Raw genomic sequence first — 56,539 nt, 5'->3', positions numbered from 1 at the left:
CCAGCAGCGATCCGTCGGCAATCTTCGGCAGATGTGCGGACTTTTGCGCGTCACTTCCACCGCGCGACAGCGCCGACACCGCCAGCACCGCGGTCGACAGGAACGGCGACGGCATCAAAGTGCGGCCGATTTCCTCCATCACCACGCCGGCCTCGACGCAGCCGAGCCCGCTGCCGCCGAAATTCTCCGGCACGAGCAACCCGGAAAAACCCATATCGGCAAACGCCTTCCAGAGCTCGCGGGAAAAACCCGTTTCGTCTTTGCTGTCGCGCAAGCTGCGCAGATGCGACACCGGTGCCTTGTCGCTGATGAGGCCGCGCGCGCTGTCGCGCAGCATGGATTGTTCTTCGGTGAGGACGAGGGGCATAAGGAAATTCCGTCTCAGAAGTGTGAATTAAGTTGCTTCGTCGTCCCTGCGAACGCAGGGACCCATACGCCGCGGCCTATCGAGCAGGAATGGAGCTGGCGTCACGATCGATCAATACTCAGCAGCGGTGGTTATGGGTCCCTGCTTTCGCAGGGACGACGAGAGAGTGAGCCTAGATGCACTACGCCCCCGGCAGATCGAGGATGCGCTTGGCGACGATGCCGAGCATCACTTCGCTGGTGCCGCCCTCGATCGAGTTGGCCTTGGTGCGCAGCCAGGCGCGGGGGCGGGCGCCGCCTCTGGAGCGCTCACTTTCCCATTCCAGCGCATCGATGCCGCCGGCCGACATCAGGATCTCGTGGCGGCGTTTGTTGAGCTCGGTGCCGTAATATTTCATCGCCGACGAAAACGCCGGATGCGACTGGCCGGCCTTGGCGAGATCGATCGCGCGTTCGGCCACGGCCGCAAACGCCGCCTCGTCGATGTCGAACGCCGCAACCTGGCTGCGCAGCATCGCATCGTCGAGCCGACCGGAATCATCGCCACCGACGGAGTCGGCGGCGACCTGCCCGAGCGGACGGCCGATGCCGCGCTCTCCAGTGCCTGAGATCATCGCCCGCTCATGCTGCAGCAGATATTTTGCAACATCCCAGCCGCGGTTGACCTGGCCCACCACATGCGATTTCGGCACCCGCACATTATCGAAGAAGGTTTCGCAAAACGGCGAATAGCCGGAGATCAGCAAGATCGGCTTGGTCGACACGCCCTTCGAGGCCATGTCGAACAGGATGAAGCTGATGCCGTCATGCTTCTTCGCCGTGGGATCGGTGCGCACCAGACAGAAAATCCAGTCGGCGTAGTTCGCATACGACGTCCAAATCTTCTGGCCGTTGATGATGTAATCGTCGCCATCGCTATCGGCGCGGGTTTGCAGCGAGGCGAGGTCCGAGCCGGCGTTCGGCTCGGAATAGCCCTGGCACCAGCGGATCAGGCCGGCGGCGATCTTGGGCAGGTGTTCTTTCTTCTGCGCCTCGGTGCCGTATTTCAGCAGCGCCGGCCCAAGCATCCAGATGCCGAAGCTCGAGAGCGGAGAGCGCGCGCCCATCGCCGCCATTTCTTCGCGCAGCACCTTGTGCTCGGCGGGTTCCAGCCCTCCGCCACCATATTCCTTCGGCCAGTCCGGCACGGTCCAGCCCCTGTCGCGCATCCGCTCAAACCAGACGCGCTGCGGCTCGGAGGAGAATTTGGCGTTGCGACCGCCCCAGTAGGTATCGCTTTCGGAGGTCATCGGCCGTCGCATTTCCGGCGGACAATTGGCCTCCAGCCAGGCGCGGGTTTCACGGCGGAATGTTTCCAGATCGGACATATCAGGCGTTTCCATGTGGGATGTTTGGAAGCGACCTTAGTCCTCGCGTTGCGGAATTCAATATATGTCTGACGTCAGCCCATGCCGATCTGGCGGTGGTCACGCTGCCTGATCGGGTGTATGCGCAAAGCGGTGGCGATTGAAAAGCAAGAGGAAACCGGCATGCGGCTGAAGTTGCTTTCGCCTGGCGAAATGAGCGCCGACCAGAAAGAAACCTACGACGAGGCCATCGCCGGCAAGCGCGGCGCCCCACCGGCGCCGATGATGGCCTGGCTCAATAGTCCGGAGATGGCGCGGCACGCTACGCGGCTTGGCGAGCAGCTCCGTTTCAACACGATGTTTCCGGCAAAGCTTTCCGAAATCGCCATTCTCGTCACCGCGCGGCACTGGACGTCGCATTACGAATGGTATGCGCACAAGCGCCTGGCGCTGAAGGGCGGCATGGACCCGAAAATCATCGAGGACATCCGCGACCGCCGCACGCCCACCTTCGATGATCCCAAGGGCCAGATGATCTATGATCTCGCCAAGTCGCTGCATGAGGGCCACGGCGTGTCAAAAGCGTTGTATGACGAAGTGGTAAAACTGCTCACCGAACGCGGGATTGTCGAGGTGATCGGGCTGTGCGGCTATTACACGATGGTGTCGATGACGCTGAACACGTTTGAGTTCGGGCTGCCGGATGGAGAGGTGTCCGATCTTGCGTGATCTCTCCTCCCCCTCCCCGTTCTTCACGGGGAGGGGGTTGGGTGAGGGGCTCGCTCCGCGAAACGTGACCTCCGATAGACCTGTACCCCCTCACCCGGATTTTCCGCTTCGCGTAAGACATAGCCGAAGCCTACTTCGGCGTTCCTTATTGGACGGCCGCCGAAGGCGACCTACGCCTACCCCCAAGCGGGGCGAGGGTTGAGGACAACACGCGGAGACAACATGCCCCAATCCCCACCTATCGTCGCCGGCACGCGGATCGGGCATGTCCATCTCAAGGTCGCCGATCTCGAACGCGCGCTCGGCTTCTATTGCGGCGTGCTCGGCTTCGAGGTGATGCAGCGGATGGGTTCTGGCGCGGCATTCATTTCGGCCGGCGGTTATCACCATCACATCGGCCTCAACACCTGGGAAAGCAAAGGCGGCCATCCGCCGCCGCCGGGCACCACCGGCCTGTTTCACACCGCCATTCTCTATCCCACCCGCGCAGCGCGGCGGATGCGCTGTACCGCGTGATCCAGGCTGGCATCGAGCTCGACGGCGCCAGCGACCACGGCGTCAGCGAGGCACTCTATTTGCGCGATCCCGATCAGAACGGCGTCGAACTCTATCGCGACCGGCCGAAAGAAGAATGGCCCCGCGCACCCGACGGATCGCTCGCGATGTTCACCAAGCGGCTGGATCTGGAGGATTTGCTGCGGCAGCGGGAAGCGTAGGCCAATGCATTCAACGTAGCACCAGGTGCGTGAGCCAGCCGCCGGCATAGAGACCGCCGCCAAACACCGCATGCGTGACGAGACTGTGCAGTCGGGCAGCTGCCGGATGCGACGTGCGGCTCGCGGCCATGCCGAAACCCATGGCGGGCTGCATCACCAGGAACGGCGCGGCCACGCTGCCGATCCCGACCAACAGTGCCGGGCCGATCGTCGGATCGCGCGTCCAATCGAGGCCGAAGAACGCAAGCAGCACGCCGGCAAACACAATCCCGATCAGGTAATGCGCTGACCAGCCGATCAGTCGCTCGCCCCGCAGCGGCGGCGACGCGGCAATCCGGTCGTGGCGCAGGCGCCCGCGTGCGAGGTGGCCGAGCCAGCGGCCCACCAGACCAGAGTCCAGCGACGGAATGCCAAGCAGGCGCTGCCGGATCATCGTCCAGATGTCCATCACGACGGTTGCACCCGTCCCGATCAGCACCGCTGATGTCAGATAGTCTGCCGCTTCAGTCATGCATGGCCTCCGTTGGCCGCTGCCACCATCCAGCACGCCGCGGTGAAGGAGACCGCTGGCCCGCGAATATAGGGTTCGAAGGCGGTGCTGACGGTTTCGATCACCCGTGCACGGGTGCCTTCATCCGCCCCCTGAAGGAACAGGCCGACCGGTCCAAGCCAGCCGGCGTAGCGGGCGAGTTCCGTCTTTTGAAAGCTGCAGACGATATCGATCGGCCGGATGTCGATCGCTGTCCAGCCACTCGCCTCCAAAATGGTCTCGATCCGGCGCCGGTCGGCGAAGGCGAACTGCCCCGGTCCTTCGGGTCGACGCGCGGGAAGGTCGGGCAGCAGCGGCTTTGCCGCCCGCTCGGCCGTCGTCATGAATGGATTTTCCGCCACACCCCGCCAAGCAATGAAGCGCAGCCTCGCGTCAGGCCGTGCCGCCCGGCGCAGATTGGCGAACGCCTGCACGGGGTCGGCAAAGAACATGACGCCGAGACGCGAAATGATCATGTCGAAACTTGCGGGCGCGAAGGCGTGTGTTTGGGCGTCGGCGCAGATGAAACTTGCAGGTTGGCCGTCCCGCGCTGCTCGGGCGCGTGCCACGGCGATCATCGGTTCCGAAAGGTCGATGCCCGTGCAGTATCCCTTGGTGCCGAGTGCCCGGGCGACGGCGAGCGTGGTGGCGCCCGTGCCGCAGCCGACGTCGAGCACGCAGCTCGCTGCGGCCTCGGACACCGCCTTGACCAGCAAATCCTCGAAGGGCTTGAACATCTCCTCGAGCACGTCCCGTGCCTCGACCCAGCCACGTCCGGCAGGGCCGTTCCATAATCTTGCCTGTTCGTCATCTGGCTGCTGCGCGACATTCATGATCTCTTCCTTTTGCTAGAGCTGTTTCCTGCCTTGCCAAGTGGGCGCGGATGGCTGCACTCTGCCAGTTCAAGTCAACTTGAGGTCAAGGCATGAGAGACATCGATATCGCAGAGGCGGCTCGATTGTCGGGCGTTCGCGCCTCGACCCTGCGCTTCTATGAGGAGAAGGGGTTGATCGCCTCTCATGGAAGGCGCGGCCTTCGCCGGCTGTTCGATCCGGCCGTGTTGGACCGGCTGGCGCTGATCGCGCTCGGACGCGCCGCCGGCTTCTCGCTCGATGAGATCGCCAGGATGTTCGCACCCGACGGCCGGCCGCGCATCGACCGGCGCATGCTGGCGGCCAAGGCCGAGGAGCTGGAGCGGACGATCCGCAAACTCAACGCCATGCACGACGGCCTGCGCCACGCCGCCGCCTGCCCCGCCCCGAGCCACATGGAGTGCCCCACCTTCCGCCGCCTGCTGCGGGCCGCGGCGTCAGGCGCTATTGGCGAAAGGAAGACGCGGCGGCCGCCGCGCAAATCGTTCGCCGCTACTGGACGCGAGCAGGGCCGCGCCCGCGGATCATGATCAGCACCGCCGCCGTCAGCTCGACTCCGATGCACCCGTAGAACGGCAGCGCGTAACTGCCGGACAGATCGCGCAACAGGCCAACCACGCCGGGACCGAACGCATACGTGATCTGGTTGATCGCCGTGATCAAACTGACCAGCACGCCGAACGAACGCGGATCGAATTCGCGCTGCACGATCAGCGCCGGCAATGTGATGAGGTTGCCGACGGAGAAGCCGAACAGCGCGCAGGCTGCGATCAGCACGTATTCGTTATGCACATTGACGACAATGAGCAGCGCCACCGCCTGGCTGACAAACGACAGCGAGGACGCCAGCCGCTGGTTCATCCGGTCGATCACGAAAGAAAACAGCACACGACCGACCACCGCCATTGCCGTCAATAGCGCTACCGCAATCGCGGCGCGCTCGCGCCCGATCACCGAATCCAGAAATGCGATCAGGTGAACGATGAAGCCGACCTGCGCGAACAGCACCAGTGCGAACGCCGACGACACCGAGAGAAAACCGATGTCGCGAAAGGCGCGCGCGCGAATTTGCGTCGGCGACGGCGCGTCGGCAGTCTCGAGCCCGCCCGTACTCAGGTGAAGCGGCGGCCGTCCGACCAGCAGCAGGATCACCGGCACCATCAACGCAACCATTACGACGGCCGACGCCATCATCGCGCCAGAGAAGCCGAAATAGCCGATCGCGGTCACCAGCAGCGGCACGCCGACGATGCCGCCAAAGCTTGCGCCATTCAGCGCCAGGCTGATCGCCATGCCGCGCTTGTTGTCGAACCACAGCCCCAGCGTGTTGGTGATGATGCCAAGGCTGGTGCCGGCCCAGCCGAACGCCAGCACGGCGTTCGCAAGGTAAAGCTGCCAAGGCTCGCGCACCTGACCGATCGAGACGGCCGCCGCGGCCATCGCCAACGTGCCTGCGATCAGGCAATTGCGCGGACCGAACGCCTTGATGGCTTCGCTGACGAAGGCGACCAGCGCTGCGCCGAACAGATAGAAGAACGTGGTGCCGGACGAAATCAGCGAAGCCGGCCAGCCGTGCAGCCGCTGCAACTCGGCGACATAGACGCTCTGGCCGTAGAAGCCGAGCCCCCAGCCGAAGGTTGCCAGCAGGAAGCACACGACGACGATGCGCCAGCCGTCGTAGCGGATCGAGGTCTCGTCGATGGTGGCGTAGTTGCGAGCGTCCAACGTCGTTTGCTTCTCTTGCTATTTCTCACATCGTCATGCCCCGGCTTGTTCCGGGCATCCACGTCGTTCCATGATCTGTCAAAGACGTGGATGGCCGGGACAAGCCCGGCCATGACGGAGAAGGTTAGCAGACTCGCTGGGCAATTGCTTCGGCGCCGGCCGAAATGTCAGCAGATGGCAGCTAGGCCGGTTTCGACGGATCGTAGAAGAACCGCTCGCGCCAAACCTTGTCGCCGCGCCATTCCTGCAAGGCGACTTCGTCGAACCGCCCGGTCTTGCCTGAATGAAAGACAAAGTCGAAAATCCAGTGAATCGCGACATGGTCGCCCTCGACGACAGAGGTCACGCAGGTCGAGGTCACGCTTTTGACCCGTTCCAACACCGCGCGCTCATGCGCCACCAGCACGTCGCGGCCGACCCGTGGCGGAGCGGCGTTCTCCTGCATACTGGCGTCCTCGGTGTAGAAGCGCTCGATCGCGCCGGCATGATCGCCGGAGACGACCGCGGCGATGAATTCGTCGAGACGGGCGCGCGACGGCATGGGACCTCCGGTAATTAGACGCTCGGACCTGGAATCTCATCGACCGCCTGCAGCTTCGCGCGACGCTTGGCAAATGACGCAAATGACAGCACTGCAAGGCCGAGCAGCACCGGCGGGAACACCACCATGTTTACCATCGACCAGCCGTAATGCGCCAGCAACTGGCCGGACGAGAACGACCCCAGCGCCATCATCCCGAAGATCAGGAAATCGTTGAACGCCTGCACCTTGTTGCGCTCCTGCGGCCGATGCGTCTCCAGCACCAACGCCGAGGCGCCGATAAAGGCAAAATTCCAGCCGACGCCGAGCACGATCAGCGCCACCCAGAAATGCAGCGCGGTGATGCCGGAAAGGCCGATCGCGGCAGCGACGGCTTCCAGGATCAGGCCAAGTGCCACGATTGTCGGTGCGCCGAAGCGGGCGATCAACGTGCCGGTGAAGAAGCTCGGGCCGTACATCGCCACGATGTGCCACTGGATGCCGAAATTGGAATCGCTCACCGTGAGCCCGCACATCTTCATGGCGAGCGGTGCAGAAGTCATGACGAGATTCATCATGGGATAAGCAATCACGCCGCACAGCGCCGCGGCAATGAAGCGCGGTTGCCGTGCAATCTCGAACAGCGGCCGCCCGCCGTGCATGTCCGACGGTGCCGGCTTCGGCGCGTCGACGCCCCACAGCACCGCCGTCGCCACCAGCGCGACGAACGCCTGCACCACAAAGCTGAACGCAAACAGATAAGGCGGCCAGATATCCATGGTCCACTGCACGAGCTGCGGACCGAGCACGCCGGCGAACACGCCGCCGGCCATCACCCAGGACACGGCTTTCGGCCGGAACGCTGTGCTGGCGCCGTCAGCGGCGGCAAAACGATAGGACTGCGCGACTGCGCCGTAGAGGCCGCCGAGGAAAGTCGCGAAGCAGAACAGCCAGAACGAGGCGTAGAGAACGGCGGCGGCGGCAAGCGCACCGGTGAGGATTCCGCAGAAGGTACCAATGATGAACGCGACACGGCGGCCATAGGCGCGCGAGATCGCGCCCGTCGGCAGCGTGCCGGCGGCGAGCCCCAGCACGTACATCGACAGCGGCACGGTGGCGAGCGAGATGGTCGGCGCCAGCGTCGCACCGACGATCGAGCCGGTGGCGAAAATCACGGCCGAATTGGCGCCGGTCAGCGCCTGCGCCGCGGCGAGCCGCAGCACGTTGGCGCGCGCGCGGGCGTCGTTTGATATCTCTTCGGTGGCTGTCGTATCCAGCATCGGCATTCCCGCCCGGCAGGCCCCGGGGCCGGGAGCCTCATTGATTGATTCCGCGGCACTATGGAGACGCAGAGCGGCGCGAACAACCGACGCAAACGGGCGCGCGCTATGCGAGGGACGCAAGCAACTGTCGGATCAGGACCGCTTCTTACCTGCTCGTTTCCCAGCTTGCACCGCGCCCGTCTTGTGGACCTTCGAGCGAGGATCCCCAAGGCCAGCATGCGGAAAGGTTGGACTCCAATCGAGTGCAATCGTGGCAGCGAAGCCGAAGAAGCTGGAACGACTCATGCCAAGCTCCGTGGCGCGCTTGTCGATCCGCGTGATCAGGCTCTTCGGCAGATAGACATTCACGCGTTCGGACGGATCGGGCGGGTCGACCCCGACAATGAAGTAGGCGACGACGTCGGCACTCCTCGGCAGCGCGATCTGTTCGATCGGCGTTGGCTCCGGTAGCGACCTGCCCTGCTCCGCCATTTCGTCCACCGCGCGCGCCAGCGCGGCCTCCGCTTTCTCGATCGCCGCTTCTTGCGATCGCCCGCCAGCGACGCAACCCGGAAAATCGGGAAACCACGCGCCGAGCGCACCGCGCGGACCGCGTTCCAGCACTGCAGGATAGAGCCGCTTCTTCACCCTGGCCTCCCCATGATTGTTGTGCTATTTAACACACAAAATGGTGTGTCAAATCACACATTAACGCTAACATGATCCAGGAGGAGGGGCAAAAATGAACGCGCAAGCCGAACTCCGCATCGTTCGTGCGGCCTACGCCAAGCAGGTCCTTGCTGCTGCAAGCGTTGTCGATGCGCGGCTGGCTCAGGCGTTTGCGACTATTCCCCGCGAGGACTTTCTTGGGCCCGGTCCCTGGCTGGTGCGGCGCTGGCTACGCGACTACGTTTCGACACCCGACGCCGATCCCCTTTATCTCTATACCGACGATCTGGTCGCGCTCGTGCCCGAGCGGGGCGTCAACAACGGGCAGCCGTCGTTGCACGCCCATCTCATTCACCAGGCCGCACCCGCCATCGGCGAGCACGTGGTGCATGTCGGAACGGGCACAGGCTATTACACCGCCATCCTCGCGCACCTGGTTGGACCGTCAGGGCGGGTTACGGCCATCGAATATGATGGAGCCCTCGCGGCCCGCGCCAGAGCCAGCCTGGCGCCCTACGCGAATGTCGCCGTGATCGAGGGCGACGGCGCACAGGTGCCGTTCGATGCCGCCGACGTCATCTACGTCAATGCCGGCTGCACACGGCCCGCCACACGCTGGCTCGACAGCCTGGCCGATGGCGGTCGCCTGATCATACCGATAACGTCAGATCAGGGATTTGGCGGTACTGCGCCGGAGCGCATGGCGAGTGCCGGCGCAGTGTTCCGAATTGAGCGAAGAGCTGTGGACTATCTTGCAAACTGGATCTCGCCAGTTGCGATCTTCCCCTGCGCCGGGAGCCGCGACGAGGCGTCCGAACGAGCTCTCGCCGCAGCTTTCGCCCGTGGCGGCTGGCAGAAAGTCACGCGACTGTACCGCGACCAATCCATTCCTGATGAGCGCTGCTGGCTTCGCGGAGTTGGGTGGTGCCTCGCCTATCAATGATGTGCGGAAAGCGCCTACGCTGGCCCGTGCAATCGCCGAAACGTCAGAATCATGTTGTTGGCGGGCATTAGCTCGGTTTCGACCAGCGTGAGGCCAACGCTTGCGGCGAGCTTCTCGAGGTCGGCGATATCGCGCACGCCCCATTCGGCGTCCTGCTCGCGCAGGCTGGTGTCGAACACGGCGTTGCTCATCGCGGTGTGCTTGCCGTCGCGCTTGAACGGGCCATAGAGAAACAGCCGTCCGTCATCGCGGAGATAGCGCGCCGAGCCAGCGAACAAGCCCTCGGCGACGCGCCAGGGCGCGATGTGGATCACATTGGCGCAGAACACCGCGAGCAGTTTGCCCGGTCCGCTGCCGTCATGCATCGCTGGGCACCAGGCTGGATCGGCGAGATCGACCCGCAGCGGCGAACGAATGTTCGGCAGACCGGCATGCGTGCGCCACGCTTCGATGCTCTTCAGATGTCGTTCATTGAGATCGCTCGGCCACCAAATGACGTCGGGCGTGTGCCTTGCGAAATGTACTACATGCTGGCCGGTGCCGCTGCCGGCCTCCAGCGCGTCACCGGATTTGCCGGTGAGAAATTTCTGCAGCACCGCCCAGATCGGTTCGTGGTTGCGGTGGAATGCCGCCGCGTCGAGCCGGCCGTCGGGCTCGACCGGCCGGCCATCCTTGCCGAATTCCACCACATACTCAGCCATCGCAGTTCGGTCCCGAAAAAATCAGTGGCACAGCGATCACTTCAGATCGCCGCAGAATATCTCCTTCAACACCCCAAGCAGACGTAGTGTACGCTGGTCGGCAACGCGATAATGCAGCGTCTGCGAGGTCCGCCGGAATTCCACCAGCCCATCGGCGCGCAATTTCGCCAGATGCTGCGACAGTGCGGATTGGCTGAGATTCACGACAGCGACCAGCTCGCCCACGGTCATCTCTCCGCGCACGGCGAGAAAGCAGAGGATCAGCAGACGCTTCTCATTGGCGAGCATTTTCAGGAGCTGCGCGGCGTCACCGGCCTGCTTTGCCAGCTTCTTCAGCGCCGCCGCGTCGTCGACGCCGGGAGCGAAGGCGGTCTGTTGCGTAGTCGGTTGCTCTGTCTCTTGGGCTGCCGGGGCGGCTGCTCTCATCACTGCAAATCCAGTATCATTTTCCGCGCCTGCGAAGCACACACTACCATACTAGTGCGCCGGCCTTTCTTTAGCATTGACTAAATTAGTAAATGTGGATACCGGTTGAAAAAAGCAAAAAATGATGCGGCGATGTGGCCGCAAGGGGAAGAAAACGTGCGGCCAGACCCGTTACGCAGCAAGGCTGTTCTCTCCGATCCCCCCGCCCCGGATATCCCGATGGGACGCCGCCGCTTCCTTGGCCTCGGCGCAGCCCTGACCGGCAGCCTTGCCGTTGGCGGCAAACAGGCCATAGCGGACCCGGCGCAGGAATCTCCCCCCGCAGACGCGCCCTGGTCGCAATCGATCGGCGCCGGCGTGGTCGACCGGCCCTATGGCCGCCCGGCCGATACCGAAGCTTCCGTCATCCGCCGCAACGTGCCCTGGTTGACGGCGAGCGCGGAATCGTCAGTGAGCTTTTCTCCGCTGCAGGACCTGCACGGCATCATCACGCCGAACGGGTTGTTCTTCGAGCGCCATCACGCCGGCCGCCCTGATATCGACCCGGCGCAGCACAAGCTGATGATCCACGGGCTGGTCGAGCGCCCGCTGCTTCTCACCATGAAGGACATCATGCGCTTCCCATCCGTGTCGCGCATCCATTTCATCGAATGCCCGGCCAATGGCGGCATGAACTGGCGCGCCGCGCAAATGAACTCGCTGCAGTTCAGCCACGGCATGGTCAGTTGCGCGGAATGGACCGGGGTCAAGCTGTCGACGCTGCTGGAGGAGGTCGGCATCAAGAAGCAGGCGAAGTGGGCGATGGTCGAAGGCGCCGACGGCGCGCATATGAACCGCAGCCTGCCGCTCGACAAATGCCTCGACGATTGCCTCGTGGTCTATGCGCAAAACGGTGAGGCGCTGCGGCCCGAACAGGGCTACCCGCTGCGGCTGGTGGTGCCGGGCTGGGAAGGCAACGTCAACATCAAATGGCTGCGCCGGATCAAGCTCGGCGAAAAGCCATGGCACACCCGCGAGGAAACCTCGAAATATACCGACCTGATGCCGGACGGCACCTCGCGCGGCTTCACCTGGCTGATCGACGCCAAATCGGTCGTCACGTTTCCCTGCCCCGAGAAGCCGCTCGATGGGCCCGGCCTCTATGAAATCCGGGGACTGGCCTGGACCGGCAACGGCAAGGTCAAGCGCGTTGATGTCTCCATGGACGGCGGCGTCAACTGGCAGACCGCGCGGCTGCACGAGCCGGTGTTGTCGAAGGCGCTGACGAAATTCACCCTGCCCTGGCGCTGGGACGGCCGGCCCGCGCTGGTCGCATCCCGCGTTATTGACGAGAACGGTTATGTGCAGCCGACAATTGCACAACTGCGCGCACAGCGCGGCTCAAACTCGGTCTACCACAACAATTCGATCCAGACCTGGCAGGTCAAATCAGACGGAAGCGTCTTCAATGTACAGCTCGCGTAAGATTTGCCTGCCGATCATAGCCATTCTGCTTGCCTGCGCCGCAAACCTCGCCGGCGCGGCCGAACCGGGCTCGTTCGGTTACGGCAGCGTGGCCACGCCGGCGCAGATCGCCGGATGGGACATCGACGTGCGCGGCGAGGACGGAACGGGCCTGCCGCCCGGCAACGGCACCGTCGACCGGGGCGCGGAGGTTTATGCCGAACAATGCGCGGCGTGCCATGGAACCTTCGGCGAGGGCGAAGGTCGGTTTCCGAAACTGGTGGGCGGCGTCGGATCGCTACGGGACGAGCGCCCGGAGCCGACGGTCGGCAGCTACTGGCCGTTCGCCCCGACCCTGTGGGACTATATTAACCGCGCCATGCCGATGCAGGCGCCGCATACATTGTCAGCGGATGACGTTTATGCTTTGACCGCCTATATTCTGAACCTTAACGATCTCGTTCCCCATGAATTCGTTGCCGATCGCAACAGTTTGCCGAAAGTCAAAATGCGCAATCGCGACAATTTCATCTGGACCGATCCGCGCCCCGATACGATGACAAAGCCCTGCATGAACGATTGCGTCAACGCCGCCGATGTCAGGATATCGTCGACGGCCGAGGGCAGGAATCTGACGCCGCGCACGACCGGGCCGCTCGACACGATGCAACAGAAGTAGAAATTACGGAAACGCCTGTGACCGATCATTTCCCGACGAAATCCGCAAAGCTGCCGGCGTTGGCACTGCTCATCGCTCTGGCGTCCGCGGGCGCCGCGCAGGCGCAGTCCGCGGTGGATGAAGGCCGCAAGCTGGCCTTCGACCGCAGCAAGGGCAATTGCCTGACCTGTCATGTCATCAAGGGCGGCAACCTTCCCGGCACGATCGGGCCCGAACTGGTCGACATCAAGAGCAAATATCCGAAGCGCGAGGATCTCGTCGCCATCCTCAACGACGAGACCCTGCGCAATCCGCTCACCGTGATGCCACCCTTCGGACGGAACCGGATCCTGACGGAGAAGGAAATCGAAGCGGTGGTGGATTTCCTGCAGACGCTTTAACGCAAGACGAGAAATCAATCCTGTGACGTGCCAACGCAGGCTTTAGGAGATTTTCGATGAATAAGATTGATGTTGGATTTTCGGCTACGCGGCGACTGATCCTGCAGGGTGCAGGCGCAGTCGCGCTCATCGGTCTCGGCAACCTCCCCTTCGGCCTGACGCCGGCGCTCGCCGCGGCCAACGACAAATACCCGGAAGAGGCGTTTAAGCAGAAGAGTGACGCCGACGTCATCAAGACGCTCTACGGCAAGACTGCTGAGCCATCGGACAAGGTCAAGATGGACGCGCCCGAAATCGCCGAGAACGGCGCCGTGGTGCCGATCTCGGTCTCTACAAGCCTTGCCGACGTAACCTCGGTTGCGTTCCTCGTCAGCGAAAATCCGAACGTGCTGATCGCAAAGTACAACATCCCGGCCGGCACGCTGCCGAGCGTCGCCAACCGCATCAAGATGGCCAAGACCAGCAACGTGACCGTGCTGGTGGAAGCCGGCGGCAAGCTCTACAGCGCCTCTAAGGAAGTCAAAGTCACGGTCGGCGGTTGCGGCGGTTAAGGCAGGGAGAACTCACATGGCATCCACCATTCGCGTGCGCGCTTCTTCGAACGGCGACATCACCGAGGTGCAGGCACTGATCCAGCACCCGATGGATTCCGGGTTCATCAAGAACGCCAAGGGCGAGACCATTCCGCCGCACTTCATCCAGCAGCTCACCTTCGAGCATGACGGCAAGAACGTGTTCGCCGCCGATTGGGGCGGTGGTATCTCCAAGGACCCCTATGTGAAGTTCGCGTTCAAGGGAGCCAAGAAGGGCGACGAGCTGAAGATCAGTTGGGTCGATAACAAGGGCGCGACCGACACCACTACGGCGAAGATCCAATGAAGCTGCGATCCGCGATCTTTCTGGCATCCGCCACGATTGCGCTGGCCGCGCTGACGCTGGCGGGCGCGCCGCTGTTGGCAGCCGACGACAAGATCGATCCTGTCGCCGACGCCAAGGCGTTCCAGAAGTTCTTCAGAGACAAATTTCCCAAGGTAAAGTTCGAGGACTTCGTCAACGGTCCCTATTCGATGAACGAGGACCTTTATCGGCAGTGGCAGGAGAAGGAACAGTTCCCGCCCTACGAGTTCTCGCTCGAAATGGGCAAGGAGATGTTCTCCAAGCCGTTCAAGAACGGCAAGACTTATGCCGACTGCTTCCCGAACGGTGGCATCGGCATCCGCCAGAACTACCCTTACTTCGACGAGAAGGAAGGCAAGGTCATCACGCTTGAATTGGCCTTGAACCGCTGCCGCGAGGCTAATGGCGAACCGCCCTATTCCTACGTAAGGGACGAAATGGCGGCGCTGACCGCCTACATGGCCTTCACCTCGCGCGGCAAGCCGATGGACATCAAGATCCCGAACGATCCGCGCGCGCTCGCGGCTTACGAAAACGGCAAAGAATATTTCTACACCCGGCGCGGACAGCTCAACTTCTCCTGCGCCACCTGCCATGTGCAGAGCCCGGGCGAACGGATCCGCGCTGAGGTGCTTGCGCCCGCGCTTGGCATCGTCAACGCAATGCCGATCTACCGCTCCGAATGGAGCGGCATGGGCACCACCAGCCGGCGCTTCACCACCTGCAACAGCCAGATCCGCGCAGTGCCGCTCAGCCCGCAGGACGACGAATATCGCAATGTCGAATATTACCTGTCCTATGTCAGCAACGGACTGCCGATTTCAGGTCCGGGAGCGCGGCCATGAGGAACTTGATGCAGAAATCCGCATTAGTTCTGTCACTATTTGCCGCGGGTGCTGTGCCCGCGCTCGCCGCGGGCTCTGAGGACGAATTCAAGGCAGCCTACGCCGCGGCCGAGGCCGCCAATAAGGAGGCCGGCAAGCTACGCAACCAATGGACCACCACGGCGAACACGCTGGCGGCGGCGAAGAAGGCAGCGGATGCGGGTGACTTCGATAAGGCCACCGCGTCGGCCAAGGAAGCGGAGGCGCTGGCCAAAGCTTCGATCTTCCAGGCCACCAGCGAGAAGACCCGCTGGAAGGACCTGGAAATACGCTGACACCGTTACGACGCGCGGAGACCCGCATGACCATCCGCCGCCGCGATTTTCTGACGCTAGCGGGCGCTGCCACCCTGTCGGGCAGCCTGCCACGGCTGGCGCGCGGCGCCGATAATGGCGTTTACGATCTCGAGCGGTTCGGCAATGCACGTATCCTGCACATCACGGATACGCACGCGCAGCTTCGGCCGGTGTTCTTCCGCGAGCCGAGCGTCAATCTCGGTGTTGGACCGATGCAGGGCAACCCGCCGCATCTGGTCGGACGCGCCTTTCTCGATCGCTTCGGCATCCGACCGGACAGTGCCGATGCCTATGCTTTCACCTGCCTCGAGTTCGAGAAGGCCGCCAGCCGGTTCGGCAAGCTCGGCGGCTTCGCGCATCTAAAGACGTTGATTGATCGCATGCGCAGCGAGGCCGGCTCCGGCCGGACGCTGTTGCTCGACGGCGGCGATCTCTGGCAGGGCACCGGTCTCGCCAATACGATGCGTGGCGTCGACATGGTGGAGGCCGCCAACCTGCTCGGCATCGAGGCGATGACCGGCCATTGGGAATTCACCTATGGCGAGAAGGCGCTGCGCGCCAACCTCGAGCGCTTCAAGGGCGAGTTCCTGGCGCAGAACGTCTATCTCACTGAAGAAGCCGCCTTCAACGACGCCAAGGCCTTCGACCCGGCATCGGGGCGCGTGTTCAAGCCGTCCGTCATCAAGGAAATCGGTGGGCATCGCGTTGCCGTGATCGGACAGGCGTTCCCCTACGTGCCGATCGCCCATCCGAAGCGCTTTACGCCGGACTGGAAGTTCGGCATCCGCGACGAGGAGCTGCAGAAACTCGTCGATACGCATCGTAACACCGACAAGGTCGACGCCGTCGTTCTGCTCTCGCACAACGGCATGGATGTCGATCTCAAGCTCGCCAGCCGCGTCACCGGCATCGACGTCATTCTCGGTGGCCATACCCATGACGCCGTGCCGCAGCCGATTGCCGTCACCAACACAGGCGGCACCACGCTCGTCACCAATGCCGGCTCGAACGGCAAGTTTCTGGCGGTGCTCGACCTCGAGATCGGCAAGGGTAAGGTCAAGGATGTCCGCTATCGGCTGCTGCCGGTGTTCTCGGAACTGCTAAAGCCCGATCCGGCGATGCTGGCGCTGATCGACGAGATCCGCGAGCCGCAGGCAGTTGCGCTCAGCGAGAAGGTCGGCGTCGCCGACCGCCTGCTCTATCGCCGCGGCAATTTCAGCGGCAGCATGGATCAACTGATCTGCGACGCGCTGCTCGGCGAATTGAACGCGGAGATCGCGCTGTCGCCGGGTTTTCGCTGGGGTACCACTGTGCTGGCCGGCCAGCCGCTGACGATGGAGGACGTGATGGCGCAGACCGCCGTCACCTATCCGGAGACCTATGTCCAGACCATGACCGGCGGCCAGATCAAGGACGTGCTGGAAGACATCTGCGACAATCTCTTCAACACCGACCCCTATTACCAGCAGGGCGGAGACATGGTCCGCATCGGCGGGCTCGCCTACACCTGCACGCCGACCGAAACTGTGGGAAACCGTATTTCCGAGCTCAAGCTCGACAATGGCCGCGCGCTGGAAGCCGACAAGCACTACAGAGTGGCGGGCTGGGCTTCGGTCAACGAGCAGACCGGCGTGCCGGTCTGGGATGTGGTCGCAAGGCATCTGAGGTCGGGCAAACCGCCGAACCGCTCGCCGCCGGGCGTGACGCTGAAAGGCGTTGAAGGTAATCCGGGCATTGCAGGACAGGCATGACAGGCTTTTCGACCATGCTTCGCGCAACCGCCGCGGCGCTTCTGATCATAGCCGCCGCGCCACACGGCCGCGCCCAGCAGGCGCCGCTGCAGGACAAGCCGTTCGCTGAACACAAAATCGTGCTGCAGCTCTCCGACAACGATCCGCGCAAGCAGGGCCTCGTGCTCAGCGTCGCCAGCAACCTGATGAAGCATTACGACCCCGACAAGGTGGCGATCGAGGTCGTCGCGTTCGGCCCCGGCATCGACCTGCTGCGCCCGGAAAACCCCAACCGCAAGATGGTCGAGAGCCTGGTCGCGCAAGGCGCGCGTTTCGACGTCTGCCTCAACACCGTCGATACGCTCGAACGCGAGGCCGGCAAACGGCCGGAATTCATCGCCGCGGCAACGCCGGTGCAGGTCGGCGTCGCGCAGATTCTGTTTCTGACGGAGAACGGGTACACGCTGGTCCGGCCGTGACCGTCTCCGCCGTTATTGCGAGCGAAGCGACTTGTCCGCCGAAGCTCAACGAGCGAAGGCGGAAGCAATCCATCTATCCCCATGCGGATGCATAGATTGCTTCGTCGCTACGCTCCTCGCAATGACGGAAGCATGGTATATTTAATGGAATTGCAGGAGCGGGGCTGGCGCTACGTCCGGCCCTGATCCAACCTGAGTTAACGCGGACGTGTAGCCATGATCTTTCGTCAACTCTTCGACAGCGTGTCCGGCACCTACAGCTATCTGCTGGCGAGCCGCGCCGGCGGCGAGGCCTTGATCCTCGATCCCGTGCTGGAAAAGGCCGATCGCTACTGCCAGCTTCTGCGCGAGCTCGATCTGCGGCTGGTGAAGGCGGTCGACACCCATCTGCACGCCGACCATGTCACCGGCCTCGGCGAACTGCGCGACCGCACCCAGTGCATCACCATCATGGGCGAGCAGAGCAAAGCCGACGTGGTATCGATGCGGGTGTCCGACGGCGACAAGGTGACGATCGAGGGGCTGAGCCTGGATGTCATGTACACGCCCGGTCACACCGACGATTCCTACAGTTATTTGATGGGCGACCGTGTCTTCACCGGCGACACGCTGTTGATCCGCGGCACCGGGCGAACCGATTTCCAGAACGGCTCTTCGCGCGCACAATATGAATCGATCTTCAACCGGCTTCTGAAACTGCCGGACGAGACGCTGGTATTCCCCGCCCATGACTACAAGGGCGACACGGTTTCCACCATCGGCGAGGAGCGCCGCTATAATCCGCGGCTGCAGGTACGCAGCGTCGACGAATATATCGAGCTGATGGCGAACCTGAAGCTGCCGAACCCAAAGATGATGGACGTCGCGGTGCCCGCCAACATGCATGTCGGCCTGCATCAGGAGGAGCTTGCCAAGCAGGGACTCGCGCTCACCGCCCGCGATGCGATCGCGTGCCTCGGCCGATCCGATATCCTGCTGGTCGATTTGCGCGAGACCGGAGAGCGCGCCAAGCATGGCACCATCTCGGGCGCGCTGCATGCGCCCTACCCCGGCATCGCCGAGAGCCTCAAGCCCGGCGGTATGCTGCGCGAAGTTGCCGCCGCCACCGGCCGCCGGGTCGTGTTCTTCTGCGCCTTCGGCGAGCGCTCGGCGATGGCGGTGACCGCGGCAAAGAACGCAGGGCTCGCCAACACCGCCCATATCGAAGGCGGGCTGGACGCGTGGAAGAAGGTAGGTGGGCCGGTGGTGCACGAGTAGTCTTTACGGCGTCGTCCCTGCGAACCGGGATAGAGGCGAGAACCTCTCAACATGTCGCCCCTGCGAACGCAGGGGCCCATACACCGCGGCCCGCGCAAAGGGCACAAGGGGCGATGGCTGCGCTTCAACAATGTAGGCTGGTGGTTATGGGTCCCCTAAGTTCACAAACGAAGTGCAACACTTCCAACTGGAGGTGTTGCCATGGGGCAGAGTTACGAGCAGCTTTCCCTTGAAGATCGATGCGAGATTGCCCGGCTTTGTGCGAATGGCAGCTCGATCCGGCAAGTCGCGGCAGCTGTGGATCGCTCGCCATCAACGGTCTCTCGGGAGCTGAAGCGCAATCGAGGTCCCAGATCGGATACCAACCGAGCTATGCCCAGCAACAGGCGCGAGCGCGGCGCTGGACGGGCTCTCGCCTGGAACGGGAGCCCGGCCTGCGCCGCGCGGTGATGGAACGGCTCGCCCGCGGCTGGTCTCCCGAACAGGTCGCCGGCCGGCTGGCGCGCGAGCATGGGCGCAAGATGATCTCCTACGAGAGCATCTATCGCTTCATCTACGCACAGCTTAAGCGCACCAACGACTGTAGCTGGCGGCGCTATCTGCCGCGCGGCAAGAGCAAGCGCGGCCACCGCTGCAGGAAGGGCAGCCCCGCAAGCTTCATCGAAGGCCGTGTTTCCTTGGCCAATCGACCCGTCGAGGCTGCCGATCGCAAGGTTGTCGGTCATTGGGAAGCCGACCTGATGATGTTCTCAAAATACGGCCAGGCCATCCTCACCGTGCATGAACGCACCTCTCGCCTGTTGCTCGCCGTCCGCCTCGCCAGCAAGGCCGCTCACGGCGTCGCACGCCATCTGGTTCGCCTGTTCGCAGCCATGCCCGACGCGCTGCGCCAGAGCGTCACCTTCGACAACGGCACCGAATTTGCCTGTCATCTGGCGCTGCATAGCCTGGCCATCCAAACCTTCTTTTGCGATCCCTATGCCCCTTGGCAAAAGGGCGGCGTCGAAAACGCCATCGGCCGAATGCGCCGCTTCATCCCGCGCAAGACCGACCTGGCAACCCTCTCGACCACCCGTTTCCAGCAGTCCGTCGCCGCCTACAACAACACCCCGCGCAAATGCCTTGACTTCAGGACCCCCGCCGAGTCCTTTGCCCAAGTGTTGCACTTCGAGTGTGAATCCACCTCCCTGCGTTCGCAGGGACGACGGCATCGGCTACCGCGCCACCCGCTTCAACTCCGCTGTCAGCGCATCCAGCGCGTCGGCCAGCATCACGCCGCCGCATTCGGTCAGCCGCTCCGGAATTACGATGCGCCGCTCGGGCGGGTAGAAGCGCTCCAGCGCCGGATGGACCAGAAACGCCTGGCCGTCGTCGCGCGCATAATCGCCGGCTTGCGAAACCACGATGAAGTCGGGCCTCAGGGAGACGATCGCCTCCAGCGAGGCAAATCCGCCGAAGGTAAAGCCGAGATCGCCGGCGGCGCTGCGCAGCCCGACTTCGCCCAGCAGCGAACCGAGAAAGCTGTCGCTGCCCGCCACCCAGCCGCGCCGCGACAGCGGCAGCACGCGATAATGCCGCTCGGCGGCGGCACGGCGCGCGCGCGCCAGCGCGGCGTCGAGCCGCGCGATTTCGGCGGCCGCGCGATCGGGGTGCCCGGTCATGTCGCCGACCTCGCGGATCTGCGCGCGGGCTTCGTCGAGGTTTCGCGGCACGGCGAGTTCGGCAAGATGAAGGCCCTTCGCCTTCAACAGCTCCCGCGTCGAGCGCTTGTCAAACGCGCTGGCCATGACCAGATCCGGCTTGAGCAAGAGCACGTCCTCGGCCGCGCCTGACAATACCGGATAGCGGCTGATGTCGCCCGCCTGCGATTGCCAGCCGTCGCGCGCGAAGCGGCTGAGGCCCAAAATCTGCTCGGGGTCGGCCAGCGCCAGCAGCAACTGATCGCTGCAGACATTCATCGACACCATACGCGGAGGGCTGGCTGCGAATACTGCGCCGCCTGACATCGCCAACGCGGCGATGGCGACAAGAAAGCCGAACCGGCGCATCAGATATCCGCCCAAGGCACGATGACCGCCTCGCGCTGATATTCCGCGCGATAGGCGCTGATCCGAAACACGTCCGCCATCACCCGCTCCGACAGCCCCTCGCTCGGCGTGCCCCACGATACGAGATTGCCTTCCTTCAGCACCAGCACATGGTCGGCAAACCGCGCAGCAAGCCCGAGATCGTGCGTCACCACGATGACCAGCACGCCCGTGTCCGCGGTCGCGCGCAAATTCTTCATGACGTCGATCTGGTGCCGCGGATCGAGCGAGGCGGTGGGCTCGTCGGCCAGGATAATCGGCGCTTCCACCGCCAGCGCACGCGCCAGCGCCACGCGGCTGCGCTCGCCGCCGGATAGCTCGGTGACGCGGCGATCGCTGAACTCCATTACGTCGACCGCCTGCATCGCGCGTAGCACGGCCTCGGCGTCCTTCGGCGACAGCCGTGCCGGATCGGTTGCACCATGCGGGTAGCGGCCGAGCGCCACGATATCGCGCGCCGGCAGCGGCCAATGCACGAGATGCCCCTGCGGCAGATAACCGAAGCGTTTGGCGCGCTCGCGCAGCGGCAGCGAGGCCAGCGCATCGCCACCGACCGTGATCTCGCCTTCGGAGGGAATTAGCCCGGCCAGCGCCCGCAACAATGTCGTCTTGCCGGCGCCGTTCGGCCCGACCAGCGCCACCAGATGTCCCGCCGACAGCGCCAGCGAAACGTCCTTCAGCACAACGCGGCCGGCGAGCCGCACGCCTAGCCCCCTTGCGGTCAGCAGCGCCGCCTCGCTCATGCGACGCCTCCGCCGAGCGCGCGGCGTTCGCGCATGATCAGATAGAGGAAGAACGGCACGCCGATGATCGAGGTCAGCACGCCGACCTTAATGTCGGACGTCGAGGGAATGATGCGTACGGCGATGTCTGCCGCCAGCAGCAGCGCCGAGCCGGCGAGCGCGCTCGGCACCAGCAGCCGCCCGGGGTCGTGGCCGATCAGGGGCCGCATCAGATGCGGCGCGACCAGGCCGATGAAACCGATGGTGCCGGTGACGGCGACCGCGCCGCCGACGCCGAGCGCGACGCCCGAAATCACGAACAGCCGCAGGCGGCCGACATCGACACCGAGACTTTGCGCGGTTTCCTCGCCGAGACTGAGCGCACGAAAGGCATGGCGCTGGCTGAACAGCATCAGGCCGCCGCCAATGATGAAGGGAAACGCCAACATCACATGCTGAAAGCTGCGGTCCTCCAGCGAGCCGAGCAGCCAGAACGCGATCTCCAGCACCAGGAAGGGATTGCTGGAGAGGTTCATCACCAGCGCGGTGGCGGCGCCGGCAAAGCTCGATATCGCAAGACCGGACAGGATCAGGATCAACAGCCCGGCGTTGCGGCCGGCAATCGAGAGCAGCACGAACACCGAAGCGAATGCTGCGACGATCGCGGCGACCGGAAGCGCATAGGAGCGCACGTCGGCCAGCCCGAGCGCAATCACCAGCACCGCGCCGAAGGCGGCCGATTGCGGCGCGCCGAACAGCGAGGGCGAAGCCAGCGGATTGCGGAGCAAGCCCTGCAGCGACGCGCCCGACAGCCCGAGAATGGCACCGATCGCCAGCGCCAGCAGCGTGCGCGGCAGGCGGATCTCCCGCACGATCACCTGCGATACTTCGCTGCCGCCGCCGAACAGCGCTTGCGCCACCGCAAGCGGCGACAGCCGCACCGGCCCGATGCCGAGCGAGATCAGCATCAAGAGCACCACGATGACGGCAAGCGCTGCAGTCGTGCCGATCCGCCGGCGCGCGGCTTCCTCATTGGTCAGGGTTACGGCCTCAACACTCATTGATCGTCCTAAAGCAGGTTTACCCGCCCCGGTACAGGCGGCGGGCAAGCGAACTCATGCGACAAAAATGGCGCACTCGTCCAGTGAGGATCGCCGGACGCCCCGGGGCGCATTGACTCGGACTTTGACGAACTTCTACCATAGTTCCCGACGGTTCCCGTTTTGGGGATCAAAAGGGAATGCGGTGCGGGGAAAACCCCCAATTCCGCGGCTGCCCCCGCAACTGTAAGCGGCGAATCCTTCGTCATAAGCCACTGGGCATCTCGGTCCTGGGAAGGCGACGATGGGGTAACGACCCGCGAGCCAGGAGACCTGCCGTCAGCCGTGGTCACACGCGAAGATGTCGGTCGGGGAGTACAGACATTAGCTTCACCTGAGCTGCTGAAAGCACATGGTGAGCCTTGGTTCGCTGTGACGTGCCACTGACGTCATACCGAGGTCCAAGTCATGTCTTTCACCAACACAGCCGCCAAGCGCCGCCGCTTTTGGCTCGCGTCCAGCTTTCTGGTTCCCATCGTGTCGCTCGGCATTTCCGGCACGCATGCGCAGACGCCGGAGCCATTGCCGCCGATCGAGGTAACTTCGCCTACGGACCCGAACCGGACCCGCGCCAAGCCGACCTATGATGAACCATCGACCTCGCGCCGCGTCGTGCCGGCGGCTGCGCCGTCGACCGGCACGCGACCTGCGGCGGGGACTGGCTCGAACGTCGCATCGCAAAGGGCCCCACAAGGGGCGGGCGCAGCCGGCGGACGGCAGTTCTCCGGCATCGTCGGCACATCCGCAACCGTCATTACCGCGGACGACATTGCGCATTCGCCGCAGCAGACCTTGCCCGACATCATCGCGCAGGTGCCGGGCGTGCAATTGACCAGCCTTTACGGCGGCGTGAACGGCGCCAAGACGTCCGTCGACCTCCGCGGTTTCGGCGCCTTCGCGACGGCCAACACCCTCGTCCTCGTCAACGGGCGCAGGCTCAATGACATCGATATGGCGCAGGTCGACCTCTCGACCATTCCGCTCAATTCAATCGAGCGCATCGAGATCACCCGCGGCAACAGCGGCGCCGTGCTCTACGGCGACAATGCGGTCGGCGGCGTCATCAACATCGTCCTGAAGAACGGCGTCGGCGGACCTCCCGTCACGATGAAAGCCGAAGCCGGCTACGGCTCCTTCAACCAGCGTCTGGCCAACGTCTCCGTAGCGGCAAATTCGGGGCCATGGTCGACATCGTTCTATGGCAACGCGATCAAGTCTGACGGCTATCGCGAGAATAACGCACTCGACCAGCGCAACGGGGTCGGCAATCTCAATTACACCACGCCCGACCTCAAGGCCTTTCTCACAGTGACCGGTGACGACCAAAAGCTCGGATTCCCCGGCGGCCGCTTCGTCGATCCCTCGATCGGTCTCAACGAGCTGGTCACGAACCGCCGGGGCGCCGCCACGCCGTTCGATTACGGCAACCAGCAGGGCGCCAGCGCCACCGCCGGTTTCACAAAAACGCTGTGGAACGGCGCCGAACTCATCGTCGACGGCGGCGTGCGGAAGAAGGATACGCAAAGCGGTTTCTTCGGTACGGTACCGTTTGCTTCGCCGCTGCCGAGCTTCTCCTCGACCTATAACGATGCGGCACTGCAGACCTGGTCGATCACGCCGCGACTGAGCGTCAAGAACGCGATCCTCGGGATGCCCTCACAGATCCTGACCGGCATCGATTATTACGATGCGACGTTCAACCAGGAACGCGGGGCGTTCAAAGGCCTTGCGCCTACCCACATCTACGATCTATCGCAACAGACGGTGGCGGGCTATTGGCAGCAAACCGTCGGTCTGTTGCCGACGACGGATTTCTCCTACGGCGCCAGGATTCAAAACACCAGTCTGAGTGCCCGGGATCGGTACGACCCCAACGCGCCCGGTTGCGCCATGTTCTTTAACTGCAGCGCTCAAGCCTCCCCGCTGGACAGCAACGAAACGCAATACGCGCTGCATGCTGGCCTCGAGCATCGCTTCAATAGCGTGTTCTCGGTGTTCGGCCGCGCCGCACGCGCGTTCCGCACCCCGACTGTCGACGAGCGCGTCGCCTCGGGTCCGGCATTCGACCCCTTCTTCACCCCGCTGCCCGGCGACTTCAAGCTGAAGACCCAGACCTCGCACGACATCGAGGGCGGATTCCGCATCAAGAGCGGTGGCTTCCAGATGCAATCGAGCATCTACAACATGGACCTCGAGAACGAGATCCATTTCAATCCCGTGCTGTTCCACAACATCAATCTCGATCCCACTCGCCGCTACGGCTCCGAGACCAGCGCTTCGCTGCGCGTCAGCGACAGTGTGTTGCTGCGCGGTGGCATCGCGTATACGCGTGCTGTCTTCCGCGAGGGTGCGTTCGCGGGCAACGACGTGCCGCTGGTATCGCGCTACACCGCGAGCGGTGGCGTCACCTGGAACATCTGGCAGAACTATCTTGTGTTCGATGCCACCGTGCGGGCCTGGAGCGAACGCTTCATGGACAATGACCAGGCCAACGCCCAACGGCGCATTCCGGCGGACGCCACCGTCGATTTGAAATTGAGCGGCGCCTACAATCGCTTCTTCTGGTCGGTGGGCGTGAACAACCTGTTCAACGCGCTCTATTACGACTACGCCATCGCGAGCTCGTTCACGCCGGGCCGCTTCGCAGCTTATCCACTCCCGGGCCGCACCTTCATGGTGAAGGCCGGCGCGACGTTCTGACTAATATTAGCCGGTTCGGCTTGCTGCCGGACCGGCTCGACCTGCCGTGTTCCCTACGAACCCTCATATCAAGCGCAGATTCTGTCAGAAACTGCGCCATTTTCGACCGAAAATAACATCCTCTGCACGCCGATCCGTGGTAAATGGGCCACAGACCGCTCGACGATATCAGTCGTGATTTCAGAGGTATGACATGAATGATGAGCCGAAGAGCGCCGCCGAGCTGAAAGAAATGAGGCTCATTCGCAAGCGCGCCCAGGAAGTCGACGGCATCAAGGCGATGGCCGAGATCGCGGCTGCCGATATCGCGATCCGCCAGCGAACCGAGAAGCTGCGCGCGCTGCGCCTGGCAAAGGAAGCGGCCGAACGTGCAAATCCGCCGGAATCGAAGGTCAAGGGCAAGACCAAAGCCAGGATCGCGAAAAGAGGCTGACTTGAAATGACGAAAGAGGATCGCGATCGCGCCCAAGCGCGCTTCGATAAGGCGGCCAAGGCCGTTCAGGACGCAAACTCCGGCAAGGCCGAACGCGACGCAGCGGCGAAAGCCGTGCTCGACAATATGGCAAAGCTGAAGGCGTTACGGCTCGCGCGCGAAGCAGCCGAGCCGCAACGTGCGCCCGCCGCAAAGGCGGCAAAGAAGGCGCGCAGCAGCACAAAGCGACCCAACGAGAAGCCGGTGGCCCTGTCAGAGTGGCTGGCGAGCCAGCAGAACGGCGGACGGCGAACCTGAGATCGGCCGATCGAGCTCAGAGAGCCGGCGTTACGCCGGCCCCGGCCAATCGATCATCGATCGCGTCTTGTTCTCGGCGTCGTAAACCTGCACCTGAAGCATCTGGAAGCGGTTCTTCAACGCCATGCCCGCTTCCTCAGCCGCCTCCACCGTATCGTGATGCGACTTGAAGTGGCCATCCACGACCAGCGAATAACCGGTGGCCGGTGCCTTGTCGGCCCGGAGGATCTTGCGCTGCTGCGCTTCATCGAGCGCAATGCGGGGCTTCTTCATACTGGCTCCATGTGATGCCCTTCGAGCTGAAGCCGCAAAAAGGGCGGGAAGAATCGTTTGACCGGCGCTAGGATACCTTCCGGCCGCGATTAGATTGAGGTCATGCCGTTACCCTGAGTCGGCATGCAGCGCAAACGCCGATTGATCCGGCAAAGAAGCATCACTTTGGTGAAATCATATGGGCGGAACAGGCAGGAAGAACAGCGAGCCTCCGAAACAAGGCGATGCCAAACCGAAAAAGCCGCCGAGCCCGCCGGTTGAGGAGGAGGACCACGAGGACGGCGACATCGCTACGCCGAAGCGGGACCGTTCCGATCCTGAAAATGAGCCGTTGTAGCCTCATAAAAGTTGTCATCGCCCGCGAAGGCGCGATCCAGTACGCCGCGGCTTTTCTGCAGAACATCGGCGCTGCGGAGTACTGGATCGCCCGGTCAAGCCGGGCGATGACGTTGGTAGAAGCCTTCGCTTTCAATCAGCCGAATACTCGCTGCATCGAGCAGATGCGCGCCAAAGCCGCCGCGCGCTAGTTTGACCGCGAGCTTCGGCGAAACCAGCAGCGCGGCTGCCGTCATCGCCACCGGCACGGCGCTGATCCAGTCCGACTGCACCGGGGTGAGTTCTTCGCTGCTGCCGGCATAAGGCCCGCGCGCCGCAGCGAGATGCAAACATTCCCTGAGAATGTCGGGCCGCGTTCCGCCGCGCGCCGCACATCCGAGCAACGCCTGCATCGCCAGGTGCGTGAGCACGCCCTCGCGGCCTGCAAGCAACGGAGCCGGCGTCTCGCCCAGCGAGATCAGAAGCAAAAGTCCGACGAGGTTGACGCCGGAGCGATAGGCATTCATCGGCTCGACCAGCCGCGGATTGCAATCAATCAGCAATGGCGCGGTATCGACGTCCGGCATGATGTAATCGACCGACAGCGCGCCGTGCCAATCGAGCGCCCGGCCGATCTGCTCGACGTAAGCGCGAACGACCGGCCGGTTCACGCTCTGCTTGATCGCCTCGCCGCCGCCAACACCCGCCGCGATCTGCCGATAGGCATGAAAGCCGAGCATCCGGCCGCGGCAGAACACCGATTGCGCCTTCTCGGTGGCGCCTGCGACGAGGTCTTGCACCAGCACCTCACCGGCGAATGCATCACCACCACCGAGCTCGTGCAGCGCGCGCATCAGGTCGTCCGCGCTGCGCACGAACCAGATGCCGCGGCTGGCGGTGCCGACTGAAGTCTTCACGACGGCCGGAAAGCGAACCGCATCGCACACCCCTTGCGCGGATTGCACGATGCGCGTCGGCGGCTGCGGCAATCCCAACCGATCGAGCAGCCGGCTGAAGCCAGCCTTGCTATGCGCCTCGCGATAACTCTCGAAGTTCGGCAGCGCGAGACCGGCGCGACCTTCGATGCGCTGCGCAACCCGTGCAAACAGAAATCCCTGCTCGTGCGTCGGCAGCAGCACGTCGAATTTTCCGCCGGCCAGTCGCTGCTCGACGAAGGCCAGGTAACCGGCGGGGTCGTCCCGCAGTCCAGGGCAGCGGTGAAATTTGCGTACGAAGCGCGAGAACCGCGACAGGCACCAGGGCGAGGGATCGCAGACCTCGACGTGATGGCCCGAAAGACCGAGAATCGTAATGGCCTCCCGTGCCGAGGTCGAGGAACCTTCGGAGACCAGTACCCGGAGCGGTGTGGCGGGATCAGGCATGGCGGATCATTGCCGCGTGGACCGCCTTTGTCTCCCAATTTAATGGCGGCATTCGTGCGCCCTGCCCTGCGCCGGGGCAGCCATGCAGCGGCATTCATGGACAAATAACGGCCTGCCTATATTTTCAGCCCCGCCCAGCCGGGCCACAAGTTACGCAGGATTTTTGAGCTGACATGGTCGACATTCTGGCCGCACCGCAACAAGCCAAAGCGGACACTTCGCTGCGCACGCTCGCGGCGATTTCGGTCGCCCATTGGGTCAGCCATTTCCATCTGTTCGTGCTGCCGATGCTGTTTCCGTTCCTGAAGGAGCAGTTGGGCGTCGGCTACATTGAGCTCGGCTTCGCGCTCACCGTGTTCGGCGTCGTCTCCGGCCTGACGCAGGCCCCGATCGGCTATCTCGCCGACCACATTGGCGCGCGAAAAGTGCTGCTGATCGGCCTCTCCATCGGCGGCCTCGCGCTGATCATGCTCGGCCTTCATCTGAGCTACGTTTCGCTGATCATCTCAGCCGCGCTGCTCGGCCTTGCCAACAGCGTTTATCACCCCTGCGACTATGCGATCCTGTCGACGCATATGGATGAAGCGCGGATGGGCCGGGCGTTTTCGGTCCATACCTTTGCGGGCTTCCTTGGTGGTGCGGTGGCGCCCACGATCATGCTCATGCTGGTGACAGCCGTCGGCGGGCTCGGCGCGCTGATCGTGGCCGGTGCGGTCGGCCCTGCGGCAGCGCTGCTATTGATCGCGGTCAGGATTCCCGATGCCAGTTCGGCCGATCGCAAGGCCGATGACCCTGCAGCGCCGCAGCAGAGCATCGTGACGCCTGCGATCATCGTGCTGACGATCTTCTTCATGCTGCTCGGCCTGTCCAGCGCCGGCATCAGCAATTTCGGCGTCGTTGCGCTGATGAGCGGCTATGGCGTGACGATCTCGACCGCCAACGTCGCGCTGACCGCCTATCTTGGCGCCAGCGCGGCCGGCGTGCTCGCCGGCGGCTATCTCGCCGACCGCACCAAGCGGCATGGCAATGTCGCCGCTGCGTGCTTTGCCATTAACGCCGTCATCATTACCATCATTGCGACGATCAATTTGCCGTCGGTGGTGCTGACCGCCGCGATGGGACTGGCCGGATTCCTCGGCGGCGTCATCGCCCCCTCGCGCGACATGCTGGTGCGCAACGCGGCTCCTGCGGGCGCCGCGGGCCGCGCCTTCGGCATCGTCTCCACCGGTTTCAATTTCAGCGGCATACTCTCTCCGCTATTGTTCGGCTGGATCATGGACCAGAGCCTGCCGCATTGGGTGTTCGGCGCCTCTGTCGCGTTCATGGTGCTGACGGTCCTGCTGGCGCTGGTGACCGACCGCAAGCCGGCGGAACCCGCCAGGGCATAACTGCATCGGAGATGCATTCCTGAGCCTCATCCCCGGTGGTTGACAGCATCTGACCGCATCGGATGATGCGTCAACAAAACCAGATCCGGGATGGAAGCCATGACCTCGACCCCCGACCTCGTGATCCGCGGCGGCACCGTTGCCGATGGCAAGGGTGGCCAATTGTTCGAAGCCGACGTGGCGATTGCAGGCGGCCGCATCACCGAAGTCGGCAAGGTTGCCGCGAAGGGCAAAGAGGAAATCAACGCCAAAAGCAAGCTGGTTACGCCGGGCTTCGTCGACGTCCACACCCACTATGATGGCCAGGTCACCTGGAGCCAGGACATCACGCCCTCCTCGCAGAACGGCGTCACCACAGCGATCATGGGAAATTGCGGCGTCGGCTTCGCGCCGTGCCGTCCGGCCGACCATGTCCGGCTGATCCAACTGATGGAAGGCGTCGAGGATATCCCCGAGCCGGTGCTGAGCGCCGGCATCCCATGGGCCTGGGAGAGCTTTCCGGATTACATGGAGTGGCTGTCGAAAAGAAGCTTCGACATGGACATCGGCTCGCAGTTGCCGCACGCGGCTTTGCGCGTCTATGTGATGGGCGAACGCGGCGCGCGCCGCGATCCCTCGACATCAGACGACAACAACGCGATGGCGGCATTGGCTGCCGATGCCGTGCGGGCCGGCGCGCTCGGCTTCTCAACCTCGCGCACGCTCAACCATCGCACCTCGACCGGCGATTTTACGCCGACACTGAAGGCCGGCGAGGACGAACTGACCGCGATCGCGGCGGCGATGCAAGCGCAGGGCCGCAGCGTCCTGCAATTCGTGCTCGATCTCTCCACCATCGACGAAGACCTGCCGATGATGCTACGGGTCGCTGAGATTACCAAAATTCCGGTGTCGTTCTCGATCACCCAAAACGACAAGGCGCCGCAGCGCTGGCGCCAGACGCTCGACACCATCAGAGAGGCCTCGGTGCGCGGCCTGTCGATAACGGCGCAGATCGCCGCCCGCCCGGTCGGACTGATGCTCGGACTCGAACTGTCGCGCAACCCGTTCCAGACTCACCCGAGTTATCAGGCCATCGCGCATTTGCCGCTCGCCGAGCGGCTCGCCCGCCTGCGCCAGCCCGAACTGCGCAAGACGATCCTGAGCGAGCACGCCACCGCGACCGACGATCCGCTGTTCTTCCGGCCGAACTACGACAAAATGTACCTGCTCGGAAATCCGCCGGACTACGAGCAGCCGCCGGAAAACACGCTGGGTGCGCAGGCCCGCCGCCGGGGCAAACAGCCGGAAGAACTCGCCTATGATGCGATGCTGACGGATGACGGCCGCGGCATGCTCTACGTGCCGTTCCTCAATTACGCCGACGGCAATCTCGATGCTGTCAGCGAGATGCTGCGCGATCCCAATGCCGTGCCGGGGCTCTCCGATGGCGGCGCGCATTGTGGCATCATCTGCGACGCCAGTTTCCCGACCTATCTCTTGACGCACTGGACGCGCGACCGCACCCGCGGCGAAAAACTGTCGATCCCGTTCGTCGTCGCCGCGCAATCGCGCAAGACCGCGCTTTCGGTCGGCCTCTACGACCGCGGCGTGATCGCTCCCGGCTTCAAGGCCGACGTCAACGTGATCGATTACGACCGCCTGCATCTGCATCCGCCAAAAGTGCATTACGACCTGCCGGTCGGCGGCCGCCGCCTGATGCAGCAGGTCGACGGCTATGACGCCACCATCGTCTCCGGCGTAGTGACGCAGCGCGCCGGCAAAACCACCGGCGCGCGCCCGGGCAAACTGGTGCGCGGCACGCAGGGAAGCAAGCCGCAGTTCGACGCGGCAGCGAGTTAAGACGGCGGTGTCGCCCACACTCGGTGTCGTCCCTGCGAACGCAGGGACCCACACACCGCGGCCCATGTCCGTGGCGATGTGGCAGACGTCTCGCTTAGGCAATCAGCATTCGTGGTTATGGGTCCCTGCGTTCGCAGGGACGACGATGGATTTGTTATTGCCTCACGCGAATTTCGGTTGTGCCGCGGCTTGCGCCATCAGCTTTGCGCGTTCCGTGTTCGGCCACAGCAGCAACAGGCCGAGCAACCCTGACGCCGCCATGATCACGGCGTTGATGGTGAAGCCGGTCATGTAGCCGTCGAGCGGCACCGCCGCATTCTGAATCACGGCGCCCATCACGAACGGCGCGATCATTCCCGCCAGCGTGTAGATCGCGCCATAGATTGCGATCACGGCGCCGCGCTGCTGCACCGGGGTGAATTCGCCGAGCATCGGCGGACAGACTACATAGATCGAGCCGCAGAGCCCGGAGCCGACGACGAGGAATGCGATCTGCCATCCGGCGCCGTTGACATAGGGCAACACCGCGAGGATCAGCCCACCGATGATCAGCGGCACAGAACCGAGTACACCCCGAGCGCCGCGCGTCGTGTAACCGCGCGTCAGCATCACCTGCGAAACCCAGCCCGTCAGCAGCACGATGGCCGCGCCGAACACCCAGGGCAAAACCGAAATCCAGCCCGCATCTTTTTGCGAGAAGCCGAGTCCCTTGACAATGAATGGCGTGAACCAGGTGAGCCCGAGCGACAGCGCCCAATAGGCGCCAAAGGTCGCGGCGCAGCAGCCGATAAAGGTTCGCGAAGTCAGAAGCTGGAGATAGGGAACGCGCGGATCGGTTGCAGCCGTTGTAACGGTGTGAACCAGTGGCCCCTCCTTTCCCATGACCAGCCACGCCGCTGCCCACATCAGGCCGACGATGCCGAGCGCGCCGAACGCATAGTGCCAGCTATGATTAACGATGATCCAGTTCAGTGCGGGCACCGCGAGGATCACTCCGAACGCCGAGCCCTGCGAAAGGATCGCGGTGGGTAGCGTCCGCTTTTCGTCGGGAAACCACTTGTAGACCGCGTGCGCCGCGACCGCGAACGCAGGCCCCTCCCCTGCACCAAGGATGATGCGGCAGATCACGAGCGTCGTGAAACCGACCGTGCCGACCATCGGAAACTGCGCCACCGACCAGATCACCGCCATCGCGAGCAGCACCCAGCGGGTGTCGACGCGGTTGACGATAAAGCCGACGACGATGGCCGAGATGGAAAACAGGAAAAAGAACGAGGAGCCGAGAAAACCGAACTGTTCTGGCGAGAGCTTCAGCTCATCCATGATCGGCGCGCCGGCGAGCCCGACAACGATCTTGTCGGCAAAGTTCACCAGCATGAACAGAAACAGCAAGAAGGTGATTGTCCAGGCGCCCTTGGGCGTCCCCTTGGGCGCCCCCTTGGGCGTCGCTTGCGCGGTCATGGCTGCTTTCCCCATCTTTTCTGGCTCTGTAGGATCGCCCGGTTCCAATGCTACAAGGCGCCTTGCGGGCAAGGCAACCGCGTTTTTCACAAATGCCCGCCGTGCACCTGCCCGTTAGTGCGACGGGCGCACGCCACAACCGAATCACGATCGCGGCGCGGCGCGATTGAGGCCGTGATCGGGGACGCGTGCCCTGATATGTTGCATGCCATCACGTCGGGGGATTTTCATGGTCAGATCGGTCCATCATCGCGCATGACCACATACAATCCCAGTGCGACCGGCCCCGTGCTGCACGTGACCGGCCTGATCAAGAGCTACCGCACCGCCGGCGAAGAGGTCGCGGTGCTGCGCGGCGTGAACCTGACGGTCGCTGCCGGTGAGAGCGTCGCACTCACCGGCGAATCCGGCAGCGGCAAGAGCACGCTCTTGCACCTGATCGCCGGGCTCGATGCGGCCGACGGCGGCGAGATCAGGTTGGCGGATGCCTCAGTCGCCGAACTCAGCGATGCCGAGCGGGCGGAAATGCGCCGCGACCGGCTCGGCCTGGTGTTTCAGCAATTCAACCTGGTCCCGAGCCTCACCGTGGAAGACAACCTCGTTTTTCAGTCTCGCATCGCCGGCCGTCACGATGCGGCCTGGCACCACGAACTGGTGGAGCGGCTCGGGCTCGGCCGCTTCCTGAAGCGCTATCCCGAGCAATTGTCCGGCGGTCAGCAACAACGCGTCGCAATCGGCCGGGCATTGGCCGTCAAGCCGCTATTGCTGCTCGCCGACGAGCCGACCGGCAATCTCGACGAGGACACGGCGGACGAAGTACTGGCGCTGGCGCGCGACCTGGTGACGCGCAGCGGCTGCGGCTTTCTGTTGGTGACGCACAGCGCGCGGCTCGCAGCAACGCTCGACCGCCAGGTCAACCTCCATGCTGGGGTGATCGCGTGAAACGCGCACTGTGGACGCTGGCCGTGCTGCTGAGCCATTGGCGGCGGCACCCGATGCAGTTGGCGACCCTGCTGATCGGGTTGATCTCGGCGACCGCGCTGTGGAGCGGCGTGCAGGCGCTCAATCAGCAGGCGCGCACCTCCTATGATCGCGCTGCCGCTATGTTTGGCGGTACGCGCACCGCCATGCTGGTCGCCCGCAACGGCGTAACTTTCCCGCAAGAACTTTTTGTCGAGTTGCGCCGCGCCGGCTGGCCGGTCTCGCCGGTGCTGGAGGGCCGCATCCAGCTCGAGGGACGGTCGTTCCGGCTGCTCGGCATCGAGCCCGTTACGCTGCCCGCCGAAGTCGGCAACGCGCCGACGATCGGCAAAGCCGGCCTGCAATCCTTCATGACGCCGCCGGGCGAGATGCTGGTGGCGCCGGAAACGCTTTCCGACCTCAAGCTCGCGGAAGGCGCGCGCCCAAAAGGCGATGGCGGCGCACCGCTGCCGCCGCTTCGCGTGCAGCCGAACCTGGTGCCCGGCGTGCTGGTCGTCGACATCGGCATTGCGCAGAACCTCCTGAAGATGCCGGACCAGCTTTCGCGGCTCCTGATCGGCAAGCCGACAGGGAGGCACCCGCCGCTCGAAAGCGTTGCCGGCGACAAACTTCGGCTAATCGAAGCCGATGCGGAGACCGACCTCGAACGCCTCACCGACAGTTTTCACCTGAACCTGACCGCGTTCGGGTTGCTGTCGTTCTTTGTCGGCCTCTTCATCGTCAATTCGGCGATCGGGCTGGCCTTCGAGCAGCGGCTGCCGACCTTACGCACCTTGCGCGCCTGCGGTGTCTCGGCGCGGATGCTGAACGCCGTGCTCGTGCTTGAACTGGTGTCGCTGGCGCTGGTCGCGGGGTTGATCGGACTCGTGTGCGGTTACTTCATCGCCGGCTCGCTGCTGCCTGACGTCGCCGCATCGCTGCGCGGACTCTATGGCGCGCAGATTCCGGGACATCTCACGCTCAAGCCGCAATGGTGGATCGCGGGCATCGCCATCAGCATTTTGGGCGCGCTCGCAGCGGCCGCCGCCAGCCTCACCAAGGCGCTGCGGCTGCCGTTGCTCGCCACCGCCCAGCCCTTCGCCTGGCAGCAGGCGCAGCGGCGCTGGCTCCTTTACCAGAGCGCGCTGGCGCTCGTGGCGTTCGCGGCGGCCGCCGGCTTTCTGTGGTTTGGCGATTCTCTGATTTCGGGCTTTGCCGTGCTCGCTGCATTGATGCTCGGCGCAGCGCTGATCCTGCCGATGTTTCTGGAAATCGTGCTGTCGCTTGGCCAGCGCTATGCACGAGCCCCGCTCGGAATCTGGTTCTGGGCCGACAGCCGCCAGCAATTGTCGGGATTGTCGCTCGCTTTGATGGCGCTGTTGCTCGCATTGGCGGTGAATGTCGGCGTCTCCACCATGGTCGAGAGTTTTTCCCGCACGTTTCTGGTCTGGCTGGACGGGCGGCTGGCAGCAGAAATTTATGTCAACGCCGCCAATGACGCGCAGGCACGCGAGATCAAGGCGTGGCTTCGCGAACGCCCCGAGGTCGAGGCGATCCTGCCCGGCGGCCGCGCCGATACGCAACTGGCGGGCGCGCCACTCGAGGTGCTGGGCCTGCCCGATCACGCCACCTATCGCGACAACTGGCCGCTGCTGCAATCGACTGAGGATGCCTGGGTCAAGCTTCGCCCTGGCGATGCGGCCCTTGTCAGCGAACAACTGGCGCGACGGCTGCAGCTCTCCCTTGGCGACCGCATCGAAGTGCCCGCGTCAGGCGGAAACTGGACGCTCAACGTGGTCGGCATCTATGCCGATTACGGCAACCCCAAGAGCCAGATCGCGGTGAACTTCGCCGCGCTGACGCGTCGCTTTCCGGAAATCCCGCTGACGCGCATGGGACTGCGGGTTGCCCCGCCAAAGATCCCGGCGTTGATCTCGGCCCTGCAGGGAAAGTTCGGCCTCGATAGTCGCAATGTCGTCGACCAGGCGACGATGAAGGCGGAATCGACGCGGATCTTCAACCGCACTTTCTCGGTCACGGCGGCGCTGAACGCCTTTACGCTCGGCGTCGCCGGCGTGGCGCTGCTGACGAGCCTCTTGACGCTTGCCAATTCCCGCCTGCCGCAACTGGCGCCGCTATGGGCGATCGGCGTGCCGCGGCGGCGGCTCGCGGCCATCGAGCTGTTGAAGACGACCTCGGTGGCGTTGATAACCACCATCTTTGCGCTTCCGCTGGGTTTGCTGGTCGCGTGGTGCCTGCTCGCGATCGTCAACGTCAAGGCGTTCGGCTGGCGGTTACCGTTTCATGTCTTTCCGCTGCAATTGCTCTGGCTCACCGGCGTCGCGATGGCGGCAGCGGTTGCGGCTTCCGCGCTCCCCGTCATCAGGCTGGCGCGCATGCAGCCGAGCAGCCTGATCAGGATCTTTGCCAATGAGCGGTAGCGGCCTCATTACCCGCCGCGGTTTCATCGGCGGCGCGCTCCTCGCCGGATTCGGCGGCGAGGCACTCGCGCAGGGCTTTGCCGGGCTTGGCGAAAGCGCGGAAGGATTTGCGCACGTCGTGCCGGGCAGGACATTTGCTTTTCCTGCCGATCACGGGCCGCATCCGGAATTCCGCATCGAGTGGTGGTATGTGACGGCCAATCTTACCGACGTGCGCGGAGCAGCGTACGGCGCCCAATGGACGCTGTTTTGCCAGGCGATCGCACCAGGCGGGCCGGAGCAGGGCTGGGCCAACCAGCAGATATGGATGGGCCACGCCGCCGTCACGCGCGAAGATACCCATCGCTTCAGCCAGACGTTCGCGCGCGGCGGTGTCGGCCAGGCCGGCGTCGAGGCCAACCCGTTTCACGCCTGGATCGATGCCTGGGAGATGCGCGCCCTCGATTCCGTGAATGACGACAATATCGCACCGCTGGAACTGAAAGCATCGGGCGCCGAGTTCAGCTACACGCTGCGCCTGGACGCGGATCGGCCGCTGGTGCTGCAGGGCGAAGGCGGCTACAGCCGCAAATCGCTACGCGAACAGGCCTCCTATTACTACAGCCAGCCGCATTATGCGGCGACGGGCATCCTTACCATTGACGACAAGCCCATCGACGTCACCGGCATGGCCTGGCTCGATCGCGAGTGGAGCAGCCAGCCGCTCGCCGCGGATCAAAGCGGATGGGACTGGCTCTCGCTGCATTTCAACGCGGGCGACAAATTGATGCTGTACCGGATGCGCCAGACCGACGGCCAGCATTATGGCTCGGGCAAATGGATCGCGCCCGACGGCACGGCCGAGCAACTCGCCTCCGCGGATATCGCCATGACGCCGCTCGCGTTCACCGAGATTGGGACGCGAAAAATTCCGACCACATGGCGCATCGAGGTTCGAAGCAAGGCGCTCAGAATCGAGTGCATGCCGCTTAATCCCCGGAGCTGGATGGGCACGAGCTTCCCCTATTGGGAGGGCCCGATTCGCTTCGCAGGCAGCCACACGGGGGTGGGCTATCTGGAAATGACGGGCTATTAAGCCTGCGCACGAAAAAGGGGAGTTTCAGCGATGTATCATCTCACCGCTCTCGCCAGCTTGCTGGCGATCCTGGTCTACTTCTATTCGTCCGTTCGTGTGGCACAGGCGCGCGGCAAATTCGGCGTCAAGCTGCCGGCGATTTCGGGCAATGAAGATTTCGAGCGCGTGTTTCGCGCGCAGATGAACACGCTGGAATGGCTGCCGATCTTTTTGCCGGCGCTATGGCTGTTCGCGATTTATATCAGCGACGGCATCGCCGCTGCGCTGGGGCTGGTTTGGGTGATGGGCCGCATTCTCTATATATTTGGCTACGCGAAGTCGGTCCCACAACGCAGCCCCGGCTTTGCGACTCAGGCGCTGGCGACGATCGCGCTGTGGCTCGGCGCATTCGGCGCGATCGTGTGGCGGTTGGTGCAGGGGTGATAGACAGCTTCTCTCTCCTCACGTCGTCCCGGGCAAGCGAAGCGCGACCCGGGACCCATAACCACCGATGTTCGTATTGCGCGCGGCTGTAGCACCAGCCGGCCTCAACAACATGCTTTCGTGGTTATGGGTCCCTGCTTTCGCAGGGACGACGGAAAGGGAGAGAAACCCTACTTCACCAGCGGGCAGCCGGAATCCTTTGCCGCCGGGAAAGCCTTGTCGCCCGGCACCACGGCGAGCTGCTTGTAGTAATCCCACGGCTTCTTCGATTCAGATGGCTTCTTGACCTCGAACAGATAGAGGTCGTGCACCATGCGGCCGTTTTCCAGCACCTTGCCGCCTTGCGCAAAATCGTCGTCGACCGGAAGCTCCTTCAACTTCTTCGCCACTGCCTCGGTATCCTTGGTGCCCGCGGCCTTGACTGCCTTGAGGTATTGCAGCGTCGCCGAATAGGTGCCGGCCTGAATCATGTTCGGCATGCGGCCGGTGCGCTTGAAGAAGCGTTCGGCGAGGTTGCGGCTCTTGGCGTCGCGGTCCCAGTAGTAGCCTTCGGTCAGCACCAGGCCCTGCGCGGCGTCGAGGCCGAGGCCGTGCACTTCGGCAAGCGTCAGCAACAGGCCGGCGAGCTTCTGGCCGCTCTTGACGATGCCGAACTCCGCCGCCTGCTTGATCGAGTTGGTGGTATCGAGGCCGGCATTGGCGAGGCCGATGATCTTGGCTTTCGAACTTTGCGCCTGCAGCAGGAAGGAAGAGAAGTCAGACGAGTTCAGGGGAATGCGGACTGCGCCGAGCACCTTGCCGCCCTTCGCCCTGACGAAATCGCCGGTGTCCTTTTCCAGCGCATGGCCGAAGGCGTAGTCCGCGGTCATGAAGAACCAACTATCGCCGCCGGATTCCACCAGCGCGCCGCCGGTGCCGTAGGCGAGCGCGTGGGTGTCGTAGGCCCAGTGAAAGCCGTAAGGCTGGCAGGCGTCGCCGGTGAGGCGCGAGGTCGCAGCACCCACGACGATGTCGATCTTCTTCATCTGCCTGGAGAGATCGTGAATCGCGAGCGCGACGGAGGAGGTCGTCAGCTCCGTAATCATGTCGACGCCCTCAACCTCATACCAGCGCCGCGCGATGGCAACGCCGAGATCCGGCTTGTTCTGGTGATCGGCGGAAATGACCTCGATCTTGTGGCCGAGCACTTCGCCGCCGAAATCCTCGATCGCCATTTTGGCCGCTTCGAACGACCACTTGCCGCCGTAATCGGCGTAGACCCCGGACTGGTCGTTCAGAATGCCGATCTTGACGCCCTGCGCCGATGCCGGCGCGGCGAGCAAAAGACCAACTGCCGCAACGGCGGCCAATAATCCCGACTTCATTCTTTTCTCCAGGAATTCTTTGTCAGAGGAACCTCGCGACTTTATTCAATAACCCCGCGAGTGCCCATCCATTTCAGATCAGCCAAAAGTATTGGGGAACTTTGATCGAAACTGCGCCGTCATCCGGGAGTGACGAGCGCGAATTCACACCGCCGTGCGCTTCTTGCCCTTGCCCTCGGCGAGGTTGCGCACGATGACGTAGAAGATCGGCGTGAACACCAGGCCGAATAGCGTGACGCCGATCATGCCGAAGAACACGGCGACGCCCACCGCCTGCCGCATCTCCGAGCCCGAGCCCGACGAGATCACCAGCGGCAGCACGCCGAGGATGAAGGCGAATGACGTCATCAGGATCGGTCGCAACCGCAACCGGCAGGCTTCGATCACCGCCTCCAGCCGCGCCTTGCCCTCGAGCTCGATGTCGCGCGCGAACTCGACAATGAGAATGGCGTTCTTGGCCGCAAGCCCCACCAGCACCACGAAGCCGATCTGGGTCAGGATGTTGACGTCCTGTCCCATGATGCGCACGCCGATGGTGGCGGCGAGCAGGCACATCGGCACGATCAGGATGACCGCGAACGGCAGGCTCCACGAGCCATACTGCGCCGCCAGCACCAAGTACACGAACAGCACGCAGATCGGGAACACGAGCAGGCCGGCTTGGCCGCCGGTGACCTGCTGATAGGACAAATCCGTCCATTCGAACGAGAAGCCGCTCGGCAGCGTCTCCTCGGCGAGCTTCTTCATTGTGTCGATGGCGGTCGCCGAACTGGTCCCCGGCAGCGTGTCACCCTGCAGCTCGGACGCGGGATAGAGATTATAGCGCGCGACGCGGTCGGGGCCGGAGATGTCGCTGAAACTCACGACGCTGCCGAGCATCACCATGTCGCCGGCAGCATTGCGGGTGCGCAGGCGTGCGAGATCGGACGTCTCCTTCCGGAACGGCAGATCAGCCTGCGCCGTGACGCGGTAGGTGCGGCCGAACAGGTTGAAGTCGTTGACATAGGACGAGCCAAAAAAGGTCTGGATCGTATCGTTGATGTTCGCAATCGGCACGCCGAGCTTCTGTGCCTTGACGCGGTCGATGTCGACGAACAGTTGCGGCGTGTTGGCGGCAAAGGTGGAGAACACCTGGGTCAGTCCGGGCGCCTTGCGCGCGGCGCCTATCAATTCGTCGGTTGCCGCTGCCAGCATTTCGGAGCCGCGGCCCTGGCGGTCCTGGATGCGCATGGTGAAGCCGCCGCCGGTGCCGATACCAGGCACCGCGGGCGGCGGAATCACGATGATGAACGCACCCTGGATGTTCGCCAGCCGCTTGCGTAGTTCGTTCGCGATCGAAGTGGACGTAAGTCCCTTCTTCGCCCTGGCCGCCGGATCATCAAATACTGGAAACAGTGCCGCGGCGTTGCTCGCCTGCGTCCGGGTCGCGCCCGAGAAGCCGGCGAAGGCCGGCGCGCGAACGACGCCCGGCGTATCAAGCGCAATCTTTTCGATCTCCCTGACCACTTCGGTCGTTCGCGCCAGCGAGGCGGCGCCCGGCAATTGTACCGAGACGATGACGTAGCCACGGTCCTGCGCCGGGATGAAGCCTTGCGGCGTCGTGATCAACAGCCATCCGGCGCCGCCGATCAGCGCCACGTACACCAGCAACATCACCACCGAATGCCGGATCACGAAATCGGCCGTGCTGGCATAGCCATGTGCCAGCCGGTCGAAGCCGCGATTGAACATGCCGGTAAAGGCGCCCCAGCCGCGGGCGATGAAATTCCAACGGGCCGGCGGCCTTTTGTCCTCGTGCGGCTGCAGGATCAGCGAGGCCAGCGCAGGCGACAGCGTCAGCGAACAGAAACAGGAAATCGCGGTCGCCACCGCAATGGTGACGGCGAACTGCTGGAAGAACTGCCCGGAGATGCCGCCGAGGAAGGCGGTCGGCACGAACACGGCGCACAGAACCAGCGCGATCGACACCAGCGCGCTGCCGACCTCCTGCATCGTGCGGAGCGCGGCGTCGCGCCGGCTCATGCCATGTTCGAGGTGGCGCTCGACGTTCTCGACCACCACGATCGCGTCGTCGACCACGATGCCGACCGCCAGCACAAGGCCGAACAGCGTCAGATTGTTGATCGAGAACCCGAGCGCCGCCATCACCGCAAAGGTGCCGACCAGCGACACCGGAATCGCCATGATCGGGATGATCGCCGGCCGCCAGCCCTGCAAAAATACCAGCACCACGATGACGACCAGCGCCATCGCCTCGTAGATCGTCTTGATCAGCTCGCTGACGGACTGCGCGATGAATTCGGTCGGGTTGTAGCCGATGTTGTAGTCGAGCCCCTTCGGGAAGCTCGCCTTCAGTTTCTCCATCGTCTTGGAAATATTCTCGGCGGTCGCCAGCGCATTCGAGCCCGGCCGCTGCGTGACCAGCATGGCGACCGCGGATTTGCGCAGCAGAAAACTGTTGGTCGAGTAGGCCAAAGCACCGAGTTCGATCCGCGCGACATCGCGCAGCTTGACCGTGCGCCCGTCGGAGCCGGCCTTGACCACGATCTCCTCGAATTGTTTCGGGTCTTTCAGCCGGCCGGTAAAGGTGAGATTCGGCGAAAAGGCGCGGTCGCCGATCGGCGGTTCCGCGATCTGGCCGCCCGCGATCTGCACGTTTTGCGAGCGGATCGCCGCCACCACTTCGCCCGCGGTCAGGCCGAGCGTGGAGATCTTGTCAGGGTCGAGCCACAGCCGCATCGAATAGTCGCGCGCGCCGAAGATCTGAATGTCGCCGACGCCGTCGAGCCGGAGCAACTCGTCGCGCACCTGCAGCAGCGCGTAGTTGGAGATGTAGAGCTGGTCGAACGTGTCGTCCGGCGACAGCATGAACACGACCATCAGGATGTCGGGACTGTTCTTGCGGGTGATGACGCCGTTGCGCTGCACCTCTTCGGGCAACCGCGGCTGCGCGATCGCGACGCGGTTCTGCACCAGCACCTGGGCCTTGTCGAGATCGGTGCCGAGCTTAAAGGTGACCGTGATCGTCAACTGCCCGTTCGAGGTGGCCTGGCTGTAGAGATACAACATGTCCTCGACGCCGTTGATCTCCTGCTCGATCGGAGCGGCAACGGTGTCGGACACGGTTTGTGCGGAGGCGCCGGGATATTGCGTGGTGACCGTCACCGTCGGCGGCACCACTTGCGGATACTCGGAGACCGGCAGCGTGGTGTAGGCGATCGCGCCGACGATCAGCAGCACGATCGACAACACCATCGCCAGGATGGGCTGGTTGATGGAGAGACGGCCGAGATTCATGTCTTGGCACCGGCCGGCTTGATCTCACCCGTTTGCGGGCTGACCTTTGCCCCCACCCGCGCCCGTTGCAGGCCGTCGATAATGACGCGGTCTTCCGGCTTCAGGCCCTCACGGATCACGCGCAGGCCTTCATCGAGCGGTCCGAGCGTCACCGGCTTCGCCTCGACCGTGTTGTCGTCCTTGACGACGAAAACGATCTTGCGCGACTGGTCGGTCGCAATCGCCGTATCAGGCAGCAGCAACGCCTCATAAGGCGCACTGCCGATGATCCGGACGCGGCCGAACTGGCCGGGAAGAATCGAGAGATCCTTGTTCGGGATCACGGCGCGGCTGCGCAGCGTACCGGTCGAGACGTCCAGGCGGTTGTCGAGGAAATCCATCTTGCCCTCATGCGAGGGCTTGGTTTCGCCGGTCAGCGTCACCTGCACCGGGTTCGGCGTGTCGCGCGAGCTCGGCCGCTTGCCTTCGAACCAGAGCCGGCTGTTTCGTAGGTAAGTCGCCTCGTCGACATCGAAATAGATGTAGATCGGGTCGAGCGAGACGATCGAAGTGAGCAGCGTGGCGCCACCCTCGGAGCCCTGCACGAGATTGCCAGGCGTCACGAGATGGCGGCTGACTCGGCCGGTGATCGGCGCCATCACATGGGTGAATTCGATGTTGAGCTTGGCGGCCTTGAGCGCGCCTTCGGCCTGCATCTCCGCGGCGCGCGCCGCCTGCAGGGTCTGGCGGCGCTGGTCCACGATAGAGTCGGATACGGCCTGGGTCTGGTTCAACGTCAGCGCACGGTCGAGTTCGCGCCTGGCGAGTTCGGCCCTCGCGCGTGCGTCCGACAACTGGCCATCGGCCTGCTCGGCGACCGCCTCGAACGGACGGGCGTCAATCACGTAAAGCAGGTCGCCCGCGCGCACGATCGCTCCGTCGCGGAATTCGACGCTCTTCACGAAACCGCCGACGCGGGCGCGAACCTGGACCTCCTGGATGGCCTCGAAGCGGCCGGTGAATTCATCCCAATCGGTGACGGTACGTTTCACCGGCTGCGAGACCGTGACCGATGGCGCCGCGGCCGCTGGCTGTTGCGGCGGCTTGTCGCCACAGGCTGACAGCGCAAGCGCAAGCAGTGGGGGCAACCATTTGAGACCGCGAAGTGAGTGACCATCACGGCTTGCCGCAGCCGGACGTTTCAATGGCTCAGTCGTGCTCAATCCCATCTCCCCCTGCATTCTCAACATCCTGATCGATGGAAAAGCTTGCCGTGGAACTTAGTTGCGGAGGCCACAGATGTGATCGGTTCCCAGTCTCGTCAAGAACCGGCTGGGATCAAGCACAATCGTTATGCATCAACGTAGTCAACGCTCTTCGCAACGCGGATTTCGCGTTTTCGCACTGCGATGAAAGCGGAACCCGTTGCGACGAATGGTCAGCTAATCGCCGCCTGATGACGAAAACGTGACATCGTGCAAAGACGTCTCGCCTCGCCCCGCCCTCGTCATTCCGCGGCGCGCCTCTTGGTGCAAGCTCGAAATCCGTCAGGCCGCATCTTCGACGGTGAGATGGATTCCGGGCTCTCGCTTCGCGAGCCCCGCAAGGGGGAGCCGACCGCTTGCGGGGCGAGACTGCCGCCACGCAACGTCGTCTCCGGGCATGACGTCGCTGATTTCCTCGGCTAACCTTGCGGCAAGGCCCACCACAAGGGCCAGAAAATGTCCGGGGAGGACAAGCGTGCACAGAGGGCGTGTCGTATTCGGCGCCATGGACGAGGTCGTGTTCGGACGGCCGGCGTCCGAGGCGCTCGTCGCGCAGCTGGATCGGCTCGGCACCAGGCGTGCCTTCCTGATGGTCAGCGGCACGCTCAACCGCGAAACCGATGTGATCGACACCATCCGCCGTGCGCTGGGGTCGCGCTGCGTCGGCACGTTCGACGCGATGCCGCCGCACACGCCGCGCTCAGCCGTGATCGCCGCCAGCGAACAGGCCCGCGCAGCGGATGCCGATCTCATCGTCACGATCGGCGGCGGTTCGATCACCGACGGCGCCAAGGCCGTGCAGCTCTGCCTCGCCAACGATATCCGCAGCGCGGACGACATCGACCGGATCAAGGCCGGTCGCGGCGGCTTGCCGCGACTTGCCGCGCCGACGGTGCGCCAGATCAGCGTGCCGACGACGATCGCCGGTGGCGAATTCTCCTCCACGGCCGGCGTCACCAACGAGAAGACGAAGGTCAAGGAAGCGCTGCGCCATCCGCTGATCATGCCGCGCGCCGTGATTCTCGACCCCTGGCTTGCCCAGCACACGCCGGAATGGCTGTGGCTGTCGACCGGTATCCGCGCCGTCGATCATTGCGTCGAAGGCATCTGCTCGCGCGAGGCTCACCCATATGGCGACGCGCAGGCGCTGAAGGGCCTATCGATGCTGGCGCAGGCGCTGCCACGGGTGAAGGCCGCGGCCGGCGACCTCGACGCGCGGATGGATTGTCAGATCGGTACCTGGCTTTCGACCGGGCCGCTCGCTTCCGGCGTGCCGATGGGCGCCAGCCACGGCATCGGCTACGTTCTCGGCGCGGAGTTCGGCGTGCCGCACGGCTACACCTCCTGCGTGATGCTGCCGTCGGTGATGCGTTGGAACAAGTCAGCGAATGCCGAACGTCAGGCGCTGGTCGCAGCCGCCATGGGCCATCCGAACGATGACGCCGGCGACGTGCTCGACCGGTTCATTCGCAATCTCGGCATGCCGCGCAGCCTGCGCGAGGTCAAGGTTGGGCCCGAGCATTTCGACCGCATCGCGCAACAAGCGATGGCAACGCCGTGGGTGCCGCGCAATCCGCGCAAGATCGAGGGACCGGCGCAGGTACGCGAGATTCTGGACATGACCGCGTAAGGAGACCGAAGCCAAGATGTACACCGGCACACATGCTCACCTTCGTCCGCTGCAGCCCGCCTTCATCATGGCTTCTACCGGAGAGGCCGTAACCTATCGTGAACTGGAGGCGCGTACGAACCGGCTTGCGCACTTGTTTCGCAACCGCGGACTCAAGCGCCTCGACCACTATTCGATCTTCATGGAGAACAACAGCCGCTACCTCGAGGCCTGCGGCGCCGGCGAACGCAGCGGGCTCTATTATACCTGCGTCAACTCCTACCTGACCGCGGGCGAGCTCGCCTACATCCTCACCAACAGCCAGTCGCGCATTCTCATCACCTCGAAGGCAAAGCTCGACGTCGCCCGCGAGGCGCTGAAGGAATGCCCCAAGGTCGAATTATGCATTGTCGCAGACGGCGACGGCGAGAGCGACCGTATCGTCGGGCTTGAGCAGGCGACGTCAGGCCTGCCGAAGACGCCGATATCAGACGAATGCATCGGCACCGCGATGCTCTATTCGTCCGGCACCACGGGCCGGCCGAAGGGCATCCTGCGGCCGCTGCCCGAACAACCTCCGCTTCAGAATCTGGCGATCTTCGACTTTCTGCACGGCGTGTGGCACTACCGCGAAGGCATGATCTACCTTTCGCCCGCGCCGCTGTACCATTCGGCGCCGCAGGCGGCGGTCAATTTGACGATCCGCGCCGGCGGCACCGTCATCATCATGGAAAGCTTTGATCCGGAAAAATATCTGGAGCTGGTTCAAAGATGGGGCATCACCCACACCCAGCTTGTGCCGACGATGTTCTCGCGCATGCTGAAGCTGCCTGAGGATGTCCGCAAGCGCTATGACCTCTCATCGCTTGAGATCGCGATCCATGCTGCCGCGCCCTGCCCGGCCGCGGTGAAGGACGACATCATCAAATGGTGGGGACCGATCATCCACGAATATTACGGCGCCACCGAAGGACTCGGCTTCACCGCCTGCAATAGCGAGGAATGGCTGGCACACCGCGGCACCGTCGGCCGGGTGATGCTCGGCGACCTCCATATTCTCGACGAGAACATGCAACCCTGCCCGGTGGGTATCCCGGGCACGGTATGGTTCAAGACCGCAACCCCGTTTGAATATTTCAACGACCCGGCCAAGACCCAGGAGGTGCGTTCGCCGGACGGCAGCATGAGCACGGTCGGCGACGTCGGCTATGTCGACGAGGACGGCTTTCTCTATCTGACCGACCGCGCGACCTTCATGATCATATCCGGTGGCGTCAACATCTACCCGCAGGAATGCGAGAACCTCCTGATCACCCACCCCAAGATCGCCGATGCCGCGGTGTTCGGGGTGCCCAATCCCGATCTCGGCGAGGAAGTAAAGGCCGTGGTGCAGCCGATGCCGGGCGTCTCGCCGGGACAGGAACTGGCCGACGAACTGATCGCCTTCTGCAGCCAGTCGCTGTCGCGCCAGAAAGTGCCACGCTCGATCGATTTCGAGGCCGAACTGCCGCGGCTGCCGACCGGCAAGCTCTACAAGCGCCTGTTGCGCGATCGCTATTGGGGCAACAAGACCTCGCGGATCGTGTGAGCATGCGACGATGTGAGATGGCGCACTCGAACACAGACGTCGCGACACCTGGTGGTGCGGTGCATCATCCGGCGAGACATTCGAGCGCGAGCCACCACATAACGGCTACGCTGCAACCAATCCGCCGCTTTCGCAGCGAACAGCGGTGTTGGCGCGCGTGTTCCGCCGCGCGGATTTCGATTAGTTCGAATTGCCGATCTGTGCATCGTCTTGGCCGGTTGCCCGGACGCGCCGTCATGCTATCGTCTGATGCAATCGGCCGTTTCGAGACCGAGCAAACGTGGGAGGGGATCATGCGGAGCGTTCATGCGCTTGCCGCCGCGGCGTTGTTGTTGCTGCCGGCTTATGATGTTGCATCAGCCGGCGAGCCGAAACAGGGCGGCATCCTCAGGGTCTATCATCGCGACAGCCCGGGCAGCGCCTCGATCCATGAAGGTGCGACCTTCTCGATCAACGTTCCCTTCATGCCGGTCTTCAACAACCTGGTCATGTTCAAGCAGGACGTCGCGCAGAACAGCGCAGACTCCATCGTCCCGGATCTGGCGGAGAGCTGGGCCTGGAGCGACGACGGCAAGAAACTCACTTTCAAATTGAAGCAGGGCGTCAAATGGCATGACGGCAAACCGTTCACCTCAGCCGACGTCAAGTGCACCTTCGACATGCTGATGGGCAAGTCGCAACAAAAGTTTCGTCAGAACCCGCGAAAGTCCTGGTACAATCAAGTCGAGGACGTGACGACAAGCGGCGATTTCGAGGCATCGTTCAGCCTGAAGCGGCCGCAGCCGGCGTTGTTGTCGTTACTCGCCTCCGGCTACACCCCGGTTTACCCGTGCCACGTCTCCCCGGCCGACATGCGTACCAAGCCGGTCGGCACCGGCCCGTTCAAATTCGTCGAGTTCAAGGCCAACGAATCGATCAAGCTCACGAAAAATCCCGACTACTTCAAGAAGGGCCTGCCGCACCTCGACGGCATCGAGTTCACCATCATCACCAACCGTTCGACGGCTATTCTCGGATTTGTCTCCGGGAGATTCGACATGACGTTCCCGACCGAAGTGTCGATCCCGCTCTTGAAGGAGGTCAAGTCGCAGGCGCCGAACGCAGTATGCGTGGTCGAGCCGGTCAATGTCTCGACCAACATCATCGTCAACTCGTCCGCCCCGCCGTTCGATAATATCGACATTCGCCGCGCGCTGGCACTGGTGCTCGACCGCAAGGCCTTCGTCTCGATACTGTACGAGGGACAGGCCGACATCGGCGGCACCATGCTCCCCGCACCGGGCGGCTTGTGGGCGATGCCGAAGGAAATGCTGGAATCGATTCCGGGTTACGGCCCCGACGTCAACGCCAACCGGGAAGAGGCGCGCAAGCTGATGCAGAAAGCGGGCTACGGCCCGGACAAGCGCCTCGCCGTCAAGGTCGCCACGCGCAACATCCCGATCTACCGCGATCCCGCCGTCATCCTGATCGACCAGATGAAGAACATCCATATCGACGGCGATCTCGACGTCGTTGATACCGCACAATGGTTCCCCAAGGTCGCCCGCAAGGATTACTCGCTCGGTCTCAACCTCACCGGCAATGCGGTCGACGACCCCGACCAGTCGTTCTACGAAAACTACTCCTGCGGCTCGGAGCGCAACTATACCAACTACTGCAACAGGGAAATCGAGAAGCTGTTCGACGAGCAGTCGGTGGAGAAGGATGTCGCCAAGCGCAAGAAGCTGGTCTGGGAGATCGACAAGAAGCTGCAGGAAGATGTGGCGCGGCCGATCATCTTGCACGCCCGCCAGGGCTCGTGCTGGCAGCCTTATGTCAAGGGCATCACCATCATGGTGAACAGCTCCTACAACGGCTACCGTTACGAAGACGTCTGGATGGATAAGTAACGTCCGGCCGCGATAGCGTTTTCGAGCGAAGTGGATCCCGGTTCGCGTGAAGAAAACGCGTCAAAACAAAAACCGAGAGCTCGGTTCTGATTCATCAGAACCGAAGGGGCTCTAGCCGATGGGTCAGGGAGAGTAGCCGGGTGTTTGCTTATATCGTGCGACGCCTCGCCTTGATGCTCGTGACCCTGATCGGGATCTCGATCATCATCTTCGTGTTGCTGCGGGTCGTCCCCGGCAACATCGTCGACATCCTGTTCGACGCCGCCGGCTTCGTGGATCCCACCGACAAGGCCAACCTGGAAAAGGAACTCGGCCTCAACCTGCCGATCTACCAGCAATATCTGAACTGGATCGGCGGGCTGCTGCACGGCGATCTCGGCTATTCCTACGTCTCGGAAAAGCCGGCGCTGCAGGAGATCCTGCCGCGCATTCCGATCACCGCCCGGCTGGCGGCGCTGGCGCTGTTGTTCTCGGCCTCGATCGGCATTCCCTTGGGCGTTCTGAGCGCAGTCCACCAAGGCTCGCGGCTGGATTACACCCTCCGCGTCGTCAGCCTGAGCGGCCTGTCGCTGCCTTCCTTCTGGCTCGGGCTGCTTATCCTGATGGCCTCGGTTTCGCTGTTTGGCCACATGCCGATCTACAATCCGAACCCGGCAACCTGGACGGAGGCGTTCGCGATCTATGCCGTGCCGGCGATGGCGGTCGGATTTCGCAGCGCCGCGCTGACCATGCGCATCACGCGCTCCTCGATGCTCGAAATTCTGCGGCAGGATTACATCCGCACCGCGCGCGCCAAGGGCGCGTCCGAGGCTTCGGTCAATTATCGCCACGCGCTGAAGAACGCGATTCTCCCTGTTATAACCGTAATCGGCATCGAGGCGGCGTTCCTGATCGGCGGGCTGATCGTCACCGAAACCGTGTTCAATATTCCAGGCGTGGCCCGATTCCTGGTCGAGGCGCTGCGCTGGCGCGATTACCCGATCGTGCAGAATCTCGTGATGCTGATCGCCGTGGTCGTGGTGGTCGCAAACTTCACTGTCGACATGCTTTACGCCGCGATCGATCCGCGCATCCGGTATGGGGACTAGCCGCGTGGCCACGATTAACTTCGAAAGCGAGTTGAGGCGGGCCGGCGCCCATTCGACGCATGGCTGGCGCCGGCTGGTGTTCCTGGCGCAGCGTTATCTGCTCGGCACGATCGGCCTTGTCATCATGGTGATGTTCGTCTGGATGGCGATCTCGGCCGACCTGATCGCCCGCTACGATCCGCTCAGCGTCGATTCGGCGCAGCGGCTGGCAGCGCCGAGCGCGGCGCACTGGATGGGAACCGATTCATTCGGCCGTGACGTCTGGAGCCGGATCATTCACGGCGCGCGCATTTCGCTCGCCGTCGGCATCGGCGCCACTGCGCTGGGATCGTCGATCGGCGTCATCGTCGGCCTCGTATCGGGCTATCTGTCCGGCTGGGTCGATCTGCTGTTCCAGCGCGTCACCGACATCCTGCAGGCGCTGCCGCTCCTGGTGCTGGCGCTGGTGATGACCGCGGCGCTCGGGCCATCGCTGCCGAACGTGATCATCGCGATTGCTATCCCGTTGATCCCCACCGTCGCCCGCGTGATCCGCGCCAATACGCTGGCGCTGCGCGAGCAGCCCTTCGTCGAGGCAGCAAAATCGATCGGCATGAGCGAGACCCGCATCGCGCTCCGGCACGTGCTGCCGAACACGCTCGCGCCCTTAATCGTGCTGGCGACCGCGCAACTCGGTTCCACCATCCTCACCGAAGCTTCGCTGTCGTTCCTCGGCCTCGGCATCCCCGAGCCCTATCCGTCCTGGGGCCGCATGCTGTCGGAGTCGGCAGCCGAATATGTCCGCACCGCGCCGTGGCTGGTGATTTTCCCGGGCGTCGCCATCTCCCTTGCGGTATTCGGCACCAATCTGTTCGGCGACGCGCTCCGCGACATTCTCGATCCGAGGCAGCGCGGCTGATGAGCGAGGCGCGCAAGCACGATACTATTCTCGATGTGAAGAACCTGCAGACGGTGTTCTTCACCAATTCCGGGCTGTTCCGCGCGGTCGACGACGTCTCGTTCACCGTCCGCCGCGGCGAAACGCTTGCGATCGTCGGCGAATCCGGCTGCGGCAAGAGCGTGACCGCGCTGTCGGTGATGCGGCTGGTGCCGGACCCGCCGGGCCGGGTGGTCGGCGGCTCGGTCACCCTGGAAGGGACCGATCTGCTCAACCTCGATGAGGCCAAGATGCGCGATATCCGCGGCAACCGGATTTCGATGATCTTTCAAGAGCCGATGACCTCGCTCAATCCGGTGATGCGGATCGGCGACCAGATCACCGAGGTGCTCCGCCTGCACCAGGAAATGACCGCGAAGGAGGCCTGGGCCAAGGCGGTCGAGATGCTCCGCCTGGTTCGCATTCCCGAGCCGGACCGACGCGCGCACGAATATCCTCATCAATTGTCCGGCGGCATGCGGCAGCGCGCGATGATCGCGATGGCCCTGGCGTGCCGGCCAGCGCTGTTGATCGCGGACGAGCCGACCACCGCGCTCGACGTGACGATCCAGGCGCAGATCCTGGCGCTGATCGTCGATCTGCAGAAGAGGCTCGGCACCGGCTTGATCCTGATCACGCACGATCTCGGCGTCGTCGCGCAAACCGCGCAACGCGTCATCGTGATGTATGCCGGCAAGAAGGTCGAGGAAGCGACGGTAGAGGACCTGTTCGAAAATCCAAAACATCCCTACACGCGCGGGCTGATGGCCTCGATGCCCGCGGTGATCTCGTTTGGTGCCAAGACCGATGCGCGACTGAGTGAGATTCCCGGCATGGTGCCGTCGCTGACCAACTTGCCGCCAGGCTGCGCCTTCGCGCCGCGCTGCCGGCTTGCCGTGGACCGATGCCGCGCCGAATATCCGCCGCTGCAGGAAGTCGACGGCGATCACTTTGCGGCGTGCTGGCGCGCAACCGAACTGATGGGCGCGCCATGAGCGACCAACGCCCGCTCCTTGAAGTCACCGACCTCGTCAAGCATTACGCGGTGCGCGGCGGTGTCCTGCGCCGGCGCGTCGGCACCGTGCATGCGGTCGACGGCGTCAGCTTCTCGGTTGCCAAAGGCGAGACGCTCGGGCTGGTCGGCGAATCCGGCTGCGGTAAATCGACAGTGGCGCGCAGCGTGCTGCGGCTGGTGGAGCCGTCCAGCGGCGCCATCAAGCTGAACGGCACCGACATCACCGGGCTCAGCAAGGCCGAGATGCGGCCGCACCGTCGCTCCATGCAGATCGTCTTCCAGGATCCGTTCGCCTCGCTCAATCCGCGCATGACCGCGGGCGATATCGTCGGCGAGCCGCTCGCCGTGCATGGGCTGGCAACCGGCCGCGCGCAGCAGGAACGCGTTGCGGAACTGTTCGCGCAGGTGGGCTTGCGGCCCGATCAGATGAAGAACTACCCGCACCAATTCTCCGGCGGCCAGCGGCAGCGCATCTGCATCGCGCGGGCACTGTCGCTCGGGCCGAGCCTGATCGTGTGCGACGAGCCGGTCTCGGCGCTCGACGTCTCGATCCAGGCGCAGGTGATCAACCTGTTGATCGACCTGCAGCGCAAGAACGATTTTTCCTACCTGTTCATCGCGCATGATCTCGCCGTCGTCGCCCATATCAGCCATCGCGTCGCCGTGATGTATCTCGGACGCATTGTCGAAATCGCGGACAAGTCGGCATTGTTCGCCAACCCGCGGCATCCATACACGCAGGCGCTGCTGGCGTCTGTCCCGGTCGCCGATCCCAAGGCAAAGCGCCTCGCGCCCATGGTCGACGGCGACGTCCCGAGCCCGATCAACCCACCCTCAGGCTGCGCCTTCCACACCCGCTGCCGCTATGTCATGGACCGCTGCAAGGTGGAGCGGCCGGCGCTGGTGGAAGCCGGCGAAGGACATCAAGTGGCGTGCTGGCTGAACGACGGCACGGGGCGACCGGAGTAACCTCCATCGTCGTCCCTGCGAACGCAGGGACCCATAACTACCGACGGTTGATGTTACGTCGGCTGGAGCTCCAGCCTTCGCACAACAACAGCCTGTGGTTATGGTCCCGGCTCGCGCTTCGCTTGGCCGGGACGACGGAATTACGCCGCCGCAATCTCCACGACGATGCGCCCCGTCGTCACCTGCTCGCCCTCGGTGACATCGATGGCCGAAACCGTGCCAGCAACGCCTGCCATGTGCACGTGTTCCATCTTCATCGCTTCCAGCGTCATCACCGGTTGGCCGACGGCAACCTGCTCGCCGGGCTTGACCAGCACCGCGACCACACGGCCGTTCATCGTCGCACGCACCTTGCCGTCGCCGTCCGCCGCCGCAGCGGAGGTCGGCGCAGCCAGCGTCAGATCGCGGGCGGCGATCGAGGCTCCGCGATGCAGGATGTGCAGACGACCGCCATCGCGCAGGAATCTCGCTGACTCCATCATGCCGTCGGCACGAAAGCGGATCGTGTCAGGGCCGAGCTCGTCAATCTCGAAACGCCGCTTGTTGCCATCGAGGCCGGCGACATAGCTCCCGTCGCGGTTCCGAACGATATCAACCTCGAACGCACCGTGGCCAAGGTCGGTCCGCATCGTCAGCGGGAACGTCGCTGCCAGGCTGCGGCCGCTGCGCCAGGGCGGCGCATGTGGGTTGGTGACGTAAAGCAGCAATGCCGCCAGCGCCGCCTCCGTCTCGTGGTTCGCACGCGACGCCAGCAATTCGTCGCGGTGATTACCAATGAAGGCCGTAGTCGCATCGCCCTTTGCAAATGTGGGATGGCGCAAACAGGAAATCAGGAATCCCTGATTGGTGGTGATGCCGAATGCGGCAGTCTGTTCAAGCCCGCAAATCAACCGCCCACGGGCCTCGTTGCGGTCGGCACCATGGCTGATGATCTTGGCGATCATCGAATCGTAGAACGGCGGAATCTCCGAACCGGATCGCAGCGCGTGCTCGACGCGGATGCCGTCGGGCATCTGCCACAGCTCTATTCGCCCCGATTGCGGCATGAAGTCATGGTCCGCGTCCTCCGAGCACAGCCGCACCTCGATGGCGTGGCCGGAGAACTTTACATCCTCCTGCTTGAGCCCGAGCGGCTGGCCGGCGGCAATGCGCAATTGCAGTTCGACCAGATCGAGCCCGGTAATCGCTTCGGTGACGGGATGCTCGACCTGCAGGCGCGTGTTCATTTCCATGAAATAGAACTCGCCGGACGGATCGAGCAGGAACTCCAGCGTCCCCGCGCCCTCATAACCAATCGATTTGACCGCAGCGACCGAGACGGCGCCCATGCGCGCCCGCAAGTCCGGCGTCACCTTTGGCGACGGCGCTTCCTCAATCAGCTTCTGGTGTCGGCGCTGCACCGAACAATCGCGCTCGCCGAGATGAATGGCATTGCCGTAGCGATCGCCGAACACCTGTATCTCGATGTGGCGGGGATCGACGATCGCGCGCTCCAGGATCACCGTGGGATCGCCGAACGCGCCCTGCGCCTCCGACCTTGCGCTGCGCAGCGCATCCGGAAATGCCGCGGCGTCTTCGACCAGCCGCATGCCGCGCCCGCCACCGCCGGCGACCGCCTTGATCATCACGGGGAAGCTGATCTTCCTGGCCTCCGCCAGCATTACCGCGTCGCTCTGGTCCGCGCCCTGGTAGCCGGGCACGATGGGCACGCCAGCCTTTGCCATGATATCCTTGGCGCCGGCCTTGTTGCCCATCGCCCGGATCGCGTCCGGCGACGGCCCGATGAAGACCAGCCCGGCATCGCGGCAGGCCTGCGCAAAATCCTCGTTTTCGGCGAGGAAGCCGTAGCCCGGATGCACCGCGCCGGCCCCGCTGGCTTTGGCTGCGGCGATGATCGCGTCGATCCGCAGATAAGACTGCGCCGGCAGCGCCTCCCCGATCCGCACTGCCTGGTCCGCCTCACGCACGTGCAGCGCATCACGATCGGCATCGGAATAGACGGCAACCACGCCATAGCCGAGCCGCCGCGCGGTGTGCATGATCCGCAGCGCGATCTCGCCGCGATTGGCGACGAGAACCTTGAAAAATGGCGTTCGCTTCATCTCGCTCATGGTCGGGCGACCGAGAATTGCATGCGCTGCGGCGTGCGGGCCTCGGCCTCGCGGCAGATCGCCAGCACTTCGGCAAGCACGCTGCGGGTATCGCGGGGATCGATCACGCCGTCGTCGAGCACCCGCGCGCTGGTCGAGAACACGTCCATCTGGCCGTCGAACACGCTCGTGATCTGCGCCTTCATCGCCTCCAGCTTTTCCTTCTCGATCGGCTTGCCCCGCCGCGCCGCCGCAGCCTCGGTCACGATCGCCATGGTTTCGGCGGCCTGCTCGCCGCCCATCACCGCGGTCTTGGCATTGGGCCACGAGAAACAGAAGCGCGGGTGGAAGCCGCGCCCGCACATGCCGTAGTTGCCGGCTCCGAACGACGCGCCGCAATAGATCGTGATCTGCGGCACGGTCGCCGATGTCACCGCCTGGATCATTTTGGAACCGTGCTTGATCATGCCGGCTTCCTCATAGGCACGGCCTACCATGTAGCCGGTGGTGTTATTCATGTAGAGCAGCGGCGTGCGCGACTGGCAGCAGGCCTGGATGAAATGCGTCGCCTTGTTGGCGCCGGGTACGTCGAGCGGGCCGTTGTTGGTGATGATCCCGATCGCCTGTCCTTCGATGCGGGCGTGGCCACAGACCGTCGCCGGGCCGTAATTCGCGCCGAACTCGGTGAAATCGGAATCGTCGACGAAGCGCGCGATAGCCTGGCGCATATCGACGGGACGCTTGTGGTCCATCGGCATGATGCCGAGCAGTTCCTCGGCGTCATAGCGTGGCGGCTTGAAGGACAACGCCGCAGGCTTCGGCCGATCCCATTCCAGGTTGGCCATGATATCGCGCGCGATGCGCAGCGCGTCGCGGTCGTCCTCGGCGAGATAGTCGCCAAGACCGGAAATGGAGGTGTGCATCTCGGCGCCGCCGAGTTCCTCCTCGGTTGCGATCTCACCCGTCGCCGCCTTCAAGAGCGGCGGGCCGGCCAGGAATGCGCGGGTGCGGCCGCGCACCATAACGATGTAATCGGAGAGCCCGGTCTGGTACGCGCCGCCCGCCGTTGACGATCCATGCGTCACAGTGACAACGGGCAGACCGGCGGCCGACAGCCGCGCCAGATTGCGAAAAATGTTGCCGCCGCGGATAAAATCCTCGACGCGGTAGCGCAGCAGATTGGCGCCGGCGCTTTCGATCAGTTGCACGTAGGGCAGCTTGTTTTCCAGCGCCAGTTCCTGCACCCGCAGCGTCTTGTCGAGGCCGAACGGCTGCAACGCGCCGGCATCGATGCCGGAATCATTGGCACTGACCATGCAGCGGATGCCGGAGACGAAGCCGATACCCGCGATCACGCCGCCGCCGGGAACGCTCTTCTCCGCGTCCGGCACGTCGAACATGTAGCCGGCGAGCGTCGACAGTTCGATGAAGGGCGAGCCGGGATCGAGCACCAGCGCCACGCGCTCGCGCGGCAACAACTGCCCACGCTTGTGGAAACGGTCCTTGGCTGCGGCCGATGCGGCCCGCGTTCGCTCTTCAAGCGCGCGCATGCGCGCGATCAGCGCCAGCATGCCGTCGCGGTTGGCTTTGTAGGCGGCGCTGGAGGGGGAGATGGTGGATTCAATTACAGCCATAAACTAATTCACTCCGTCATTCCGGGATAGTCCGAAGGACCAGACCTCAGGTGCGCAATTGCGCACCGGGGAATCTCGAGATTCTCAG

Annotated in this window: 51 protein-coding genes, 2 pseudogenes and 1 riboswitch (1 of these 54 cut by a window edge); of the genes and pseudogenes, 32 read left to right on the top strand and 21 right to left on the bottom strand. The window is 63.7% G+C overall.

Annotated features, from left to right (window positions below; all coding sequences use genetic code 11):
* Together KJQ96_RS28770 and KJQ96_RS28765 are read right to left on the bottom strand one after the other, a co-directional pair.
* Window positions 1-367, bottom strand: the 5' end (the start) of a protein-coding gene (locus KJQ96_RS28770) for an acyl-CoA dehydrogenase family protein (protein ID WP_213289745.1). Its footprint begins 773 nt before the window's first position; 367 of the gene's 1,140 nt are visible here — the first part of the coding sequence; its start codon is at window positions 365-367; its stop codon lies off the left edge, out of view.
* Between the two features lie 181 nt (window positions 368-548).
* Window positions 549-1,733, bottom strand: a complete 1,185-nt coding sequence (locus tag KJQ96_RS28765; protein ID WP_213289744.1) for an acyl-CoA dehydrogenase family protein — start codon at window positions 1,731-1,733, stop codon at window positions 549-551.
* A 162-nt stretch (window positions 1,734-1,895) separates the two neighbouring features.
* On the opposite strand from KJQ96_RS28765, the gene KJQ96_RS28760 reads away from it, so the two are divergent.
* The gene (locus KJQ96_RS28760) at window positions 1,896-2,441 is read left to right on the top strand and encodes a carboxymuconolactone decarboxylase family protein (protein WP_213289743.1); all 546 of its coding nucleotides are present in this window, start codon (window positions 1,896-1,898) and stop codon (window positions 2,439-2,441) included.
* A gap of 222 nt (window positions 2,442-2,663) precedes the next feature.
* Window positions 2,664-3,157: pseudogene (locus KJQ96_RS28755) on the top strand (VOC family protein).
* A gap of 10 nt (window positions 3,158-3,167) precedes the next feature.
* Here KJQ96_RS28755 and KJQ96_RS28750 read toward each other — a convergent pair.
* Both KJQ96_RS28750 and KJQ96_RS28745 read right to left on the bottom strand, forming a co-directional pair.
* A complete protein-coding gene (locus tag KJQ96_RS28750; RefSeq protein WP_213289742.1) occupies window positions 3,168-3,668 on the bottom strand; it encodes a DUF2938 domain-containing protein in 501 nt (166 codons plus the stop codon).
* On the bottom strand, window positions 3,665-4,519 hold the full coding sequence (locus KJQ96_RS28745; RefSeq protein ID WP_213289741.1) for a class I SAM-dependent methyltransferase: 855 nt from the start codon (window positions 4,517-4,519) through the stop codon (window positions 3,665-3,667). The genes KJQ96_RS28750 and KJQ96_RS28745 overlap by 4 nt, the downstream gene beginning before the upstream one ends.
* A 92-nt stretch (window positions 4,520-4,611) precedes the next feature.
* On the opposite strand from KJQ96_RS28745, the gene KJQ96_RS28740 reads away from it, so the two are divergent.
* Window positions 4,612-5,088, top strand: a complete 477-nt coding sequence (locus KJQ96_RS28740) for a helix-turn-helix domain-containing protein (protein WP_213289740.1) — start codon at window positions 4,612-4,614, stop codon at window positions 5,086-5,088.
* Here the strand turns inward: KJQ96_RS28740 and KJQ96_RS28735 are convergent.
* The 4 genes from KJQ96_RS28735 to KJQ96_RS28720 form a co-directional block, all read right to left on the bottom strand.
* Window positions 5,051-6,283, bottom strand: coding sequence for an MFS transporter (locus KJQ96_RS28735; protein ID WP_213289739.1), 1,233 nt, complete (start codon window positions 6,281-6,283; stop codon window positions 5,051-5,053). The two genes, KJQ96_RS28740 and KJQ96_RS28735, sit on opposite strands and share 38 nt — an antisense overlap.
* A gap of 181 nt (window positions 6,284-6,464) precedes the next feature.
* Window positions 6,465-6,824, bottom strand: coding sequence for a nuclear transport factor 2 family protein (locus KJQ96_RS28730; protein ID WP_028351909.1), 360 nt, complete (start codon window positions 6,822-6,824; stop codon window positions 6,465-6,467).
* 14 nt (window positions 6,825-6,838) lie between these two features.
* Window positions 6,839-8,083, bottom strand: coding sequence for an MFS transporter (locus tag KJQ96_RS28725; RefSeq protein ID WP_213289738.1), 1,245 nt, complete (start codon window positions 8,081-8,083; stop codon window positions 6,839-6,841).
* Between the two features lie 135 nt (window positions 8,084-8,218).
* Window positions 8,219-8,713, bottom strand: a complete 495-nt coding sequence (locus KJQ96_RS28720) for a type II toxin-antitoxin system HicB family antitoxin (RefSeq protein WP_213289737.1) — start codon at window positions 8,711-8,713, stop codon at window positions 8,219-8,221.
* A gap of 94 nt (window positions 8,714-8,807) precedes the next feature.
* On the opposite strand from KJQ96_RS28720, the gene KJQ96_RS28715 reads away from it, so the two are divergent.
* Window positions 8,808-9,677, top strand: coding sequence for a protein-L-isoaspartate O-methyltransferase (locus KJQ96_RS28715; RefSeq protein WP_213289736.1), 870 nt, complete (start codon window positions 8,808-8,810; stop codon window positions 9,675-9,677).
* A gap of 14 nt (window positions 9,678-9,691) precedes the next feature.
* Here KJQ96_RS28715 and KJQ96_RS28710 read toward each other — a convergent pair whose 3' ends face one another.
* The gene (locus KJQ96_RS28710; RefSeq protein WP_213289735.1) at window positions 9,692-10,378 is read right to left on the bottom strand and encodes a DUF938 domain-containing protein; all 687 of its coding nucleotides are present in this window, start codon (window positions 10,376-10,378) and stop codon (window positions 9,692-9,694) included.
* Between the two features lie 36 nt (window positions 10,379-10,414).
* Window positions 10,415-10,804 carry a helix-turn-helix transcriptional regulator gene (locus KJQ96_RS28705; RefSeq protein WP_213289734.1) on the bottom strand — a complete coding sequence of 130 codons (390 nt, stop codon included), beginning with the start codon at window positions 10,802-10,804 and terminating at the stop codon, window positions 10,415-10,417.
* A 219-nt stretch (window positions 10,805-11,023) separates the two neighbouring features.
* Here KJQ96_RS28705 and soxC point away from each other — a divergent pair, with 219 nt between their 5' ends.
* The 12 genes and pseudogenes from soxC to KJQ96_RS42145 form a co-directional block, all read left to right on the top strand.
* The gene (gene soxC, locus KJQ96_RS28700) at window positions 11,024-12,268 is read left to right on the top strand and encodes a sulfite dehydrogenase (protein ID WP_213289733.1); all 1,245 of its coding nucleotides are present in this window, start codon (window positions 11,024-11,026) and stop codon (window positions 12,266-12,268) included.
* Window positions 12,252-12,926: a c-type cytochrome gene (locus KJQ96_RS28695; RefSeq protein ID WP_213289732.1), complete on the top strand. Its 675-nt coding sequence runs from the start codon at window positions 12,252-12,254 to the stop codon at window positions 12,924-12,926. Before soxC ends, KJQ96_RS28695 begins: the two co-directional genes overlap by 17 nt.
* 50 nt (window positions 12,927-12,976) lie before the next feature.
* Window positions 12,977-13,306: a sulfur oxidation c-type cytochrome SoxX gene (gene soxX, locus KJQ96_RS28690; RefSeq protein WP_249734654.1), complete on the top strand. Its 330-nt coding sequence runs from the start codon at window positions 12,977-12,979 to the stop codon at window positions 13,304-13,306.
* 56 nt (window positions 13,307-13,362) lie between these two features.
* Complete coding sequence (soxY, locus tag KJQ96_RS28685) at window positions 13,363-13,857, top strand: thiosulfate oxidation carrier protein SoxY (RefSeq protein ID WP_213289730.1); 495 nt, start codon at window positions 13,363-13,365, stop codon at window positions 13,855-13,857.
* 16 nt (window positions 13,858-13,873) lie between these two features.
* Complete coding sequence (gene soxZ, locus KJQ96_RS28680) at window positions 13,874-14,185, top strand: thiosulfate oxidation carrier complex protein SoxZ (RefSeq protein ID WP_213289729.1); 312 nt, start codon at window positions 13,874-13,876, stop codon at window positions 14,183-14,185.
* Window positions 14,182-15,048 (top strand): sulfur oxidation c-type cytochrome SoxA, encoded by an 867-nt coding sequence (soxA, locus tag KJQ96_RS28675; RefSeq protein WP_213289728.1) that lies wholly within the window; start codon window positions 14,182-14,184, stop codon window positions 15,046-15,048. The genes soxZ and soxA overlap by 4 nt, the downstream gene beginning before the upstream one ends.
* Window positions 15,049-15,056: 8 nt before the next feature.
* Window positions 15,057-15,362: a hypothetical protein gene (locus KJQ96_RS28670; protein ID WP_213289727.1), complete on the top strand. Its 306-nt coding sequence runs from the start codon at window positions 15,057-15,059 to the stop codon at window positions 15,360-15,362.
* A 26-nt stretch (window positions 15,363-15,388) separates the two neighbouring features.
* Window positions 15,389-17,134, top strand: coding sequence for a thiosulfohydrolase SoxB (soxB, locus tag KJQ96_RS28665; RefSeq protein WP_213289726.1), 1,746 nt, complete (start codon window positions 15,389-15,391; stop codon window positions 17,132-17,134).
* Window positions 17,135-17,148: 14 nt separating this feature from the next.
* On the top strand, window positions 17,149-17,592 hold the full coding sequence (locus KJQ96_RS28660; protein ID WP_213289783.1) for a hypothetical protein: 444 nt from the start codon (window positions 17,149-17,151) through the stop codon (window positions 17,590-17,592).
* A gap of 216 nt (window positions 17,593-17,808) precedes the next feature.
* On the top strand, window positions 17,809-18,849 hold the full coding sequence (locus KJQ96_RS28655; protein WP_213289725.1) for an MBL fold metallo-hydrolase: 1,041 nt from the start codon (window positions 17,809-17,811) through the stop codon (window positions 18,847-18,849).
* A 201-nt stretch (window positions 18,850-19,050) separates the two neighbouring features.
* The gene (locus KJQ96_RS42150; protein WP_375293212.1) at window positions 19,051-19,299 is read left to right on the top strand and encodes a helix-turn-helix domain-containing protein; all 249 of its coding nucleotides are present in this window, start codon (window positions 19,051-19,053) and stop codon (window positions 19,297-19,299) included.
* Window positions 19,203-19,907 (top strand): annotated as a pseudogene (locus KJQ96_RS42145) (IS30 family transposase); the annotation flags it as partial. The gene KJQ96_RS42150 and the pseudogene KJQ96_RS42145, both read left to right, overlap by 97 nt.
* 156 nt (window positions 19,908-20,063) lie before the next feature.
* On the opposite strand, the gene KJQ96_RS28645 reads toward KJQ96_RS42145, so the two are convergent.
* The 3 genes from KJQ96_RS28645 to KJQ96_RS28635 are packed head-to-tail and all read right to left on the bottom strand — an operon-like array spanning window position 20,064 to window position 22,719.
* A complete protein-coding gene (locus tag KJQ96_RS28645; protein ID WP_213289724.1) occupies window positions 20,064-20,897 on the bottom strand; it encodes an ABC transporter substrate-binding protein in 834 nt (277 codons plus the stop codon).
* Entirely contained in the window at window positions 20,897-21,679 is a 783-nt protein-coding gene (locus KJQ96_RS28640; RefSeq protein WP_213289723.1) for an ABC transporter ATP-binding protein, read from the bottom strand. The genes KJQ96_RS28645 and KJQ96_RS28640 overlap by 1 nt, the downstream gene beginning before the upstream one ends.
* Window positions 21,676-22,719: an iron ABC transporter permease gene (locus KJQ96_RS28635; protein WP_213289722.1), complete on the bottom strand. Its 1,044-nt coding sequence runs from the start codon at window positions 22,717-22,719 to the stop codon at window positions 21,676-21,678. The genes KJQ96_RS28640 and KJQ96_RS28635 overlap by 4 nt, the downstream gene beginning before the upstream one ends.
* Before the next feature lie 134 nt (window positions 22,720-22,853).
* A riboswitch (cobalamin riboswitch) is annotated at window positions 22,854-23,054 on the top strand.
* 112 nt (window positions 23,055-23,166) lie between these two features.
* Between KJQ96_RS28635 and KJQ96_RS28630 the strand changes: the two genes are divergently transcribed.
* From KJQ96_RS28630 to KJQ96_RS28620, 3 genes are all read left to right on the top strand, one after another.
* Complete coding sequence (locus KJQ96_RS28630; protein ID WP_213289721.1) at window positions 23,167-25,458, top strand: TonB-dependent receptor; 2,292 nt, start codon at window positions 23,167-23,169, stop codon at window positions 25,456-25,458.
* A gap of 193 nt (window positions 25,459-25,651) precedes the next feature.
* On the top strand, window positions 25,652-25,891 hold the full coding sequence (locus KJQ96_RS28625; protein ID WP_213289720.1) for a hypothetical protein: 240 nt from the start codon (window positions 25,652-25,654) through the stop codon (window positions 25,889-25,891).
* Window positions 25,892-25,897: 6 nt separating this feature from the next.
* The gene (locus tag KJQ96_RS28620; protein ID WP_028351929.1) at window positions 25,898-26,188 is read left to right on the top strand and encodes a hypothetical protein; all 291 of its coding nucleotides are present in this window, start codon (window positions 25,898-25,900) and stop codon (window positions 26,186-26,188) included.
* A 30-nt stretch (window positions 26,189-26,218) separates the two neighbouring features.
* On the opposite strand, the gene KJQ96_RS28615 is transcribed toward KJQ96_RS28620, so the two are convergent.
* Both KJQ96_RS28615 and KJQ96_RS28610 read right to left on the bottom strand, forming a co-directional pair.
* Window positions 26,219-26,461, bottom strand: a complete 243-nt coding sequence (locus KJQ96_RS28615; RefSeq protein WP_213289719.1) for a hypothetical protein — start codon at window positions 26,459-26,461, stop codon at window positions 26,219-26,221.
* A gap of 431 nt (window positions 26,462-26,892) precedes the next feature.
* Window positions 26,893-28,158 carry a hypothetical protein gene (locus KJQ96_RS28610; RefSeq protein WP_213289718.1) on the bottom strand — a complete coding sequence of 422 codons (1,266 nt, stop codon included), beginning with the start codon at window positions 28,156-28,158 and terminating at the stop codon, window positions 26,893-26,895.
* Between the two features lie 173 nt (window positions 28,159-28,331).
* Between KJQ96_RS28610 and KJQ96_RS28605 the strand changes: the two genes are divergently transcribed.
* Both KJQ96_RS28605 and KJQ96_RS28600 read left to right on the top strand, forming a co-directional pair.
* On the top strand, window positions 28,332-29,546 hold the full coding sequence (locus tag KJQ96_RS28605; protein WP_213289717.1) for an MFS transporter: 1,215 nt from the start codon (window positions 28,332-28,334) through the stop codon (window positions 29,544-29,546).
* 99 nt (window positions 29,547-29,645) lie between these two features.
* A complete protein-coding gene (locus KJQ96_RS28600) occupies window positions 29,646-31,388 on the top strand; it encodes an amidohydrolase family protein (RefSeq protein WP_213289716.1) in 1,743 nt (580 codons plus the stop codon).
* Between the two features lie 162 nt (window positions 31,389-31,550).
* On the opposite strand, the gene KJQ96_RS28595 is transcribed toward KJQ96_RS28600, so the two are convergent.
* Entirely contained in the window at window positions 31,551-32,849 is a 1,299-nt protein-coding gene (locus tag KJQ96_RS28595) for an MFS transporter (RefSeq protein ID WP_213289715.1), read from the bottom strand.
* A 255-nt stretch (window positions 32,850-33,104) separates the two neighbouring features.
* Here KJQ96_RS28595 and KJQ96_RS28590 point away from each other — a divergent pair, with 255 nt between their 5' ends.
* The 4 genes from KJQ96_RS28590 to KJQ96_RS28575 are packed head-to-tail and all read left to right on the top strand — an operon-like array spanning window position 33,105 to window position 37,748.
* Window positions 33,105-33,791, top strand: coding sequence for an ABC transporter ATP-binding protein (locus KJQ96_RS28590; protein ID WP_213289714.1), 687 nt, complete (start codon window positions 33,105-33,107; stop codon window positions 33,789-33,791).
* Window positions 33,788-36,250, top strand: a complete 2,463-nt coding sequence (locus KJQ96_RS28585) for an ABC transporter permease (RefSeq protein ID WP_213289713.1) — start codon at window positions 33,788-33,790, stop codon at window positions 36,248-36,250. The genes KJQ96_RS28590 and KJQ96_RS28585 overlap by 4 nt, the downstream gene beginning before the upstream one ends.
* Window positions 36,240-37,325 carry a lipocalin-like domain-containing protein gene (locus tag KJQ96_RS28580; protein WP_213289712.1) on the top strand — a complete coding sequence of 362 codons (1,086 nt, stop codon included), beginning with the start codon at window positions 36,240-36,242 and terminating at the stop codon, window positions 37,323-37,325. The genes KJQ96_RS28585 and KJQ96_RS28580 overlap by 11 nt, the downstream gene beginning before the upstream one ends.
* Window positions 37,326-37,355: 30 nt before the next feature.
* A complete protein-coding gene (locus tag KJQ96_RS28575; RefSeq protein WP_213289711.1) occupies window positions 37,356-37,748 on the top strand; it encodes an MAPEG family protein in 393 nt (130 codons plus the stop codon).
* Between the two features lie 170 nt (window positions 37,749-37,918).
* On the opposite strand, the gene KJQ96_RS28570 is transcribed toward KJQ96_RS28575, so the two are convergent.
* The 3 genes from KJQ96_RS28570 to KJQ96_RS28560 all read right to left on the bottom strand — a co-directional run bounded on the left by KJQ96_RS28570 (window position 37,919) and on the right by KJQ96_RS28560 (window position 43,617).
* Complete coding sequence (locus KJQ96_RS28570) at window positions 37,919-39,112, bottom strand: ABC transporter substrate-binding protein (RefSeq protein ID WP_213289710.1); 1,194 nt, start codon at window positions 39,110-39,112, stop codon at window positions 37,919-37,921.
* Between the two features lie 144 nt (window positions 39,113-39,256).
* Complete coding sequence (locus tag KJQ96_RS28565; RefSeq protein WP_213289709.1) at window positions 39,257-42,409, bottom strand: efflux RND transporter permease subunit; 3,153 nt, start codon at window positions 42,407-42,409, stop codon at window positions 39,257-39,259.
* Entirely contained in the window at window positions 42,406-43,617 is a 1,212-nt protein-coding gene (locus tag KJQ96_RS28560) for an efflux RND transporter periplasmic adaptor subunit (RefSeq protein WP_213289782.1), read from the bottom strand. Before KJQ96_RS28560 ends, KJQ96_RS28565 begins: the two co-directional genes overlap by 4 nt.
* A 511-nt stretch (window positions 43,618-44,128) precedes the next feature.
* Between KJQ96_RS28560 and KJQ96_RS28555 the strand changes: the two genes are divergently transcribed.
* From KJQ96_RS28555 to KJQ96_RS28525, 7 genes are all read left to right on the top strand, one after another.
* On the top strand, window positions 44,129-45,283 hold the full coding sequence (locus KJQ96_RS28555; protein ID WP_213289708.1) for an iron-containing alcohol dehydrogenase: 1,155 nt from the start codon (window positions 44,129-44,131) through the stop codon (window positions 45,281-45,283).
* Window positions 45,284-45,299: 16 nt separating this feature from the next.
* The gene (locus KJQ96_RS28550; protein ID WP_213289707.1) at window positions 45,300-46,850 is read left to right on the top strand and encodes an AMP-binding protein; all 1,551 of its coding nucleotides are present in this window, start codon (window positions 45,300-45,302) and stop codon (window positions 46,848-46,850) included.
* 293 nt (window positions 46,851-47,143) lie between these two features.
* Entirely contained in the window at window positions 47,144-48,739 is a 1,596-nt protein-coding gene (locus KJQ96_RS28545) for an ABC transporter substrate-binding protein (RefSeq protein WP_213289706.1), read from the top strand.
* Between the two features lie 140 nt (window positions 48,740-48,879).
* Window positions 48,880-49,827 (top strand): ABC transporter permease, encoded by a 948-nt coding sequence (locus KJQ96_RS28540; RefSeq protein ID WP_057841301.1) that lies wholly within the window; start codon window positions 48,880-48,882, stop codon window positions 49,825-49,827.
* A 4-nt stretch (window positions 49,828-49,831) separates the two neighbouring features.
* Window positions 49,832-50,725 carry an ABC transporter permease gene (locus KJQ96_RS28535; RefSeq protein ID WP_213289705.1) on the top strand — a complete coding sequence of 298 codons (894 nt, stop codon included), beginning with the start codon at window positions 49,832-49,834 and terminating at the stop codon, window positions 50,723-50,725.
* The gene (locus KJQ96_RS28530; RefSeq protein ID WP_213289704.1) at window positions 50,725-51,738 is read left to right on the top strand and encodes an ABC transporter ATP-binding protein; all 1,014 of its coding nucleotides are present in this window, start codon (window positions 50,725-50,727) and stop codon (window positions 51,736-51,738) included. The genes KJQ96_RS28535 and KJQ96_RS28530 overlap by 1 nt, the downstream gene beginning before the upstream one ends.
* Window positions 51,735-52,727 (top strand): ABC transporter ATP-binding protein, encoded by a 993-nt coding sequence (locus KJQ96_RS28525; RefSeq protein ID WP_213289703.1) that lies wholly within the window; start codon window positions 51,735-51,737, stop codon window positions 52,725-52,727. Before KJQ96_RS28530 ends, KJQ96_RS28525 begins: the two co-directional genes overlap by 4 nt.
* 140 nt (window positions 52,728-52,867) lie before the next feature.
* On the opposite strand, the gene KJQ96_RS28520 is transcribed toward KJQ96_RS28525, so the two are convergent.
* Complete coding sequence (locus KJQ96_RS28520) at window positions 52,868-54,829, bottom strand: acetyl-CoA carboxylase biotin carboxylase subunit (protein WP_305830500.1); 1,962 nt, start codon at window positions 54,827-54,829, stop codon at window positions 52,868-52,870.
* Window positions 54,830-54,834: 5 nt separating this feature from the next.
* Entirely contained in the window at window positions 54,835-56,451 is a 1,617-nt protein-coding gene (locus KJQ96_RS28515; RefSeq protein WP_213289701.1) for an acyl-CoA carboxylase subunit beta, read from the bottom strand.
* Between the last annotated feature and the right edge of the window lie 88 nt (window positions 56,452-56,539).

It is taken from the genome of Bradyrhizobium sp. sGM-13 (genome assembly GCF_018398875.1).
Classification (GTDB): Bacteria; Pseudomonadota; Alphaproteobacteria; order Rhizobiales; family Xanthobacteraceae; genus Bradyrhizobium.
This window is presented reverse-complemented; position numbering and strand designations above follow the sequence as displayed.

What these genes read in the sequence shown, in the direction of transcription:
- KJQ96_RS42150 (WP_375293212.1), top strand. Translation starts at nt 19,051, where the DNA reads ATGGGGCAGAGTTACGAGCAGCTTTCCCTTGAAGATCGATGCGAGATT.
- KJQ96_RS28730 (WP_028351909.1), bottom strand. Translation starts at nt 6,824, where the DNA reads ATGCCGTCGCGCGCCCGTCTCGACGAATTCATCGCCGCGGTCGTCTCC.
- KJQ96_RS28760 (WP_213289743.1), top strand. Translation starts at nt 1,896, where the DNA reads ATGCGGCTGAAGTTGCTTTCGCCTGGCGAAATGAGCGCCGACCAGAAA.
- KJQ96_RS28530 (WP_213289704.1), top strand. Translation starts at nt 50,725, where the DNA reads ATGAGCGAGGCGCGCAAGCACGATACTATTCTCGATGTGAAGAACCTG.
- KJQ96_RS28725 (WP_213289738.1), bottom strand. Translation starts at nt 8,083, where the DNA reads ATGCTGGATACGACAGCCACCGAAGAGATATCAAACGACGCCCGCGCG.
- soxC (WP_213289733.1), top strand. Translation starts at nt 11,024, where the DNA reads ATGGGACGCCGCCGCTTCCTTGGCCTCGGCGCAGCCCTGACCGGCAGC.
- KJQ96_RS28750 (WP_213289742.1), bottom strand. Translation starts at nt 3,668, where the DNA reads ATGACTGAAGCGGCAGACTATCTGACATCAGCGGTGCTGATCGGGACG.
- KJQ96_RS28600 (WP_213289716.1), top strand. Translation starts at nt 29,646, where the DNA reads ATGACCTCGACCCCCGACCTCGTGATCCGCGGCGGCACCGTTGCCGAT.
- KJQ96_RS28515 (WP_213289701.1), bottom strand. Translation starts at nt 56,451, where the DNA reads ATGGCTGTAATTGAATCCACCATCTCCCCCTCCAGCGCCGCCTACAAA.
- KJQ96_RS28545 (WP_213289706.1), top strand. Translation starts at nt 47,144, where the DNA reads ATGCGGAGCGTTCATGCGCTTGCCGCCGCGGCGTTGTTGTTGCTGCCG.
- KJQ96_RS28635 (WP_213289722.1), bottom strand. Translation starts at nt 22,719, where the DNA reads ATGAGTGTTGAGGCCGTAACCCTGACCAATGAGGAAGCCGCGCGCCGG.
- KJQ96_RS28610 (WP_213289718.1), bottom strand. Translation starts at nt 28,158, where the DNA reads ATGCCTGATCCCGCCACACCGCTCCGGGTACTGGTCTCCGAAGGTTCC.
- KJQ96_RS28550 (WP_213289707.1), top strand. Translation starts at nt 45,300, where the DNA reads ATGTACACCGGCACACATGCTCACCTTCGTCCGCTGCAGCCCGCCTTC.
- KJQ96_RS28520 (WP_305830500.1), bottom strand. Translation starts at nt 54,829, where the DNA reads ATGAAGCGAACGCCATTTTTCAAGGTTCTCGTCGCCAATCGCGGCGAG.
- KJQ96_RS28765 (WP_213289744.1), bottom strand. Translation starts at nt 1,733, where the DNA reads ATGTCCGATCTGGAAACATTCCGCCGTGAAACCCGCGCCTGGCTGGAG.
- KJQ96_RS28570 (WP_213289710.1), bottom strand. Translation starts at nt 39,112, where the DNA reads ATGAAGTCGGGATTATTGGCCGCCGTTGCGGCAGTTGGTCTTTTGCTC.
- KJQ96_RS28640 (WP_213289723.1), bottom strand. Translation starts at nt 21,679, where the DNA reads ATGAGCGAGGCGGCGCTGCTGACCGCAAGGGGGCTAGGCGTGCGGCTC.
- KJQ96_RS28705 (WP_213289734.1), bottom strand. Translation starts at nt 10,804, where the DNA reads ATGAGAGCAGCCGCCCCGGCAGCCCAAGAGACAGAGCAACCGACTACG.
- soxB (WP_213289726.1), top strand. Translation starts at nt 15,389, where the DNA reads ATGACCATCCGCCGCCGCGATTTTCTGACGCTAGCGGGCGCTGCCACC.
- KJQ96_RS28620 (WP_028351929.1), top strand. Translation starts at nt 25,898, where the DNA reads ATGACGAAAGAGGATCGCGATCGCGCCCAAGCGCGCTTCGATAAGGCG.
- KJQ96_RS28710 (WP_213289735.1), bottom strand. Translation starts at nt 10,378, where the DNA reads ATGGCTGAGTATGTGGTGGAATTCGGCAAGGATGGCCGGCCGGTCGAG.
- KJQ96_RS28580 (WP_213289712.1), top strand. Translation starts at nt 36,240, where the DNA reads ATGAGCGGTAGCGGCCTCATTACCCGCCGCGGTTTCATCGGCGGCGCG.
- KJQ96_RS28695 (WP_213289732.1), top strand. Translation starts at nt 12,252, where the DNA reads ATGTACAGCTCGCGTAAGATTTGCCTGCCGATCATAGCCATTCTGCTT.
- KJQ96_RS28655 (WP_213289725.1), top strand. Translation starts at nt 17,809, where the DNA reads ATGATCTTTCGTCAACTCTTCGACAGCGTGTCCGGCACCTACAGCTAT.
- KJQ96_RS28625 (WP_213289720.1), top strand. Translation starts at nt 25,652, where the DNA reads ATGAATGATGAGCCGAAGAGCGCCGCCGAGCTGAAAGAAATGAGGCTC.
- KJQ96_RS28670 (WP_213289727.1), top strand. Translation starts at nt 15,057, where the DNA reads ATGCAGAAATCCGCATTAGTTCTGTCACTATTTGCCGCGGGTGCTGTG.
- KJQ96_RS28565 (WP_213289709.1), bottom strand. Translation starts at nt 42,409, where the DNA reads ATGAATCTCGGCCGTCTCTCCATCAACCAGCCCATCCTGGCGATGGTG.
- KJQ96_RS28745 (WP_213289741.1), bottom strand. Translation starts at nt 4,519, where the DNA reads ATGAATGTCGCGCAGCAGCCAGATGACGAACAGGCAAGATTATGGAAC.
- KJQ96_RS28615 (WP_213289719.1), bottom strand. Translation starts at nt 26,461, where the DNA reads ATGAAGAAGCCCCGCATTGCGCTCGATGAAGCGCAGCAGCGCAAGATC.
- KJQ96_RS28575 (WP_213289711.1), top strand. Translation starts at nt 37,356, where the DNA reads ATGTATCATCTCACCGCTCTCGCCAGCTTGCTGGCGATCCTGGTCTAC.
- KJQ96_RS28560 (WP_213289782.1), bottom strand. Translation starts at nt 43,617, where the DNA reads ATGGGATTGAGCACGACTGAGCCATTGAAACGTCCGGCTGCGGCAAGC.
- KJQ96_RS28590 (WP_213289714.1), top strand. Translation starts at nt 33,105, where the DNA reads ATGACCACATACAATCCCAGTGCGACCGGCCCCGTGCTGCACGTGACC.
- KJQ96_RS28605 (WP_213289717.1), top strand. Translation starts at nt 28,332, where the DNA reads ATGGTCGACATTCTGGCCGCACCGCAACAAGCCAAAGCGGACACTTCG.
- KJQ96_RS28630 (WP_213289721.1), top strand. Translation starts at nt 23,167, where the DNA reads ATGTCTTTCACCAACACAGCCGCCAAGCGCCGCCGCTTTTGGCTCGCG.
- KJQ96_RS28645 (WP_213289724.1), bottom strand. Translation starts at nt 20,897, where the DNA reads ATGCGCCGGTTCGGCTTTCTTGTCGCCATCGCCGCGTTGGCGATGTCA.
- KJQ96_RS28660 (WP_213289783.1), top strand. Translation starts at nt 17,149, where the DNA reads ATGCTTCGCGCAACCGCCGCGGCGCTTCTGATCATAGCCGCCGCGCCA.
- soxY (WP_213289730.1), top strand. Translation starts at nt 13,363, where the DNA reads ATGAATAAGATTGATGTTGGATTTTCGGCTACGCGGCGACTGATCCTG.
- KJQ96_RS28525 (WP_213289703.1), top strand. Translation starts at nt 51,735, where the DNA reads ATGAGCGACCAACGCCCGCTCCTTGAAGTCACCGACCTCGTCAAGCAT.
- KJQ96_RS28595 (WP_213289715.1), bottom strand. Translation starts at nt 32,849, where the DNA reads ATGACCGCGCAAGCGACGCCCAAGGGGGCGCCCAAGGGGACGCCCAAG.
- soxA (WP_213289728.1), top strand. Translation starts at nt 14,182, where the DNA reads ATGAAGCTGCGATCCGCGATCTTTCTGGCATCCGCCACGATTGCGCTG.
- soxZ (WP_213289729.1), top strand. Translation starts at nt 13,874, where the DNA reads ATGGCATCCACCATTCGCGTGCGCGCTTCTTCGAACGGCGACATCACC.
- KJQ96_RS28715 (WP_213289736.1), top strand. Translation starts at nt 8,808, where the DNA reads ATGAACGCGCAAGCCGAACTCCGCATCGTTCGTGCGGCCTACGCCAAG.
- KJQ96_RS28740 (WP_213289740.1), top strand. Translation starts at nt 4,612, where the DNA reads ATGAGAGACATCGATATCGCAGAGGCGGCTCGATTGTCGGGCGTTCGC.